The organism is Cryobacterium sp. TMT4-31 (genome assembly GCF_004403385.1).
In the GTDB taxonomy this organism is placed as follows: domain Bacteria; phylum Actinomycetota; class Actinomycetes; order Actinomycetales; family Microbacteriaceae; genus Cryobacterium; species Cryobacterium zongtaii.
Genome location: NZ_SOGI01000036.1, coordinates 1 through 54,258, shown reverse-complemented (window position 1 = coordinate 54,258; position 54,258 = coordinate 1). Strand labels below are relative to the sequence as shown.

Sequence of the window (54,258 nt, the reverse complement as noted above, 5' to 3'; positions counted from 1 at the left end):
GTATTGGAGGAAAACCATGGCAGCAACCTGCCAGGTGACCGGAGCCGTTCCCGGCTTTGGGCACAACATTTCGCACTCGCACCGGCGCACCAAGCGTCGTTTCGACCCGAATGTGCAGACCAAGAAGTACTTCGTGCCGTCGCTTCGCCGCAACGTCACGTTGACCCTCTCGGCAAAGGGCATCAAGGTTATTGATGCTCGCGGCATTGAGTCGGTCGTCAAGGACCTGCTCGCACGTGGGGAGAAAATCTAATGGCTAAGGCTCAGGACGTACGTCCGATCATCAAGCTGCGTTCGACGGCAGGAACCGGTTACACCTACGTGACCAAGAAGAACCGTCGCAACAACCCCGACCGTCTCGTACTCAAGAAGTACGACCCCGTAGTGCGCAAGCACGTTGACTTCCGTGAGGAGCGCTAAAAATGGCGAAGAAGAGCATGATTGCCAAGAACAACCAGCGCAAGGTCATCGTTGAGCGTTACGCCGCGAAGCGCCTCGAGCTGAAGAAGGCTCTTGTCGACCCGGCCGGCACCGACGAGTCCCGTGAAGAGGCTCGCAAGGGCCTCCAGAAGCTGCCCCGCAACGCCTCGCCGGTTCGCCTGCGCAACCGCGACGCGGTTGACGGACGTCCCCGTGGCCACCTCTCCAAGTTCGGCATCTCGCGCGTACGTTTCCGCGACATGGCGCACCGCGGCGAGCTGCCCGGCATCACCAAGTCCAGCTGGTAACCAGCTACTGATCGCGTAACCGCGAACAGCGCAGTATCAACAGGGGATGCCCGACTTCGGTCGGTCATCCCCTGTTCTGTGTCTGCGCGGACGGCACCGTCGTCCCCGTACGGGGGTGCACAGTTCGCGCACAGCACAAACACACCCCAATCCGCCGGGCAAAGCGTCCCGAAACGCCGTAAATCCGCGGAATCTCGCGGATCAATGCTAGATTCAACGCGGTCGAACCGACCAACGGAGGCGTTGTCTCAACGTCGCCCGCTTCACGTGAATACCTGTTTTTTTACAGACGAAGGTCCGAGGAGGACACTCAATGGCTGACAAGTCGCTGAACAAGACCGAGCTCGTTGCCAAGGTTGCCGCAGATTCTGGCCAGAGCCAGGCTGCTGTCGACGGCGTTCTGAACGCTTTCTTTGCAACCCTCGCCGACACCGTTGCGAACGACGGCAAGGTCACCATCCCGGGATGGCTCGGCGTCGAGCGCACCGCAACCGCCGCTCGCACGGGCCGCAACCCGCAGACCGGCGAAGAAATCGCCATTGCTGCCGGCCACCGCGTCAAGCTGACCGCTGGTAGCAAGCTCAAGGCTGCCGCCAAGTAGGTTTCAGCTTTTGTAGTGCCGGTGGGCGTCGACTTCGGTCGGCGCCCACCGCTCGTTAACCGGCGGCGCCCGAAGGCGCCCGGCTACGCGGTGGCCGGCCACGGCGGGTTCGGCTTCCCCCGCCGGTTAAGCTGGAGTGGTGCCCCGTTATGTGCGAATCATCGGGCCGGCAGCCCTGCTGTTGGCCGCGATTGTGGCGACGGTGGCGGGCCTGGTCTACGGCGGCGGTGCCGAGGCCCAGCTGCTCGCCGATCCCGGCGCTGTGGTGCGATGGGGCCTTCCGGTGGCCAAGCTGCTCGTCAACCTCGGCGCGGCCGGCACCATCGGCGCCCTGGTCCTGACCTGTTTCGCCCTGAGCCCGAAGGAACGGGAGTACGGCACCGCCATCGACCTGGCCGCCGGCTCCGCCGCGTTCCTCACCATCGCGTCGGCTGTCACCGGCTTCCTCACCTTCCTCCAGGTCACCAACGCGACGATCAGCTTCAACGACACCTTCAGCGCCACGGTCGGTCAGTTCTTCAGCCAGATCGAGCTCGGTCAGGCCTGGCTGTCCACGACCCTGATCGCCGCCGCCGTCACCGTGCTCTGCTTCGCCGTGCGCAACCAGACCGCGCTGGTCTTCGTCACCGTGCTCGCCCTGCTCGCGCTGCTGCCGATGGCCCAGCAGGGCCACTCCGCCGGCGCAGAGGGCCATGACGCGGCCATCACGGCGCTGGGCCTGCACCTGGTCTTCGCAGCCGTATGGCTGGGCGGAATTCTCACCATCATCCTGCTGCACAAGCGGCTGTCGTCCACGCGCCTGCGTGAGGTCGTCGGCCGGTATTCCACCCTCGCGCTGGTCAGCTTCGTGGTCGTCGCCGCCTCCGGCTACGTCAGCGCCGAGCTGCGCGTGGGCAGCTGGGACCGGTTGCTCACCGGCTACGGCGTCCTGGTGCTCGCCAAGGTGGCGCTGCTGCTCGTGCTCGGCGGCTTCGGCGTGCTGCAGCGCCGGTACCTGATCGGTCGGATGCGCACCGGTGCCGGGCGCACCGACACCTTCTTCTGGTGGCTCGTGGTGGGCGAGATCGCGTTCATGGGCCTGGCCAGCGGCGTGGCCGCTGCCCTCGCCCGAACGGCCACCCCGGTCGCCCAGGTGGTCACCACGGCGATCCCCACCGCCACCCCGGCGCAGATCCTCACCGGCGAGCCCCTGCCGCCCGAGCTCACCTTCGCCAGGTACTTCACCGAGTGGAACTTCGATCTCGCCTGGGTGCTGTTCTGCGCGTTCGGCATCTTCTTCTACCTCGCCGGGGTGCGGCGGCTGCGCCGCCGCGGCGACAGCTGGCCGCTGCACCGCACCATTTTCTGGACGCTGGGCATGGTCACCCTGTTCTACATCACCAACGGCGGCGTGAACGTGTACGAGAAGTACCTCTTCTCCACCCACATGCTCGCGCACATGGCCCTGACGATGCTGGTGCCGGTGCTGCTGGTTCCCGGCGCTCCGGTCACCCTGGCGGCCCGCGCCATCCGGATGCGCCGCGACGGCAGCCGGGGCCCCCGTGAGTGGATCCTGCTGGCCGTGCACTCGCGCTTCGCCGGCATCATCTCGAACCCGATCGTGGCCGCGGTGCTCTTCGCCGGGTCGCTGTGGGTGTTCTACTACACGTCGCTGTTCAGCTGGGCGACGACAGACCACATCGGCCACCAGTGGATGATCGTGCACTTCCTGATCACCGGGTACCTGTTCGTGCAGTCACTGATCGGCATCGACCCGGTGCCGTTCCGCCTGCCGTACACGTTCAGGCTGCTGCTGCTGCTGGGCACCATGGCGTTCCACGCCTTCTTCGGCCTGGCCCTGATGACCGGCACCGGCCTGCTCCTCGCGGACTGGTACGGCGCCATGGGCCGCGACTGGGGGCTGAACGCCCTGGCCGACCAGCAGGCCGGCGGGGGGATCGCCTGGAGCGTCGGCGAGATCCCCACCATCGCGTTGGCCATCATCGTGGCCATCCAGTGGGGTCGCAGCGACGACAAGGAAACCAAGCGCCGGGACCGCAACGCCGACCGCACCGGCGAGGCCGAGCTCAACGACTACAACGACCGCCTCGCACGCCTGGCAGCGCACGACAGATAGCGCCGGACCGGGCCCGGAGCCGGCACCCGCCGCTAGCGCAGCTGGATGGCCAGGGCGCCGTCGGGCTGGATCGTGACGGAGAGGGCCACCGAGAACGGGACATCCTCATCGCGGGTGCTCAGATCGCCGTCGTACAGGGACTGCACGTCGACCACGATGTGAGCCTGGCCACCGGTGCTGGGCATGTCGAAGGCCGTCTCGCCGGCGGTGAGTACGACCTCCGGGTACTGCGCGATCGACCATGCCGGGGCGGACTTGACCCTGTTGTCGATCTCGATGCCGAAGGGGCAGTTCGACGGTTGCAGCACCTGCTGGGTGGCGCACTCGTCGAGGAACTCATTGAGCTTGGTCTGCACCTGGCCGGTGAAGGTCGTGTTGGGCGCCGCGTCCACCGTGACGTCGGCGGCACCGGAGGCCACGACGGGCACACTCTGCACGGGCGCGGTCAGCAACGTCGAATCGTGGGAGATGTCGTAGACCGCAGGAGCGAAGGCCAAGTACGCACCCCGGTTCGAGAACGTGATCGGTGCGTCGGCCGCGGCATGGGCTCGGGTATCGAGGGTGAGTCCATTCACCGAGAAGTCGGCCTCGTGCAGCACCGTCACCTGCAGCACCGCCAGGGGACTCGCGGCGAAGCCCCAGGTGCTGAACAGGCCGGCAACGGTGCCGAGGCGTTCCACGGTGAACTCCATCGAGGTCTCGGTGCCGTCCAGGCGGAAGTCGAACACCACGGTGTGCTGGCTCTTCTGGCCCACCTCGCTGTCCGCGGAGCTGGCCGTGTCGCTGACGAATTCGATGTCGGTGATCGAGCCCAGCACCGACGGACGTAGCAGAGTGCGCGGCAGGTCTTGGGGGAGACCGGCCGCTTCGAGGTCGGCATCCGTCGGTTCGGCGCCGGGAAGTGCCAGCGCGGTGTCGGTGTTGTGCGTGGCCAGCGCGTCGAGGTACTGCCGCACGAACCCGCCGGCGCTGTACAGATCGCGGTTGAGAGCGCCGATGGTGGCGACCAGGGCGGCGCCGAGCAGGGCGCAGATAACGCAGACCGCAAGCGTGGCACGCAGATAGCGCGCCCGCCGCTCCCCGTTACCGACCCCGTAGCTCACCTCCACATCCTACGGGGACCACCTCCAAGCTCGGTGCGGCTGCGCCGCCTGATGCGGGCCGGGCTGACCGGTGCACCGGGCCGAGCTCGGTGAGTTATCCACCGGCATGCCGGGGCGCGGGTTGTGGGCCCGGCCGGACGGTTACAGTGGAAGGGAAACGCGATGCTCCTCGTGCCTTCGCGCCGCATCGCCCCGCATCCCACCGAAAGTTCCCTGTGACCGCGCTTCCCCCCGAAATTCCGCTTTCGCGCGAGCAGGCCGAGGTGTTTGCCGCCATTGAGGGCACCAAGCAGAACGTCTTCGTCACCGGTCGGGCCGGAACCGGTAAGTCCACGCTGCTCAACCACCTCTCCTGGAATACCAGTAAGCAGATCGTCATCGCGGCGCCGACCGGCGTCGCCGCCCTGAACGTGGGCGGTCAGACCCTGCACTCGTTGTTCCGGCTGCCGATCGGCGTCATCGCCGATCACGCGATCGACCAGAACGATCAACTGCGCAAGCTGCTCAACACGATCGACACCGTGGTCATCGACGAGGTCTCCATGGTCAACGCCGACCTGATGGACGCCATCGACCGCAGCCTCCGTCAGGCCAGGCAACGCCCGCACGATACCTTCGGCGGCGTGCAGATCGTGCTCTTCGGCGACCCGTACCAGCTCGCTCCGGTGCCGGGGGACCCCGAGGAACGTGCCTACTTCGCCGACACCTACCGCTCGATGTGGTTCTTCGACGCGAAGGTGTGGCAGAGCGCCGAGCTGAAGATCTTCGAACTCACCGAGATCCACCGCCAGCACGACGCCGGCTTCAAGACGATGCTCAATGCGGTGCGCTATGGCCAGGTGACGCCCGAGATCGGTGGGGCACTCAACGGTGCGGGTGCCCGCACCCCGCCGAGCGAGGGAGTCATCACGCTGGCCACCCGCAATGACGCGGTCAATCGCATCAACGCTGCCGCGCTCAAGCGGCTGTCCGGCAAGTCCCTCTCGGCCAAAGCCGAGGTCACCGGCGACTTCGGTGGACGCACCTACCCGGCCGACGAGGTTCTCGAACTCAAGGTCGGTGCCCAGGTGATGTTCCTCCGCAACGACAACCCGCTCGACGGGGGTCCGCGCTGGGTGAACGGCACCATCGGCACCGTGACACGGGTCGACTCCACCGTGTACGTCGACATCGACGGCACCACCCACGAGGTGGAGCCCACGGTGTGGGAGAAGTTCAAGTACACCTACAACGCGGCGACGAAGAAGCTCAGCAAGGATGTCGTGGCCGAGTTCACCCAGTTCCCGCTGCGGTTGGCCTGGGCGGTCACGATCCACAAGTCGCAGGGCGCCACCTACGAGCGGGCGATCGTCGACCTCGGCACCCGGGTGTTCAGCCCCGGCCAGACCTATGTGGCGCTGAGCCGGCTGACCAGCCTGAACGGCCTCTACCTCACCCGGCCGTTGCGCCCGAGCGACATCATCGTCGACGAGAACGTGCTCCGTTTCATGGAGGGCCTGCGCGTCACCCCCGCCGTCGAGGGCGCCTGACCCCCTCCCGGACAACCCATCGATTCGGCCCAACCATATGAAGGCCACGGGTGCTCACTGCGTGGCTGGGTTCTTGCTGGGCATTTCGATGAGTGTTTGGCCGGGGTCGATGGTTGCCGGTGGTCGTAGCCAGTATTGGTCCTGGTGTTCGAGGATTTGCCAGCCTCGGGTGTGTAGTAGTCGGTGGTGGGGGTTGCAGAGCAGGATGCCGAGCCGGAGGTCGGTGCTGCCGTGGTCACGGGCCCAGTGTTGGATGTGGTGGGCTTCGGTGAGGGTGGGTGGTTTGTCGCAGTCGCCCCATCGGCAGCCGCCGTCTCGGGCGGCTAGGGCGATGCGTTGTGCGGGGGTGAAGAGGCGTTCTTCGCGGCCGACGTCGAGGGGTTGGCCGGTGGGGTCACGGAATGAGCGCGGGCTAGAAGACCACCGGACTCGCTGCGAAGGCGCCGGTTCGCGCGAGCTGGATGGCGGGGTCTGCGCAGCCGTCGATGGGGTTGGGGGTGGCGACCCGGCTGCTCTGGTCGGTGTTTGGCGGCGTCACGGCGAGCTCGGTGACCGGGATGAGTGGGCAGCCGTACACTCCGGCCCGGGTGAGGTGCAGCAGGCTGAACGCCGAATCGCCCGGCTGCAGCAGCACGGCGGATGGCGCCGTACGCGGTTCCAGGCCCGAAGCGGCACCAATGGGCTGACCGGTGTCTGCGGACACTAACTGCACGCGGGGATATCCAGTGGCGGTGCAGGCGACGGCGCCGGAGTTGGTCACGGAGAGGTCCCAGAAGAAGCTGCCCGCGCCGCTGTCGCCCGGGCGTTCCTGCAGGGCGAAAGACAGCCTGTCGGTGGTGCACGCGGATGGGGCACCCGGTTCACCCGGTGACCCCGGCGAACCGGGACCGCCGGTCGGCTCGGGTGAGGGGACGCTCGACGGCGTGGGCGTGGGCGTGGGCGTGGGCGTGGGCACCGGGGCTGCGGAGGGGAGGGCGGTGGGGGTGTCCGTCGGGTCAAGGGTGGGGATCAGCGGTACTCCGCAGGCGGTCAGCGTCACCGCGGCGCCGACCGTTACGAGAAGCACTGTGCCGAGTCGTCGGGCCGTGAAGCCGCGCGAGCGACCCGTCCCTACGCGGATCATGCGCCCAGTATTGCACCGACTGGGCTTCTCGGCGCCGCGGGCGCGACGGGCGCGCGCCCTGGGTACACTCCCGGCAATGGGCTCTTCCGGCATTCCCCGCGGGGGTGGAATGCAGGGGGCACGGGATGGGCAGCGGGTCGTCATGACAGGTCAGAAGGCACGACAGCGGGGAGGACTTCCGCGGAGCCGAACCGGCACCGTGAGCCGGCTGAGCCGGCTGAGTGGACTGAGCCGGCTGAGTGGAATGAGCCGGCTGAACGCGCTGGGCCGGCGGCACCGGCGGCACCGGCGGCGCCGGCGGCGGCCGGGGGTGGCCGCGGTGGCACTCCTGACGGTGACCCTGGTGCTTCCCCTGCCGGGTTGCGTGGATGCGGCGGCACTGTTTCCCATCGGCCCGGACACGGCGTCGGGCGCACTGGCCACCGAGACCGTCGCTTCGCTCGACGCCGCACTGGTCGAGGGAATGGACCTGGCCGGCGCGACCGGCGCTATCGCCGGCGTGTGGGCGCCGTGGGCGGGGCAGTGGCTGGCGAGCCCGGGTGCCGAGGGCTCCGGCATCGACCCCACCACCGGCCGTCCGGCCGGCGGCGGGGCGCTCACCACCGACATGCGATTTCGCATCGGCACCCTGACGGGCGCGATGACCTGCACGGTGTTGCTCCGACTCGTGGATGAGAAGCGCGTGGGCCTGGACGACCCCGTGTCGTCATACCTGACCCGCCTGCCCGGGGTGCAGGGCATCACCCTGCGTCAGCTGTGCCAGCACACCGCCGGCCTCGGCCAGCCGAACCTCGAGCCGCAGTTCGTCAACAATCCCACCCGACAGTGGCCGCCCCTCGAACTCGTCTCCGGCGGGCTCGGATCCACCAGGACCGGACAGCCCGGTCGGGTGTGGAACCCTTCCGACGCCGGCGTGCAACTTCTCGGGATGGCGCTGGAAGAGGCGACGGGCGACAGCTGGCCGGAACTCTACCGGCGGTACGTGTTCGAGCCGTTGGGGCTGCGCGACACGTCGTATCCCAATCCGCAGGACTTCGACCTGCCCGGCGACCACCCGCGGGGATGGGCCGCCGCTCTCGACACCGAAGGCACCCCGGACTGCACGCGTCCGGTCGATGTCACGCAGCTGTCCAACTCCATGAGCGGGGTGGCCGGCGGGGCCGTGTCCACCCTGGCTGATCTCAAGACCTGGTCGCAGGCGCTGGCCACCGGAGGATTGCTCTCCCCAGACGCAGCGGAACAGCAGTGGCGGAGCGTGCGGGAAGAGGGCGCCCCCCAGTGGCGGCGATACGGGCTGGGGGCGGAGCAGCTGGGCCCGATGCGCGGCGGCGGCGGCGCGATCCCCGGTTTCCTGTCGGCGACGCTCTCCGACCCGGAGAGCGGCCTGACCGTGGTGGTGATGGTCAACGATTCCAGCGCGGGTGCGGAGTTAGCCCTGGCCCTGGCGCAGCGCCTGGCGGCGATCGCAGCGGAGATGCCCGTATCGGAGGGGCAATCGGATGCGGGGCTTGAGCTGCCCTGGACGGCGGAGGAAGCGACGGCCCAGATGCGCGTGAACGCGGTCTGTCCGACCGGCACAACCGGGATTCCGGCGGCGCCGGTCGGGTGACCGGTAGGAGCCTACTTCTTGAACGCGTCCTTGACGTTCTCGCCGGCCTGCTTGAGGTTGGCGCCGGCCTGGTCTGACCGGCCCTCCGCGACCTTGGAGTCGTCGTTGGTGACCTTTCCGAGGGTTTCCTTGGCCTTGCCCTTGAGGTCCTGGGCGGTGTTCTCGGCCTTGTCTGATGCACTCATCGTGTTCTCTCTTTCTCTTGGGGGTGGTTCGGGATGGTCGGCTTGGTTGTTGGGTCGGTCACAGGTCCATGCGGCGGATCATGACCGTGGGCAGCAGGGTCGGGCGCAACGAGTCGTAGGTGATGGCCTCAACCTCGGGTCGTTCCTGACGCTCGGGCAGCAGCGCCGCCAGCACGAGCACAGTGCCAACGCCCGCCACCAGGATCACCATGACCGGTGTGCTCAGGTTCACCTGGCCCAGGTAGCGCAGGACATCGCCGGGGGCAGCGATCAGCGCGGGCCGGTCGAGCAGCGCGAGGACGAGTTCGGCGCCGAAGTAGAGGCATCCGGCGATGATGACCGAAGCCAGCGCGATGGCAACGACCGACCATGACGAGGGGATCTCCCGGCGCGGCTGCTGAGTGTACGTGGACCGGGTGGCCCGGCCCGCCGGGTGACGCAGCTGCAGTGCCGCAACGGCCTGGCGCGCTGCGAGCGTGCCGGGGGCCGAGGAGGGGATCGTGCGGGTCATGGCGTGGTGTTCCTTTGTGGTGTCGTGCGGAGGGAGGGAGGTCAGTCCACCGGTGTGGGCGGTCGACTGCCGGCGCCGGTGAGGCGCACGGTCACCCCGGCGATGTCCGCCCCGGTGAGGGTGGCCACGGTGCCGCGGATGTCGTGCTGCGCGCGTTCGGTCCGGTCGAGGGCATCGTCGACCGACGTATCCGTCTCGCCCCGGTCGAGCGGCAGCAGGCGGAGAGGGGTGCGCACGGTGAGGTCCAGGCGGCCGGCCGCGTCGGCCACGTCGACCTTGACCTGGCTGGGCTGCACGGCGAGGGCGTCGGCGGCCACGGCCGAGACCAGTCTGGTCATCGCGCGCGCGGTGATGCGGTTTGCGCCGTGCGGGGTGACGGTCACGCTCGAACCGCTCATGGCTGCGAAACCTCGTCGGTCTCGTCGGCTTCGTCAGGCAGGTGCACGTCGTTGATGGTGACGTTGACCTCGGTGACGTCCAGGCCCACGAGAGTCTCGATGGCGTCGATGATCGCGGTCCGGGCATCGTCGGCGACCTGCTGCAGCGGCAGCGGGTACTCCGCCACGATGCTCAGGTCGACGGCGACGTGCGGCCCGTTGACCTTGACGCTCACGCCCTGGCTGCGGTCGGTGCTGCCGATCGCATCGCGGATGGCACCGAGGGCGCGAGCGGCGCCGCCGCCGAGGGCGTGCACACCGGTGACCTCGCGGACGGCGAGGCCGGCGATCTTGGCGACAACGGCATCGTTGATGACGGTGCTGCCGCGCGATGTGCCGGCGGGCAGATCGGTGCGGACCGAACCGATATCGGGGGTGAGGCTGGTCATGAGGCGGGCTCCTGTGCTCGTCGACCGCGCTGGCGCGGAACTGCTGTGACAATAAAGCTGGATGGTGAGATAGTCACTATGCTGCACGAAGAGTGCGGTGGGCGATTTTTCTCTTGCCGATTCTCATTGATACTGTTCAGACGCATCTCACGGCCGGTTCGTCACGAAATCCGTCGGCGAGATTGGTCTTGAGTAGAGAGAGGTCTCCGGTGGCAGGTACGGGGTCGATGGAGCGTGCGCCCCTCGGCGACGCCGCAGACTCGATACTCGCCGCCCGTGCCGCGGATGGCGACCTGCGCGCCTTCGAGGTGCTCGTCCGCCGCCACGGGCCGCTGATGCGCGCCTATGCCACTCGCATTCTGGGCTCCAACAGCGATTCCGACGATGTGGTTCAGGAGACCTTCATCACCGCCTGGGAACGTCTGCCCGAGTTGCAGGACCCCGCCGCCACGAAGGCCTGGCTCATGAGAATCACCAGCCGCAAGGCGATCGACCGCATCCGTGCGCGTAAGCAGGACCAGCCCCTGGGTGAGTGGGATGCGCCGGCACCGGAGTCGGAATCTCCCCACCAGAGGGCCGAAGCGGCATCGCAGCGCGAGCGGCTCACGCGTGCACTCGGTACTCTGAGCGAAGCGCAGCGGCAGTGTTGGACGCTGCGGGAGATTGGCGGGCACAGTTACGCCGAGATCGCCGAGGAACTTGATTTGCCTCCGTCGACGGTTCGCGGTCTCCTGGCCAGGGCCAGGCAGAAGCTGATGCAGGAGATGGAGGAATGGCGATGACACCACGTCACGACGACGACGCCGACAAAGACCTCCTCGAGCAGCTCAGCGAAATCATGGACCGCGGCGAGTCCCCGACGGACGATTTCCTGAACAAGGCGCCGGAAAACCGGATCGCCTTCGACGCGCTCACCCGATTCCGGGCGATGGCCAAGAACATCCTCGACGACGACGTCGCGTCCGAGCCCGAACGCGACGACAGCTGGGTCACCGGCATCCTCAGCAACATCCACCGGGAGGCCAGGGCGGGACGCTCGATCCCGGTCTCGCACTCCTCACCCAAGGCCGACCTGAGCCTGACCGAAGGCGCCGTCAGGGGCCTGATCCGTTCGGCCGGCGACGCCGTCGCCGGCACCTTCATCGGTCGCTGCCGTCTGGAGGGCGACGTGGCGACCCCCGGCAGCCCGGTCACGGTGAACGTCGAGGCGAGCATGTTCTGGGGCGAGCGGATGCCGCAGACCGCGCAGCAGCTGCGGGAGGCCATCACGACGTCCCTGCTGCACCACACCGAGCTGAACATCGTCGCGGTGAACGTCACCATCACCGACGTGCACCTGCGCCGGAATCCGAAGGACGAGGACCGCTCGGCCCCGAACGGCTAGGGGAGCCGGCGGGTTTCGATCAGCGTGCGGTACCAGAGGGCGCTGTCCTTGAGGGTGCGCTCCTGGGTCTCGTAGTCCACCCGAACGATACCGAATCGCTTCGAGAACCCGTAGGCCCACTCGAAGTTATCCATCAGCGACCAGACGAAGTAGCCGCGCAGGTCGACGCCGTTCTGGATGGCACGATGCGCCGCCGTGAAGTGCCGACGCAGGTAGTCCACCCGGTTGTCGTCGTGCACCGCTGCCACGCCCTGGTCGTCGATCGTGACGACATCCTCGAACGCCGCCCCGTTCTCGGTGACCATCAGCGGCAGGCCGGGGAACTCGTCCCGCATCGCCTCGAGGAGTTGCAGAAGCCCGCTGGGTTCGATGTTCCAGTCCATTTCGGTGAACGGGCCGGGCTGGTCGAGCCGGGGAATGTCGTCGGTGCCGGGGAAGGCCGAAGCGCGCGAGGCGGCTCCCGCCGCCGAGTCTGCCGCGTGGGCCGCTCCCGCGGCCGGCCCCACCAGGGTGGTGTTGTAGTAGTTGATGCCCAGCACGTCGATCGGCTGGTGGATGAGCTCCTCGTCGCCGGGCCGCACGAACGCCCAGTCGGTGATGGCGGCGGTGTCCTCGATCAGGTCGGCGGGATAGGCGCCGTGCAGCATCGGACCAGTGAAGATCCGGTTGCCCACGGCCTCGATGCGCCGCACCGAGTCGGCGTCCCCGCGGATCACGTGCAGATTGTGGGTGACCGAGATCTGCGCGGTCGCGGGCACGACCTCCCGCAGCGCACTCACACCGAGCCCGTGGGCCAGGTTGAGGTGGTGCGCGGCGGTCAGGGCGGCGGCGTTGTCCTGCCGGCCAGGTGCGTGCTCGCCGGAGCCGTGGCCGAGGAAGGCGGAGCACCACGGTTCGTTGAGGGTGGTCCACACCGGCACCCGGTCGCCGAGTGCCGCGCCGATGAGCCGCGCGTAGTCCGCGAACGCGTATGCGGTGTCGCGGTTGGTCCAGCCGCCCTCGTCTTCCAGAGCCTGCGGCAGGTCCCAGTGGTACAGGGTGACCACCGGGGTCACGCCGCGCTTGATGAGTCCGTCGACGAGTCGTTCGTAGAAGTGAAGGCCGGCCGCGTTCACGGGTCCGCGCCCGGTCGGCTGGATGCGCGGCCAGGCGATCGAGAACCTGTATGCGTCCAGGCCCAGGCTCATGATCAGGTCCAGGTCGGCTTCGAGCCGGTGGTAATGATCGTCGGCCACATCGCCGGTGTCGCCGTTCTGCACCGCGCCCGGAGTGTGCGAGAAGGTGTCCCAGATCGAGGGGCCGCGGCCGTCTTCGTCGACGGCACCCTCGATCTGATACGAGGCCGTCGCGGAACCGAAGACGAAGGAATCGGGGAACTGCAGGCCGCTGTCGCGGAAGTCGGGGGAGCCGTCGATCATGGTGCGAGTGTTACCGATTCTGTTGGCGGAACGTATGACGTGGGTCGTGCCGGGTTGCGGCTGTGGGGCGCCGGGAACGGCGCGGCAGGTCAGGCGGCAGGTCAGTCTGCCGGACCGCCGGACGCTGTGTCGTCCTCGGTCGGGGAACTGTCGTCGCTCTGCGATCCGTCCGCGAGCTTCTCGGTGCGTTCGGTCTCTTCGCTGCTGACCTCCGTGGAGCCGTCGGGGATCTTCGGGTTCTTCGTGTTGTCGGTAGTCATCCCACCACTATAGGCAGCGACGATGACACCTGGGCGGGCCGGTGACCCGGCGTCGCCGTATCCGCCCGACCTCTCGTCCGCCTCTAGGGTGGGAGCATGGCGGGGATCGTGCAGCGGCTGGAACACCGCCAGGTGGCGCTGTACCTGGCCGCGATAGCGCTCGGCGCCCTGGTCGGCTGGCTGGCCCCCGGCACGGCCCCCATGCTCTCGGTCGCCATCACCCCGCTGCTCGGGCTGCTGCTGTTCGCCACCTTCCTGGGTGTGCCGCTCGTGAGCGTCGGGCGATCGTTCCTGGACCTCCGCTTTGTGGGTGCCGTCCTCACGGTCAACTTCGTGATCGTACCCGTGGTGGTCTTCGGCCTCAGCCGGTTCGTCGCCGCCGACCGGGCCCTGCTCCTGGGGGTGCTGCTGGTGCTGCTCACCCCGTGCGTGGACTATGTGATCGTGTTCACCGGGCTGGCCGGTGGGGCCCGCGACAAGCTGTTGGCCGCCACGCCGTTGCTGATGCTGCTGCAGATCGTGCTGTTGCCGGTCTACCTGACGCTGTTCGCCGGGCCTGCCGCGGTGGCGCTGATCGAGGTGGGCCCGTTCGTCGAGGCGTTCCTGGCCCTGATCGTGCTGCCCCTCGCCGCCGCGGCGGCGGTGCAGTTCGGTGCCCGCAGGCGACGGGTGGCCGGGGCGGCCCGCGCCATCGTGACCCTCCTGCAGGCGCTCATGGAGCCGCTGATGATGGCCACCCTCGCGGTGGTCGTCGGGTCGCAGCTGGCAGCAGTGGGGGCCCAGGCCGCGGCGTTGCTCACCCTCGTCCCGCTCTACGTCGCCTTCCTGGTCATCCTGGTCGGGGTCGGTCTGGTCGCCGCCCGGCTCGCCGGCCTCGACGTGCCGGCCTCCCGCGCCCTGATCTTCAGCGGCGCCACCCGCAACTCGCTGGTGGTACTGCCGTTGGCCCTCGCCCTGCCGGCCTCCCTGGCCCTGGCGCCGCTGGCCGTGGTGACGCAGACTCTGGTCGAGCTGGTCGGCATGGTGATCCTGGTGGGGTTGGTGCCGCGACTGGTTCCGGGTTCCCCGTCGGGTGCTGACCGCTCGTAGTCTGTGTCGTTCTGTGACGGCACCGGCGTGACAGCCCAAAATCGCGAACCTACACTCGAGGCAACGAACGCCGATCGTGAAGGAGGCTCAATGATCACGCAACCGCTGCACATCCTGCAGTGCAACAGCACGGGTGGCGATGGCTGCGTCAACCACGGAGCCGGCCACGCGACCCAACCCATCCACGTGAGGGTCGCCGAGGCCACCCCGAGCAAGTGGGCCGACGGCATCGTGCTGCGTGCGACGTCCGACGGGTGGATCGGGATCGCCCTGTTCGGACCCGGCGACACCGCCGCCGACAGCGACACCGCCACGGTGTGGGTCTGGAACCACGCCGACCTGACGGCGCACCTCAGCGCCGGAGCGCCGGTGGCGTTGCACTCCGTCTACAACGTGCTCGCGAGCGGCCGCAGCCGTGTCAGCGTCGTGCGGCTCTAGTCAGCCCTCCCGGCACTCAACCCTCCAAGCGGCCCACTCGCAGCGGTCGGTTCGGCCACGGGTCAGCTCGTGGGCATCATCCCGGTCATGGCGTCCATCATCTTCTGGCAGGCCATCGCGCACTGACGGCACGCCTCGGCGCACATCCGAGCGTCCTCGCTCATGCCGGCGTGCTTCATACACTCCTCGGCGCAGGCGGTCGCCATCGTCATGGTGGCCGTGTGCATGGCCATCATGCCCTCCATGTGCATCCCGTTCGGGCGCAGCATCGCACGCATCATGGTGCCTGCCAGGTCGGCCATGGTGGCGCACAGGCTTCGCCCCGTCGCCATACCCTCACCCATCATCGAGTCCGCGCACATCGTGCAGGCCTGCTCGCAGGCTGAGCACGCCTCGATGCATTCCTGCATCAGCATCATGTCCATCCCCTGCATGGGCATGTCCTTCATGTGCATTTCCATCATCTGCATGGTCGTGTTCGTCATCGTCACACCATTCCTTCGCGGGAGACCGGGCCCGGGCCCATCCCGATGCCGTCAGCGGTGCCCGCCACGGCCGATGCTACGCCGCGGGCGCCGCGAAGTCAGGAGAAATGCACTGCGCGAGCATCCGTAAAATAAGCGCATGGTGGGAATGCAGGACCGAGTCATCCTCGACGTCACCGTTCAGGAATGGGAGGCCTACCTGGCCGGCGAGCCCGATGACGGCGGCGTGCGCCTGAAGCTGCGTAAGAAGAACTCGAAAGCTTCGGGAATGACCTGGTCGGAGGCCCTGGACGTGGCGCTCTGCTACGGCTGGATCGACGGTCAGACCAACCGGCTCGATGACGACTACACTCTCACCGGCTTCTCACCGCGACGCAAGAACAGCCCGTGGTCGCAGATCAACCGGGAGCACGTGGCGCGGCTCATCGACGAGGGGCGGATGCGGCCGGCCGGGATCGCGGAGATCGAGCGGGCTCAGGCGGATGGCCGGTGGGACGCCGCCTACCGGCAACGGGATGCCGTCGCCCCGCCGGACCTGCAGGCGGCCCTGGACGCCGACCCGGCGGCGGCCGCGTACCTGGCCTCGCTGACGAAGGTGGACCGGTTCAGGATCTACTTCCGGCTGGCCAACATCAAAACCCCCGCGGTGCGGGCCGCACGTATCCGGGACGTGGTCGAGAAGGCCGCCCGCGGCGAACAGCACTACCGCTGACGGCGAGTTGCCCGCGGGTGGCTACGCCGTCCCGCCGGGCACGAGCAGGCCCGACTCGTAGGCGACGATCACCAGCTGGGCACGGTCGTGCGCGCCGAGCTTGGTCATCATGCGGTTCACGTGGGTCTTGGCGGTGTGCGGGGAGATCACCAGCTCCTCGGCGATCGCGCTGTTGGCGTGGCCGCGGCCCACGAGCAGCAGGATCTCCCGCTCCCGCTCGGTGAGCAGTGCCAGTGCCGGCGGAACCGAGAGCGCGGCCGGCTCGACGGGCGCCGTGTACCTGTCGATCAGGGCCTTCGTGGCGCGCGGCGAGAGCAGGGCGTCGCCGCCGTGCACCGTGCGGATGGCGTTCATTAGGTCGGGCGCCTCGGTTCCCTTGCCGACGAATCCGCTGGCGCCCGCGCGCAGGGCCTGCAGCACGTACTCGTCTTCCTCGAAGGTGGTGAGCACGATGATGCGGGTGCCGGCCAGCTCTGGGTCGGCGCAGATCGCCGCGGTCGCCTGGATGCCGTCCATCACGGGCATCCGGATGTCCATCAGCACGATGTCCGGGCGCAGCGCCCGCACCAGATCCACGGCTTCGCGCCCGTTGCCGGCCTGCCCGGCCACGCTGAAGCCGGGCTCGTGCGACACGAGCTCGGCCACGGCTGTGCGGATCAGGGACTGGTCGTCGGCGAGAACCACGGAGATCATGAGGAACCATTCGGTCGGGGGTCTGCGGGTTCTCTCGGAACAGGTGCGTCGGCGCCGGCCGGTGTCATGGTGTCGGCGGGATCGGTGGGCAGCCAGGCGGTGAACCTGAAGACCGGGCCGGGGCCCCTGGTGGCGGTGAGCCGGCCGGCCACCGACCCCACTCGTTCCCTGGCGCCGAGCAGACCGTGCCCGGCGCCGGCCGCGGTGTCCGCCGCCGCCGATCCGACGCGGGGTTGCGCGGCCACGGTATTGGTCACCGTGATCTCCAGGCCCGCCGGCCGGTAGTCCAGGTGCAGCAACGCGGTGTGGTCGGCGCCGTGTTTGTGCGCATTCGTCAGCGCCTCCTGCACCACCCGGAACGCCACCATGTCGACGGCGCCGGGGAGCGGTCTCGGGGTGCCGGCCAGCCGGTGCTCCACGCGCAGCCCGCTGCGTTCGAAGTCGATCAACAGCGGTTCCAGGTCGGCGAGCCCGGCGACGGGAGCCGACGCCAGGCCGGTGCCGCCGGCATCCGTGGCGCGCAGCACGTTGAGCAGGCTGCCGATCTCGCCGAGTACGGTGCGCGCGGCCGCACGGATGGTGGCCAGCGACGTCTCGGCGTCGTCCGGCCGGTCGGGCAGCGCCTGGGAGGCGACGCTGGAGTGCAGGTTGATCACCGCGATCTGGTGCGCGAGCAGGTCGTGCAGGTCGCGGGCGATGCGCAGGCGCTCCTCCGCCACCCGGCGCAGGGCCTCGGACTCCTTGGTCTCCTCGGCACGGCGGGCCCGCTCGGTGATGCCCCGGATATAGGCGGCGTGCGACCGGTTTGCATCGCCGGCGGCGGTGGCGAACCCCACGAACGCCGCCAGCTGCAGCATCGCGCGGGCGTCGTGCCAGGACGAGTCGAGGAAGGCGAGGGTGGCGGCGGCCAGGAGCACCACGGTGCAGCCGGAGAAGAGCAGCGAGGTGCGCCGGGGCATCCGCGCGGCCACGGAGAACACCCCGACCAGAACGGCCAGCAGATACGACACGATCGGCCCATCCACCGCCAGGCCGAGCACGCAGGCCACCACGGCCACGGAGGCGCCGACCAGCGGTGCTCGCCGGCGCAACAACATCGACCCGGCCGAGGCAGCCACCAGCACAGCGGCGGCGGGGCTCGAGAACACGGTGCCGCTGAAGTCGGTGCCCGCGAAACCGGGGCCGAGTACGAGCAGAACCGCGAGCAGGTCGCGCAGCCAGAACGGCAGCCGCGACAACGGCGAAAAGGTGCCAGGGGCCGGATCGGCACTGCCGCGGCGGGGGAGCGGCAGGCCGGGGCCGGTCTCGGATGCACGCGTGCGCTGGCTCGGCATACTGTTCCTCCCGCCCGCGGATCGGGTCAGACCCATTCTGTCAATCGATCCGGGCGGAGGCAGCCCGCTGGCGCGGGTGCCCGGCGTACTGCGTTGGTGGTACGCCGGGGCCGGCACCGGCAGAAACCGTGTCAGCGGCGGTACCGGCAGGTTCCTACGGCCGGAGGACGCCGGGGCCTGGACACGTCCGGGAGACTGGAGTCGTGTCGTTGGGCCGGTCGCGAAGTGGCCGGTTGAACGGCACGCCAACCCCCGCTGCCCGCCGACGCGCAGCCCGCACAACACAGCGGCACCCGCCGCATCCACAGGAGAGCCCAGCCATGACCGTGCCCATTCTCGCCGCCCGCGACATACACAAGTCGTATGGCCGCGGCGCCACCCGGTTCGACGCCCTCAAGGGGGTCTCGCTCGACATCCACCAGGGCGAGTCCATCGCCATCGTCGGTAAGAGCGGGTCGGGCAAGTCCACCCTGATGCACCTGCTGGCGCTGCTCGACAACCCCAGCTCCGGTGCTGTCGAGCTCAGCGGCCGCGATGCCAGCGCGCTGAGCGGCAAGGTCGTCAACCAGACCCGCAACGAGACCTTCGGTTTTGTGTTCCAGCAGTTCTTCCTCACCCCCAACACCAGCGTGCTCGACAACGTGACACTGCCGCTGCAGATCGCCGGCATCGGCGGCGCCGAACGCAAACGCCGCGGGATGGCGGCCCTGGAGCAGCTGGAACTGGCCGACAAGGCCAAGAACAAGGCCACCGACCTCTCCGGCGGCCAGAAGCAGCGGGTGGTGATCGCCCGGGCGCTGGTGAACAATCCCAGCGTGATCTTCGCCGACGAACCCACCGGCAACCTCGACTCCGCCACCGGCAAGGTCGTGGAGGACATCCTGTTCTCGCTGCAGAAGGACAACGGCATCACCCTGATCATCGTGACCCACGACGAAGACCTCGCGGCGCGTTGCGACCGTCGGGTGTACATCCGCGACGGCCTCATCGTCGATAGCCTGCACGCGGTGCCCGCCACCCCGGCCTCGGCCACGAGCACCGGGGAGGTGCGCGCATGAACGCCTTCGACCTGATCCGCTCGGCCGTCAGGAACAGCCTGCGCAGCAAGACCCGCACCACCCTCACGGTGCTCTCGATCTTCATCGGCGCGTTCACCCTCACTCTCACCAGCGGGGTCGGCACGGGAATCAACCAGTACATCGACACCACTGTCGCCTCGATCGGCGCCGACGACGTCATCACGGTCACCAAGGCGGCCGAAGACAGCACGGATGGTCCGGTCGAGTACGATCCCTCCGCGGTCGCCATCGATTCCCCGAACTCGCCACCCGGCGCTCCGGGATCCAGCCTGATCGCGCTCACCTCCGACGACCTCGACACGATCGGCGCCGTTGACGGCGTCCTCTCCGTCCAGCCGCAGCTGAGCGTGAGGCCCGACTTCGTCCAGGTGGCCGACGGCACCGCCTACGAGGCCAACGTGGGGAGCTTCATCCCCGGCATGGCGCTGGACCTCGCCGCGGGCGCAGAACCCGACGCGGAAAGCAGCGACTACCAGGTCGCCATCCCGGTCTCGTTCGTCGCGCCCCTGGGCTTCGCGGATGACGCCGACGCCCTGGGCGCCACGCTCACCCTGGCCATCACCGACGTCGCGGGAACCCAGTCCGAGCTGACCGCCACCATCGTCGGCGTCTCAGAGGAAGGCCTGACGGGCTCGACGGCGTTCACGGCCAACGAGGTGCTCACCGAGGCGCTCTACGACGCCCAGAGTGTTGGCCTGTCCGAGACCAGTAAGGACAGCTACGCGCAGGCCGTCGTCCGGTTCGATCCGACCGGTAGCGAGGCCGACCTGGCCACGCTCAAGGCCGACCTGACCGACCTGGGCTACACCGGCACCACGGTGGAAGACCAGATCGGCTCCTTCAAGGCCGTCATCGACGGCATCGTGCTGGTGCTCAACGCCTTCGCCGTGATCGCCCTGCTGGCCGCCGGCTTCGGCATCGTCAACACGCTGCTGATGAGCGTGCAGGAGCGCACCCGGGAGATCGGCCTGATGAAGGCCATGGGCCTGGGCGGCGGCAAGATCTTCGGCCTGTTCAGCCTGGAGGCCGTGTTCATCGGCCTGATGGGCAGCGCGCTCGGTGTCGCCGTGGGCATGCTGGCCGGCACCGGCGCCAACGCGCTGCTGGCCGACACCCTGCTGGCCGACCTGCCCGGGCTCACTCTGGTGGCGTTCGACCCGGCGGCGCTCGCCACGATCGTCCTGGTGGTCATGGGCCTGGCGTTCCTGGCCGGCACCATCCCGGCGCTCCGTGCCGCTCGTCAGGACCCCATCGAGTCGCTCCGCTACGAGTAGCCGCGTAGCCGGCAGCGCTCGGGGCCCGCATCCGCTCACGCGGGTGCGGGCCCTTGCGCGCGCGCCGGCCACGCGCTGAGATGGCCGGTATGAAGGTGACGAGCGTAACCGTAGGCCTGCCCGTTCGCGATCTGCCGGCCGCCGAGCGTTGGTACCGGCGGGTGTTCGAGGTGTCCACTCCCTCGGTGGAACCGGCCCCAGGGGTGATCGAATTTGTGGTCGGTCCCATCGACCTGCAACTCAGCGAGGAGCCGCCGAAGCGCACGGGCGCCCAGGTCACCCTGCGGCTGGGCGTGCCAGACGCCTCCGCCGAGTACGAACGCCTCACCGGGCTGGGCGTGATTCTCGGCACTCTCGAGCACGTGCCGGGGGCCGTGGACTACTTCGACTTCACCGATCCGGACGGCAACGCGCGCAGCATGTACTCCCTGAACGCCTGACCCGGCCGGCGCCGGCCCGTCGGCGTCAGTCGGCCGGGGTGCGGTCGGGTTCGCCCTGCTGGTAGGCATCCGGGATGCCGTCACCGTCGGCATCCACCGCGTCGGCCTGTTCGATGCGGCGGTAGAGGCGATTGCGGGCGCGCAGGATCACCGAGGCGAGCAGGGCGGCGGTGATCGACGCCACGAGGATACCTACCTTGGCGTGGTCGTTGGTGAGAGAGCCGGCACCGAAGCTCAGGTCGGCGATGAGCAGCGACACCGTGAAGCCGATGCCCGCCAGAACCGCCACGCCGATCAGGTCGATCCAGCGGAGCGCCGGATCGAGCTTCACCGGGGTGAGCCTGGTCATCAGCCAGGTGGTGCCCACGATGCCCACGGGCTTGCCGAGCACGAGGCCCACGATGATGCCGATCGCGACGGGGTCGGTGAGGGCGCCCACCAGGCCGTCCCAGCCGCCCACGGTGACGCCGGCGGAGAAGAACGCGAAAACCGGCACGGCGAAACCGGCCGAGAGCGGGCGGAACCGGTGTTCGAAGGTCTCCGACAGGCCGGGCCCCTCCTCGGCGGCCACGCCCGGGCGGGTGCGGCGGTGGATGACCGGCACGGCGAAGCCGAGCAGCACACCGGCCACGGTGGCGTGGATGCCACCGGCGTGGACGAGTGCCCAGGTGGCGAAGCCCAACGGCAGCAGGATCAACCAGGCCGCCCAGGCCCGATCGGCGAAGAAGCGCCGGTACTTCTGTGCCAGGAAGGTGTACAGGGCCAGCGGGATCAGGGCGAGCAGCAGCGGGCCGACCTGCACGTCGTCGGAGTAGAACACGGCGATGATCGAGATGGCCAGCAGGTCGTCGACCACGGCCAGGGTGAGCAGGAAGATGCGCAGGGCGCTGGGCAGGTGCGAGCCCACGATGGCCAGGACCGCCACCGCGAAGGCGATGTCGGTGGCCGTGGGGATAGCCCAGCCCTGCAGGGTCTCCGGGCTGACCAGGTTGACGCCGGCATAGAACAGCGCGGGCACGGCCACGCCGCCCATCGCGGCGGCGACGGGCACGATCGCCCGGGACGGGGAGCGCAGGTCACCGGCCACGAACTCCTTCTTGAGCTCCAGGCCCACCAGGAAGAAGAAGATCGCCAGCAGCCCGTCGGCCGCCCAGGCGCCCAGGCTCAGCTCCAGGTGCCACGGCTCATAGCCGATGCGGAAATCGCGCAGGGCGAAGTAGCTGTCTGCGGCGGGCGAGTTGGCCCAGATCAACGCGACGGCGGCCGCGAAGACCAGCAGGAAACCGCCGACGGTCTCCTTGCGCAGGATCGCGCCGATGCGGAGCTTCTCGCGGTAGCTGCCGCGCGAGGGAACCGTCTGCGGGGCGGAAGGAATGGGGGTGTCGTGTGGCAAGGCACTCCAGAGGGTTTGGGGTCGGTCATGCGAATGCTGACCAGACTTCCCAGCTCACCTCAGGGTAGTTTACCGAAGTCTCCTGATCACCTCATGTAAACGCGGGGCCTCTCGAGTTCGTCCGTGTCGGCAGGGTGAGGATCTCGGCGCCGTCCTCGGTGATCGCGATCGTATGCTCGCTGTGTGCCGTGCGGCAGCCCGTCGCGCTGCGCAGGGTCCAGCCGTCGGCGTCGGTGATCAGCGCAGCCGTGTCCACCATGACCCACGGTTCCAGGGCCAGCAGCAGGCCGGGGCGCAGTCGGTAGCCGCGGCCGGGTCGCCCATCGTTCGACACGTGCGGGTCCTGGTGCATGGTCGATCCGATGCCGTGACCGCCGAATTCCAGGTTGATCGGGTAGCCCGCCGCGCTGAGGACGGAGCCGATGGCGGCGGAGATATCCCCGATCTGCGCTCCTGGCGCGGCGGCGGCGATCCCGGCGGCCAGGGCTCGTTCGGTCGCGTCGATCATCGTGACGCTCTCCGTGGGCTTCGAGTCGCCCACGAGAAAGCTGATGGCCGAGTCCGCGGCGATCCCGTTGGTGGACACGGCGAGGTCGAGAGTGAGCAGGTCCCCGTCGGCCAGGGCGTAGTCGTGGGGCAGCCCGTGCAGCACCGCGTCGTTGACTGACGTGCAGATGTAGTGGCCGAACGGCCCGCGGCCGAAGGATGGCGCGTAGTCGACGTAACAGGACGATGCGCCGGCCTCGACGATCATGGCCTGCGCCCACCTGTCGAGGTCCAGGAGGTTGGTCCCCACCGTGCTGCGGCGCTTGAGCGTGTGCAGGATGTCGGCGACCAGGGCGCCCGACTCTCGCGCTCGGGTCAGTTCGGTGGGGGTCAGGATCTCGATCATGCGGCACCTTTCACGGTAGACCAATAACTATACCGGCCATATTATCCCGGTAGAATCGGTGTCATGGTCAGATTGCCGCTCACACCCGCAGAGCTCGACCGTGGAGCGCGCCTCGGCGCCCTCCTGCGTTCGGCCAGGGGGGAGCTTTCGATGCTGCACACCGCGCTGTCTGCCGGCGTCTCGCCGGAGACCCTTCGGAAGATCGAGTCCGGCCGAATCGCGACTCCGGCGTTCCCGACCATCGCGGCGATCGCCGAGGTCCTCGGGCTCTCGCTGGATGCGGTGTGGGCGGAGATCAGCGAGCCCGGACGTGCCGCTGACAGAGTCGGCGCCGGCGCCTCCGAGCGATTGGCGTCCTGAGCCGCTAGTGCTGCTCGTCCTCGTCGACGAGCTCAAACGCGCGGTGCGCGGCCGGGGTTGCCACGGCCGCACCGATCAGGACGAGGACCACCGCCACGGCCGCGGCCGCGAGCACGAGGGGTCCGGTCGTGTCCTCGTCCGGACGCAGCGCGAGGACGGCGGCGCCGGTGAGGAACATGACCAGTCCGGCCAGGCCCACCGGGATCCGGGCGGCCCGGTGGCCGGCGATCCAGGCCGCCTCGGACATCATCAGGGCGCGCGTGCGGATGCCCGCCACCGAGTTGACCCCGAGTCGCCCGCGAGCGGCGGCCTCGCTGACCGCCGCCACCAGGATGCCGCCGAGCATGAGGACGATTCCCGAAACAATCATGCCTGGAGACTATCGGCCGGCTCGCTCCGGCGGCTCCGCCTAGGGAATGAGACGCTCGGCGCGGTACCTGGCGAACAGGTCCAGGAACGCCTGCTCGGTGTTGCGGTAACCGGTGAAGCCGGCCGCCCGGCTGCGGCCCATGTCGGCGAACACCTCCATGGTGCGACCGAGGTCGGCGTCGGTGTGCCACCAGGACGCCAGCCGGGTCAGGTCGGACTCGACGAGGCCGTGGCCGGCCACGATGCGGTCCCAGACCGGCTGGGCATCCGTCATCTGCGTCTCGAGCGGCCGCGGGGCGCCGGCGAAGCCCTCCGGCACGACGCCGAAGTGAGCGGCCAGGCGCGGCCAGAGCCAGCGCCAGCGGAAGGTGTCGCCGTTGACGATGTTGAAGGCGGTGTCCGCGGCGGCCGGGGTGGTGGCGGCCCAGACCATCTGGTCGGCGAGCAGGCCGGCGTCGGTCATGTCGGTGACGCCGTTCCACTGGGTCTCGGACCCCGGGAAGATGAACGGGCGATCCAGTTCCTTGCAGATGGCGGCGTAGACGGCCAGCGTGGAGCCCATGTTCATGGCGTTGCCGACGGCGTGGCCGATCACGGTGTGGGCGCGGTGCACCGACCAGGTGAAGCCGCGCGCCCGGGCGGCGGCCCAGAGCTCGTCCTCCTGCGCGTAGTAGAAGTTCTCCACCGACAGGCGCGGTTCGTCTTCGTGGAACGGGGTGTCGGGAACCTCGCCCTGGCCATAGGCCTCGAACGGGCCGAGGTACTGCTTGAGCCCGGTCATCAGGGCCACGTGCTGCACCGGGGCGTCAGCCAGGGCGCTGAGCAGGTCGCGCACCATGGCGGAGTTGACGACGATGTTCTCCGCCTCGGTGTCCTGTCGGAGCCACGCGGTGAAGAACACGTGGGTGGGCAAGTGTGGGGCCAGGGCGGTGCGCAGCGAGTCGACACTGCGGAGGTCGGCGCTGACCGGGATCACGCCGGGCCGCGCGGCGACGGGGGTGCGGGAGAGGGCGATGACGCTCCAGCCCTCGGCTGTGAGCAGGTCCACCAGCGCCGATCCGGCGATGCCGCTTGCGCCCGCGACGAGGGCGGTGCGACCGGGCTGGCTCGGGGTGCCGGTGGGGCCGGTGGTGTCGGGATCTGGAACGGGCAGGGCTTCGCTGGAAATAGGCATCACAGGAGGCAACGTCCCGACCGGTCGGGGAATTCCGTGCGGTGCCGTGCCGTGCCGTGCCGTGCGGTGTGGTGTGGTGCGGTGCGGCGGACGGGTCAGCTCCGGCCGGCACTTTGCCGGAGAGGGGGAGCGCGCCTACCGTGTGCGACGTCGGCCGGGGCGCCACGCGGCGCCTGCCGCGGCGTGATGTTCCTCGTTGTGCGGGCCACGCGCCGTTATGCGGGCGGCGCGCCACCCGCATAACGGCGCCTACCCCGCATACTGCAGGCGGGCCGGGCCGGGCCGAGCCGAGCCGGGCCGAGCCGCGCCGCATCCGCCGCCCGGCTCAGGCCACCGAGTACCGCACGCTCATCTCGTGGCCGGCACCCGGCGCCAGGGTGATCGCGTTGTCGCGGATGTTGCAGGTCTCCACGCACACCATGCCGGTGTACTCGTTGTCGCCGAAGTCGGCCATCGCGGCGGCCTTGTCGATCCACGGGTTCCACACGACGGTGCTCGCCGAGCCCTGCTTCGTGATGGTGATCTGCCGGCCGGTTGCGGTATCCGTCACTGTCGTGGCGGCCGTGCTGTCCAGGTAGATCCGGTCGGTTTCGGCATCGAAGCGCACCGGCTCGCTCTCGGCGGGGCGCGGGCCGGTGAGGCGGTCGGTGAACGGGGCGCCCTCCAGACCCGACACCTCGGTCTGGCGGATGTCGGCGACGGCGAGGTAGGTGTGCAGGGCCTCCTCGTAGCTCAGCTGCGCCGTGTCGAGGTTGGTGACCTGCAGCGAGAGCGCCAGCTGGGCACCGACGGTGACCGTGTAACGCGCCTCGAACCGGTGTGGCCAGGCCGACGCCCGGGTAGCCTCCGTGTCGGTGAGCACAAAGACCAGCACCACGTCATCGCCGGCTTCGCGCGCCTCGGCGAGCCGCCAGTCGGCCAGGCGGGCGAACCCGTGCGACGGGGCTGTGGCATCCGTGGGGTGCGCGCCGAACCAGGGGAAGCAGATCGGTACCCCGCCGCGGAGCGGTACCCCCGGCGCGTATTCGCTCTGCTCGCTCATCCAGATCACCGGGCTGCCGCCGGTGGGCGCCCAGGCGCTCACATGTGCGCCGCGGAGGTAGATCTCGGCGGAGCCGGCGCGAGCGAACACGCGGGCCACGGCGAGGCCGCCCTGACCCATCCCCAGTTCGACGGATGACGGCAGTTCGGGTAGTTGCGAGTCGATGGCAGACATGATGACCTCCGTGGTCGATGGGCGTGATCCCATCCTAGGAACCTGGACCTCTTTGGGCCCCTTGCGGAGGAAGGTAGGATCACCTTTCGAGCGACGGAATGGGCCGTATCGGGTCTCACAACGGGCGCGCCGGAGAATCATCCCGATCGGAAGGATCCCATGCAACTGCTCCTCCTTGCCAACTGCACCAGCCCCGGCCACGGTTACCTCGAGCACGCGCTGCCCGAGATCCTCGCCTTCCTGAACGGGGTGACCGAGATCACCTTCGTGCCCTTCGCCGGCGGTGACCACGATGCGTACACGGCGACTGTGCGGGCCGCATTCGAGCCGCACGGCATCGGGGTGCGCAGCCTGCACGAGGCCGCCGACCCTGTCGCCGCTGTCGCGTCAGCGCAGGCGCTCTTCGTCGGCTGCGGCAACACCTTCCGCTTGCTCGCCGCCCTGCAGCGACTCGGACTGATACCGGTCATCCGCGCGCGGGTGCAGAACGGTCTGCCCTACCTGGGCTCCAGCGCCGGCGCCACCATCACCGCGCCCAGCATCCGCACCACCAACGACATGCCCATCGTGCAGCCGGAGTCGTTCGAGGCGCTCGGCCTGGTGCCGTTCCAGATCAACCCGCACTATGTGGACGCCGACCTGGTCGGGGCCCACGCCGGAGACTCCCGGGAAACCCGCCTGACCGAGTTCCTCGACGAGAACGACGTGCCGGTGCTGGGCCTGCGCGAGGGCACCCACCTCAGTGTCACGTCGACCCTCGCCTGCGCCCTCGCCGTGGTCGGCGGCGGCCCGGCCGGCCTGCTCTCCACCGAGCCGGGCATCGTGTTCGAACGAGGACGCGCGCCGCACAACGTCGCTGGAGACGTCAGCCCACTGTTGGTGCGGCGCCCCCGGTACGACCGCCCGCTGGCGACGGCGGTGAGCTGAGCCGGCTGATCAGGGTGAGGGCGGCGGCGGTGGCGAGGTCACGGTCGTGGGTCAGCACGAACTCGTACGCGCCCTCGCCGTGGTTGTCGGGATCGACCTCGCGGGCGGCCAGGACGGCGGCGAAATCCGCGGTGAGCACCACGATGTCCCACTCGTCGAGCAACGGGTCGGTCGGGTCGATCTGGGCCACGCGGATGCCGTTGGCCCCGTCGAGGCCGGCATCCCCGGCGACGTAGACCGCCACCAAGCCGGCCGTCCCGGCGAGTGTCTCGTAGCGTCGCCGGGTGGCGGGGGTGAGGTTGGGGTGGTGCTGGAACGTCGAGAGCACCACGGCCGAGTCGCCGCTGGCCAGTGCCCGCGATTCCAGGAAGATACTCATCTGCACCAGCAACGCCCGGTTGGACGACCGGGAGGTGCGCAGCGGAGCCACCACACTGTACGGGGTGCCGCTGGTCGGCAGCGACGCCGAGGGGTCACCGGGGAAGCTGATCCCGGCGAGTGCGGCGGCGTTCGGGACCTCGGCCACCGGGCGGCCGAAGAGCCAGCCCTGCCCGTAGGTGGCTCCGAGCGCGCGAGCGGTCACCCGGTGTTCCTCGGTCTCGATGCCCTCGGCAAGCACCACGGCCCCGGTGCGTTCGGCGTGCGCGGCGACGGCGCTCATCACCCGGGCGGCGTCCTGGTCGGGGCGCTCACGGATGAGCGCCATGTCGAGCTTGATCAGGTCGGGCGCCAGCAGCGGCAGCAGGGCGAGCGAGGCCGGATCGGCGCCGAGGTCGTCCACGGCGATGCGGTAACCCATCGCCCGGGCCCGGTCGATGGCGTAGAACAGTCCGGCCGGGTCGTTCATCAGTGCGCGTTCGGTGACCTCGAGCACAGCGGGCGCCGGCGGATGCGGTGCAGTGGTGAGGTCGGCACGGCGCAGCGATCCCGGCTCCACATTGACGAAGAGCGTGTGCGGAGTGGTGAAGCCCTGTTCGGTGGCGGTGTGCACGCTTGACAGCCAGCAGGCCAGGTCGAGATCGCCGACCCGGCCCAGCTCGTGGGCGCGGTCGAAGAGCGCGACCGGATTGTGGAACACGGTGTCGACCGGACCCCGGCTGAGGGCCTCATATGCGACGACGGTGCCGGAGTCGAGCTCGACAATGGGTTGGAACCTGCTGCTGATCAGCCTGTCAGCGAGAATCTCGCTGAACAGGGCGTCGGACTCGCGCTCGCTCGTCGTCGTGCCCACAGCGCCCCCCATCAGCGCCGGGGCGCATCGTTCTGGCAGTCTACCGACGCGCTGAGCCCGCCCTGACCCGCAGATCGCCGCCGCCGGCATCCGCTCGGCTCAGGCGGGTGGCGGCGCGTCGGGCGCGAAACGGTAGCCCATACCGGCCTCGGTGAGCAGGTAGCGGGGCCGGGACGGGTCGGGCTCGAGCTTCTTCCGCAGCTGGGCGAGGTAGAGCCGCAGATAGCCGGTGTCGGTCATCTTGTGTTGGCCCCAGACCTCGGCGTAGAGCGCCTGCCGGCTCACCAGTTTGCCCGGTGTGCGCAGCAGCAGCTCGAGGATCTGCCACTCGGTGGGGGTCAGCCGCACGTGTTCCGGCCCGGCGGCCGTGGCTCTCGTGATGGTCTTGGCCGGCAGGTCCACCGTGATGTCACCGAAGGTGACCACCGGTTCGTCGCCGCTGGTGGGCATCCGGCGAGTGAGGGCCCGGATGCGCGCCAGCAGCTCGTCGATCGAGAACGGCTTGGTGACGTAGTCGTCGGCGCCCCGGTCCAGGGCCTCCACTTTGTCGGAGGCACCGCTGCGGCCGCTCACCACCAGGATCGGCACGCTGTTCCAGGCGCGGACAGAGTCGATCACAGCGAGCCCGTCGAGGTTGGGCATGCCGAGGTCGAGCATCACCAGATCGGGGTGCTGCTCCACGATCGCGGCCAGCGCGGTACGACCGTCGTGTGCGGTGACGATCTCGTAACCGCGGGCGCCGAGAGTGATGCGCAGGGCCCGCAGGATCTGCGGGTCATCGTCGGCGATCAGGATCTTCATGGGCTGACCTCGTTGCTGGCCGAGACTGCGGTGGACGTGACGGTCGGCAGGGTGATCACCATGGTGAGTCCGCCGCCAGGGGTGTCATCGGCTTCGAGGGTGCCGCCCATGCCCTCGACGAATCCCTTGGACAGGGCCAGGCCGAGACCCAGACCGGTGGCGTTGTCGGTGTCACCGAGCCGCTGGAACGGCACGAACACGTCGCCCCGCCGGTCGGCCGGGATGCCGGGTCCCTGGTCCATGATGCGCAACTGCACGGTGTCGGCGAACCGGCTGGCCGACACCCTGGCGGGTGTGCCGGCCGGCGAGAAGCGGATGGCATTGGTGAGCAGGTTCACCACCGCGCGTTGCAGCAGGCCGGGGTCTGCGAGCACCGGAGCGGTCTCGACCGGCAGGTCCAGCTGCACGGTGTCCGGCCCGAGGCCGAGCTCGTCGAGGGCCGGCAGCACCACGTCGGCGAGGTCGACGGGCCCCAGCGACACGGCCAGCGCCCCGGCCTGCAACCGGCTCACGTCGAGCAGGTTGGTCACCAGCGAGGCGAGGGTGTCCAGGCTTTCGCCGGCCGTGGCGAGAAGCTCGGTGCGGTCGCTGTCGGTGAGGGTGATGTCGGTGGCCCTGAGCCCGCTGATGGCCGTGGTCGCGGCGGCGAGGGGCCGGCGCAAGTCGTGACCGACGGCGGCGAGCAGGGCGCTGCGCATCCGGTCGGCCTCTTCGAGCGGGCCGAGTTCGCTGGCCGTCTGGGCGAGATCGCGGTGCTCGAGGGCTGCATCGATCTGGCTCGCGATCACGCTGAGCAGCCGGCGTTCGGATGCGGCGAGGTCGGGTCCGGATAGCTCCAGGGTGGCCCGGCTGCCGATGGGCACCATCGTGGCCGGGGGTGCCGGAACGTCCGAAGCGCCCGGCGCCGCCGCATCCGCCGCGCTCGCCTCGACCAGCACCGCGCCGCCGGCGAGCAGCCGCACTCTGTCGAGGCCGAACGCCTCCCGGGTGCGGGTGACCAACGCCTGCAGGGCGTCCTCCCCGCGCAGCACACTGCCGGCCACGGTGGCCAGCAGCTCGGATTCGGCCGCCGCCCGTCGGGCCGTACGGGTGCGCCGGGCCGCCTGGTCGACGACGTAACTCACCAGCAGGGCGTTGACGAGGTACAGCGAGAGGGCGAAGAGGTGCAGCGGTTCGGCCACGGTGACCGTGTACAGCGGTTGCACCAGGAAGTAGTCCAGGGTGAGGCCGGACAGCAGGGCCGCGAACAGGGCCGGCCAGAGCCCGCCGACAAGCGCGACGACCACCACGAGCAGCTGGTAGCTGAGCACGTCGCTGGTGATCGACTCCTCGCTGCGGAAACTGACCAGCAGCCAGGTCAGCAGCGGCCCGCCGATCAGGGCCAGGGCGAAGCCGGCCAGGCGCCGCCGCACGGTGAGCGACCCGCCGAGCCTGGGCAGCACGAACTTCCCGCCGGCCGCGGAGTGGGTGACGATGTGCACGTCGATATCGCCCGATTCGCGGGTGATGGTGCTGCCGATGCCCGGCCCGGACAGCGCCGCGGTGAGCCGGTTGCGCCGGCTCACGCCGATCACGAGCTGGGTGGCATTGGCGGCGCGGGCGAACTCCACCAGCGCCCGGGGGATGTCGTCGCCGACGACCTGGTGGTAACTGCCGCCGAGCTCCTCCACCAGCGCCCGCTGTGTCGCGAGCGCGCCCGGATGCGCCGCGGCCAGGCCGTCCTGGCTGATCACGTGCGCGGCGACGAGCTCACCGCCGGCCGAGCGGGCCGCGATGCGGGCGCCTCGGCGGATGAGGGTGTCGCCCTCCGGCCCCCCGGTGAGCGCAACGACCACGCGTTCGCGGGCCTCCCACTTGGTCGAGATACCGTGCTCTGCCCGGTAGCTCTGCAGGGCGGTGTCGACCTCGTCGGCCAGCCAGAGCAGCGCCAGCTCACGCAGGGCGGTGAGGTTGCCGAGCCGGAAATAGTTCGACAGGGCCGCGTCGATGCGGGCCGCCGGGTACACATTGCCCTCGGCGAGCCTGTCGCGCAGCGCCTGCGGGGCCAGGTCGACGACCTCCACCTGGTCGGCGGCGCGCAGCACCGCATCCGGCAGGGTTTCGCGCTGCGGCACCCCGGTGATCTGCTGCACCACGTCGTTGAGCGATTCGATGTGCTGGATGTTGACGGTCGAGATCACGTCGATGCCCGCCGCCAGCATCGCCTCCACGTCCAGGTAACGTTTGGGGTTGACCGAGCCGGGCGCGTTGGTGTGCGCGAGCTCGTCGACCAGGGCGATCTCGGGCCGGCGGGCGAGCACGGCCGCCAGGTCGAGTTCGCTCAGCTGGATGCCGCGGTGCTGCACGAGCATCCGCGGCACCACCTCGAGTCCCTCAGCCAGGAGCGCGGTGGCCGCGCGGCCGTGGGTTTCCACGATCGCCACGACCACGTCCCCGCCCTCGCCCTGCAGTCGGCGGCCTTCTTCGAGCATGCTGTAGGTCTTGCCGACGCCGGGGGCGGCGCCGAGCAGCACGCGCAATCGACCGCGTTTCATGGGTTACCTCACCTACCGGAATCGAGCGTTGCGAGCTCGAGGTTCAAGTTGAGCACATTCACGGTCGGTTCGCCGAGATAGCCGAGGTCACGGCCCTGTTCGACGGCTTCGACCAGGGCGCGCACCTCGGCCTCCGGCAGGTCGCGGGCCGCCGCGACCCTGGGCACCTGCAGCAGGGCGTAGGCCGGGCTGATGTGCGGGTCCAGGCCGGACGCGGACGCGGTGACGGCATCCACGGGGATCTCGTCGGCCGGCACCCCGTCGAGGTCTTCGATGGCGGCCTGCCGGTCGCCGATCGCCTGGATCAGGTCGGGGTTCTCCGGCCCCCAGTTGCTGCCGCTGGAGGCGCTCGCGTCGTAGCCGTCTCCGGCCGCGGACGGGCGGGACTGGAACCACTCGGGCAGGGCCGCGCCGTCGGCATCCGTGAAGGACTGCCCGATCAGGCTGGAGCCGACCACGGGTGACCCGTCGCCGGCTGAGACGAGCGAGCCGTTGGCCTGCCCGGGCACGCCCAGCCGGCCGACCAGGGTGATGCTCAGCGGGTAGGCCACGCCGAGCACGACGGTGAAGACGAGCATGGCCCGCAGGGCCACCCAGTAGGGCCGGGCCAGGGGGCCGGTGCGGGGGCGGGAGGCGCTCATGAGGTGATCCGTTTCGGTTGGTATGGCAAAGAGAACGAGAGCATGGTGGTCAGAATCCCGGCAGCAGCGACACGACGAGGTCGATCAGCTTGATGCCCACGAACGGGGCGATCACTCCGCCGAGCCCGTAGATCAGCAGGTTGCGGCCGAGAACGCTCGACGCGCTCGCCGCCCGGTACTTCACGCCGCGGAGCGCCAGCGGGATCAGCACGACGATGATGATCGCGTTGAAGATGATCGCCGACAGGATCGCCGAGGCCGGTGAACTCAGCTGCATGATGTTGAGCACCGCCAGGCCCGGGAACACCCCGGCGAACATGGCCGGGATGATCGCGAAGTACTTGGCGAGGTCGTTGGCGATCGAGAAGGTGGTCAGCGCCCCGCGGGTGATCAGCAGCTGCTTGCCGATCCGCACGATGTCGATCAGTTTGGTGGGGTCAGAGTCGAGGTCGACCATGTTGCCGGCCTCTTTCGCGGCGGAGGTGCCGGTGTTCATCGCCACCCCCACGTCGGCCTGAGCCAGCGCGGGCGCGTCGTTGGTGCCGTCGCCGGTCATCGCCACGAGGTTGCCGCCCTCCTGCTCCCGGCGGATGAGGGCGAGCTTGTCCTCAGGGGTGGCCTCGGCGAGGAAGTCGTCGACGCCGGCCTCGGCCGCGATGGTGGTGGCGGTGAGGGCGTTGTCGCCGGTGACCATGACGGTGCGGATGCCCATCGAGCGAAGCTCCGCGAAGCGCTCCTTGATGCCCTCCTTGACGATGTCCTTGAGGTAGATCACGCCGAGCACGGTGCGCTCGCCGGATGCTGCGGGGGTTTCTGATGCGCCGGTGGCGACCACGAGTGGGGTGCCGCCCAGCCGGGAAATGCGCTCCACCTCGAGGGTCAGCTCGGCTCTCACGCTCGCCGGCACCGGGCCGGCCTCGCCCACCCAGGCCAGCACGGCGGAGCCGGCGCCCTTACGGATCTGCCCGCCACCAGCGCCGTCGCCGGCGCCGATGACAGCGAGGTCGATGCCGCTCATGCGGGTCTGCGCGGTGAACGGCACGATGTCGCCGGCCAGGCTCTCCGGCCGGTGGAAGCCCCGTTCTGCGGCGAGGTCCACGATCGACTTGCCCTCCGGGGTGGGGTCGCTCAGCGAGGAGAGCGCGGCGGCCCGCACCAGCTCGGCCTCGGTCACGCCGGTCAACGGCGCGAACTCGCGGGCCTGCCGGTTGCCGTAGGTGATGGTGCCGGTCTTGTCGAGGAGCAGGATGGTGACGTCGCCGGCCGCCTCGACGGCCCGGCCCGACATGGCCAGGACGTTCCGCTGCACGAGCCGGTCCATGCCGGCGATGCCGATCGCCGAGAGCAGGGCGCCGATGGTGGTGGGAATCAGGCAGACCAGCAGGGCGATGAGCACGGGCAGGCTCACGGTGGCGGCGGAGTAGCTCGCGATCGGGTTGAGGGTGAGCACCACCACCAGGAACACGATGGACAGGCTGGCCAGGAGGATGTTCAGCGCCATCTCGTTGGGGGTCTTCTGTCGGGCCGCACCCTCGACGAGGGCGATCATTCGGTCGACGAAGGTCTCACCGGGCTTGCTGGTGATGCGCACCACGATCCGGTCGGAGAGCACTCGGGTGCCGCCGGTGACGGCGCTGCGGTCGCCGCCGGATTCCCGCACCACGGGGGCGGATTCGCCGGTGATCGCGGATTCGTCGATGGAGGCGATGCCCCAGACGATGTCGCCGTCGCCCGGCACGAGTTCGCCGGCGGTGACGATCACGGTGTCGCCGAGGCCGAGGTCGGCCGAGGAGACGGTCTGCACCCTGGCGCCCTCGGCGCCGGGGTTGGTGTCGGGCTGGTAGTCGAGCACCTGGGTGGCGTTGGTGCTGGTGCGGGTCTGCCGCAGGCTGTCGGCCTGCGCCTTGCCGCGGCCCTCGGCCACGGACTCGGCCAGGTTGGCGAAGATCACGGTGAGCCAGAGCCAGAAGGCGATGCCCACGGTGAACGAACCGGGCACGGCGGAGCCGCCGGAGTCGCCCGGGCCGCCGAGGAACGGTTCGGCCACCGCGAGAACGGTGGTGAGCACCGCGCCGATCTCGACGATGAACATCACCGGGTTCCGCCACATCAGGCGCGGATCGAGCTTTCGCACCGCGCCGGGCAGCGCGGCCACGAGCTGGCCGGAGCTGATCGCCTTCTTCGGTGCCGGCTTGTGCGACGGCTGAGTGGGGGTGTCTATGAGAGTGGTCATGGCTTACTGCAGCCCTTCCGCCAGGGGACCCAGCGCGAGTACGGGGAAATAGGTGAGAGCGGTGATGATGATCGTCACGCCGAGGAGCAGGCCCACGAACAGGGGCCGGTTGGTGGGCAGGGTGCCCGCGGTGGCCGGCACCCGGTCCTGCGCGGCGAACGAGCCGGCCAGGGCCAGCACGAACACCATCGGCAGGAAGCGGCCGAGCAGCATGGCCACGCCCAGCGCGGTGTTGAACCAGGGCGTGTTCGCGGTGAGGCCGGCGAACGCGGAGCCGTTGTTATTGGCCGCAGAGGTGAAGGCGTAGAGCACCTCGGAGAGCCCGTGCAGGCCGGGATTCCAGATCGACGTGGCCTCCACATCCGCTCGCACGGCGGGGATCGCAAAGGACAGCGCGGTGCCGGCGAGCACCAGGGTCGGCGTGATCAGGATGTACAGGCTGGCCAGTTTGATCTCCCGCGGGCCGATCTTCTTGCCCAGGTACTCCGGGGTGCGGCCCACGAGCAGGCCGGCCACGAATACCGCGATCACGGCGAGGATGAGCATGCCGTAGAGGCCGGAGCCGGTGCCGCCGGGGGCGACCTCGCCGAGCATCATGTTGAGCATCGGCATCATGCCGCCGAGCGCCGTGTATGAGTCGTGCATCGAGTTGACCGCACCCGTGGAGGTGAGGGTCGTCGAGGTGGCGAACAGGGTGGAACCGAGAATGCCGAATCGGGTCTCCTTGCCCTCCATCGCACCCCCGGCCAGCCCGGGGGCGGTGCCGGCGCCGTTCAGTTCGAACAGGGTGAGGGCGGTGAGCGAGACCACGAAGATCGTGGCCATGGTGGCCAGGATGGTGTAGCCCTGCTTCTTGTCGCCCACCATGGTGCCGAAGGTGCGCGGCAGGCTGAACGGGATGGCGAGCATCAGCACGATCTCGAACAGGTTGGTGAAGCCGTTCGGGTTCTCGAACGGATGCGCCGAGTTGGCGTTGAAGAAGCCGCCGCCGTTGGTGCCGAGCTCCTTGATCGCCTCCTGGGAGGCCACCGGGCCGCCGGGGATCGACTGGGTGGCCCCGGTCAGTGTCGTGACATCGGTGAATCCGGTGAGGTTCTGGATGACGCCGCCGAAAAGCAGCACGATCGCGCCGATCACCGCCAGCGGCAGCAGCAGCCGCAGCACCCCGCGGGTGAGGTCCACCCAGAAGTTGCCGATGGTGCCCGAGCGGCGCAGCATCAGGCCCCGCACCAGGGCGATCGCCACGGCCAGGCCCACGGCGGACGAGACGAAGTTCTGCACCGCCAGCCCGGCCAGCTGCACCGTGTAGCCCAGGGTGACGTCGGGGGAGTAGGACTGCCAGTTGGTGTTGGTCACGAACGACACCGCGGTGTTGAACGAGAGGCCTTCCGGCACCGCGTCGAAGCCCAGCGAATAGGGCAGCACGGCCTGGGCGCGCTGGAGCGCGTAGACGAACAGCATTCCCACCAGCGAGAACGCGAGCACTCCGCGCAGGTACGCCGACCAGGTCTGCTGGCCGCGCGCATCCACCCCGATCAGCCGGTAGAAACCGCGCTCGACGGCGAGATCCTTGTGTGAGGTGTAGCTGGTGGCCATGTAGTCGCCGAGCGGGCGGTGCAGCACCACGAGAACGGCCACGAGGGTGAGGGCCTGCAGGATGCCCAGCCAGAGAGCCATTAGAACCGCTCCGGTTTCACGAGGGCGAAGACCAGGTAGCCGATGGCGCCCACAGCGAGTACGGCAGCCACGATGTCGAACACGATCACAGTTTCGCCACCCCCCAGGCCACAAGGCCGATCAGTGCGAACACGGCGATCACGCCGAGCACGTAGACAAGGTCGAGCATGCGATTCTCTCCATCCGTAGGCCGCCGGTGTACCGGTCGGCATCCGTGCTCCGCACGAGCACGAACCGAGTAAACACCCGTGCCGTGCCGCCCCACGGTTTCCTAACGAACCCCTAACGCCCGGCCTGCATCCGGCCGACACCGGCCGGTTTGCGCGGCCCGGCCTCGTCCTGACCGTTCACCCGACGCCGGCCCGGCATCGGGCATAACTCCTGATGGATTGCCCCGGCCGGGCCGAGCAGGCCGTTCGATCGCCGCGTCCGCGTACGACGGGATGCTGCCCGACGAGGCGATCACGACGCCCGCGCCGGTAGATGAGGAGGCCAACCTGCTGGAACCGTTCCCCACCGCGGGTTGGCTCGATGGCGGCGACCAGTTCGCGATCGTCCTGGGTGGCAGCTCGAGCTGCCCCAGCTGCCCGGTGTCGATGGTCGTCGACGACAATCGCACCCTGAGCATCGAGATCGGGCAGGGCGACGGCCCGGCCTGCACGGCCGACCTGAAGCTGCACACTCACGTGATCACGACACCGGCCGGGCTGGACCCGACCGGGGAGATCACCATCCGCTACAGCGGGTCGGAAACCGCGGTTCTCCCCGCGCTCTGAGCCCCTGCCTGGCGGGCGGAAGCGCCCGGGCGTAAAAAAGCCCCGGCACCGCTCACGCTTTGGGGGAAAGGGAGCTGGCACCGGGGCCAATCGTTGGAGTGGGGGAACTCCAGGTGTAACCGTACGCCCTGTGCGCTGAATGTGCGATGCACGCCGCCTTAGAGTTTTCTATGTGCCGGCCGTGGGCGGCACTGCTCCGGCGGTGTTCCCCGGTCGGGTGGGGCTAAATGCCGGTGCCGGCGAGTGAGCCGGTGGTCTTGTTCTCAGCCATGGCGAGGCAGAGAATTTCTCGGTCTCCGCTGTCCCAGCTGCCCTCGCTGGGGGAGAGGTAGTTGAAGTCCAGGGTGGATTCTTCGTAGGACTTGCCGATAAAGGTGGCGAACTCGGCGACACAGCGTTCCTCCGCGATCTGGGCGAGGGCCTCGTCACCGGGGAAGGCGCCATCCTCGCTCACGTCGAAGGCGAAGTAGGCCTCGTAGTCATGGGCATCCGCACACGGAATGGCCGTGACGCTCTCGACCGCGTCGGCGTCCTGGTCGTTGAAGCAGTCGCCGACCGCCAGCGAGAAGACATCGGCCTCACCGGCCTCGCTGATCTCCTGAGTCTCGGCATCCCGTGCCGCTTGCTGGGGAAACAGGTCGCTGATCGCGGTGCACCCAGAGAGGGTCAGCGCGCCGACCGAGAAAGCGGCGATGAGCAAACCGGTGCGCAGGCGTGCGGTGGTGCGGGACATAGTGGTGCCTTTCAACCGATGCTGGGGTCCAGAGCGCAGGGCGGTGTGCGCACACAGTCAGAAAATGCCACCCGATGCACGAACCCCAAGAAAATTGGCACTGGTGGCGCCTCCATCTTGGCCGACGCCGAAACACCAGCGCAAGCCACACCCGCGTCGCTCACTCGCAGGAATCGCCGAAGGTGTAGCCGCAAAAGCCCCGAAAACCCAGGCCGGAACCGAGAGTGTCCTGAGTCGCGGTTTTGTCGGCGACCGCTGCTAGTGTGTGCTCTCAGAACAGGCGGGGCATCGGCCGACCATTCGGCCGAAATCCATTCCCGCCGGTGACGAAGGGAATTCCATGAAGGCATCCGCAGAACTCGGCAGCAACCTGCAGTCGGTCCTGGTCGACCTGATCGAACTGCACGTCCAGGGCAAGCAGGCGCACTGGAGCGTCGTGGGAAAGAACTTCCGCGACCTGCACCTGCAGCTGGACGAGATCATCGACGACGCCCGAATCTTCACCGATGAGCTGGCCGAGCGGATGCGCGCCCTCGACGCCCTGCCCGACGGCCGCACGGAAACCGTCACCAAGACCACGCACCTGCCCAAGTTCCCCGCCGGCGAGGTCGACACCACCGAAACCGTGGGCCTGGTCACGGCGCTGCTCACCGCCACCGTCGACAACATCCGTGAAATTCACGAGGCTGTCGATGAAGAAGACCCGGCCAGCGCCGATATCCTGAACGGCTTCATTCTGAAGCTCGAGCAGTACATCTGGATGGTCAGCGCGGAGGACCGGAAGCCCCGGAAGCCCACCGCGAAGGACTCGACCCGCCCGGTCGGCAAGGCGTAAGTCGCCTCCGGCGGCCGGATTCGGCTAAGAATTCGGCCGCCGCCGTGACGAATGGGCGCGTGAATGCGTCATAGGTAAGACGAACACATCGCACTACCCAGTCCGCCCACCCGGCTGTGACCCGTCCGCCAGACCTGATCGGCGAGACCGAGTCGTGATCGGTAAGACGGGGCGCCCGCTCAAGGAATAGAGGATGAATCCCGTGACCCAGGTAATCGAGACAATCGACGTAGACGTTCCCGTGCGGACCGCGTACAACCAGTGGACCCAGTTCGAGTCTTTCCCGCACTTCCTCGACTTCGTCGAGAGCATCACGCAACAGGACGACACCCACACGCACTGGAAGGTGAAGATCGGTGGAGCCGAACGTGAGTTCGATGCTGAGATCACCGAGCAGCACCCCGACGAGCGCGTCGCCTGGAAGAGCATCTCCGGTGACGAGAAGCACGCCGGCGTGGTCACCTTCCACAGACTGAGCGACACGACGTCCAGGGTCACCGTGCAGCTGGACTGGGAGGCCGAAGGCCTCCTCGAGAAGGTCGGTGCCGTGTTCGGCGTCGACGACCACGTGATCCGCAAGGACCTCAAGCAGTTCAAGACCTTCGTGGAGAACCCGGCCAACCAGGCCGGCGGCTGGCGCGGAGACGTTTCCGTCTGACCCACCCGCGGTTCGCTCCATCGTCGACCCTCTGGCCGCGGTTCCCCCGCCAGACTATGCTCCGTGCGAGAGGCCTAGCATCAAGCTAGATTCCGTCTCGAGCCGTGCAACGGATGGGCCGACCGGTGACCGAACTGCAGCACACGACGGGCATTGCCCGGCATGGACGACTGAAGAGGTCCCACGCCGTGACGGGGGTGCTGAGCGCGGTGGCCCTGGGCCTGGCCGTGCTCCTCGTCAGCGGCGGGGCCGTCACGGCGTTCGCGCTCTGGCAGTTCCGCAGTGCGGTGGTCGCCAACTCGATCGACATCGACGGACCCGCCGCCGACGCCGATCCGGCCCCGGGGATCGGCAGCTACGAGAACGGTTTCAACCTGCTCATCGTCGGTGTCGACAACGACTCGGCCCAGGGCGCGACGTACGGCGTGCGGGAGACCACCCTCAACGACGTGAACATCCTGGTGCACGTGTCAGCGGACCACAGCACCGCCGTGGTCGTGAGCATCCCCAGAGATCTCGTGGTGGCGCATCCCGAATGTATCGATACCGCCACCGGCGCGGTGGTCGGCGAACTGGCCGCCGCCCCGGTGAACGAGGCGATGGGCCGCGGCGGTCTGCCCTGCGTGGTCAGCACCGTGGAAGAACTCACCGGGCTGGAGATCCCCTACGCGGGACTGACCTCATTCGCCGGTGTGGTTCGGCTCAGCGATGCCGTCGGCGGCGTGCCGATCTGCCTGTCCGAACCCGTCGACGACCCGAAGGCCGGCCTCTCCCTGCCCGCCGGCACCAGTGTCGTGTCCGGCGATACCGCCCTGGCCTTCCTGCGCAGCCGTCACGGCGTCGGCGACGGCAGCGACCTGGCCCGTATCTCGTCGCAGCAGCTGTACCTGGCCTCGCTCATGCGCACGGTGCGGGGCGACGGCACCTTGACCGATCTGCCCAGGCTGTACGCCCTGGCCAATGCGGCGGCCGGCAATATCAGTCTCTCCACGAGCCTCGCCCACACCGACACCATGGTGTCGATGGCGCTGGCGTTGGCGGACATCGACCTGGACAGGCTGGTCTTCGTGCAGTATCCGGGCACCACGGAGGATCCGGCCTTCCCCGGCAAGGTGGTTCCGCTGCAGGGCCTCGCCGACACGATGTTCGCCAAGATCGCCGCCGACGAGCCGTTCACCCTCGGTGCGGCCCCGCCCACCGACGAACCGCTCGTCCTCGGACCGCCGGCCGAGACCCCAGAGGCCCCCGGCGAAACGGATGCCGCGGCGCCGCCCGCGACACCGACACCGACCCCCGTGGCGTTGGACGGTCTCACCGGGCGCACGGCCGACGACGAGTCCTGCGCAGAGGTGAACGGCGGCTGAGCGACTACCTCAGTTCGGCCGGCTGCACGTGGTCCATGTCGTCGAAGGCCTTGTTCTCGCCTGCCATCGCCCAGACGAATGAGTAACTGCCGGTGCCGAATCCGCTGTGCAGTGACCAGCTCGGGGAGATGATCGCCTCGTTGTTGGCCACGACCAGGTGACGGCTTTCGGTCGGTTCGCCCATCAGGTGGATCACGCGGTGCTCCGGAGCGAGGTCGAAGTACAGGTAGCACTCGGTGCGACGGTCGTGGGTGTGGGCCGGCATGGTGTTCCACATGCTGCCGGTGCTCAGCACCGTGACGCCCATCACAACCTGGCAGCTCTGCACGCCATTGGCGTGGATGTACTGGTTGATGGTGCGCTCGTTGGAGGTGGTGGCGTCGCCCAGCTCGCGCACGGTGCCCTGGCCCTTGCCGACCAGCGTGGTCGGGTACGCGGTATGGGCGGTGGCGGAGAACAGGTAGAACGCGGCCGGTGCGGCCCCGTCGGCGCTGGCGAAGACCACATCCCTCACTCCGCGCCCGATATAGAGGCACGCTCCCGGCTCGAGGTCGTAGGCGATGCCGTCGACCGAGATGGTGCCGGCGCCGCCGACGTTGACGATGCCCGCCTCGCGGTTTTCGAAGAACGTGTCAGTGCGGAGCACGTCGTATCTTCCGAGCGTGATCGGGCCGGTCACCGGGCGGGCGCCGCCGAGCACGATGCGATCTTCGTGGGTGTAGGTGGCGCGGAACTCGTCATCGGCGAAGAGGTCGTCGACGAGGTAGTTCTCGCGCAGGGCCGCGGTATCGAAACTGCGGATTTGGGCGGGATTGGTGGAATGACGCAACTGCATTGTTTTTCTCATTTCCTCTGGAGGTGTGGGTCATCTGCTGGCGGATGCCGCGGCAGACCCTGACGTTCCGTCTCGCGGAACAACCTACCAGTAATTAACCGGGGAGCGGAACTCTTTTTGCGAAAATAGGACTTTAGTCCCGTTTAGATCGGGCGTGGCACACTTACTCTAAGTCTGTACCACGGCCATGCGTTCCGCCCAGCGGAATCCGCTTCTTGGCACTGAAGCTCAACGAGGAGGAACCAGTGAACGCGCACGCATCCACGCCCACCTCGCCGGCGCTCGGCGCCCGCACCAGCTTCGGCTGACCACGTCCTCCCTGCTGCCCCGGCCACGCCGGCGGCCGCGCCTGGAACCCTTCCGGCCTGCCGCTCACGGCAACGTCGCCCGCACTACCCACTGATTGCAACGGAAAGAGTGATAGCGCCCCATGAGTATCCAAGACAACATTGACGTCGTCCCGGACGCAGCGCCCGTCGTCACAGCCGATGAGGCTGAAGGAACCCTGACCGGGAAGGAGAAGGTCGCCTACGGCGTCGGTGACCTCGGTAACGGGTTCATGTTCGACCTCGGCCAGGTCTACCTGACCAAGTTCTGGATCGACACGGCCGGCATCGGCCCGGCAGTGGTGGCGCTGATCTTTGTTCTGGTCAAGCTCTTCGACGCCGTGATGGACACTGTCGCGGCGCTCTTCATCGACGGCCGCAAGGTCGGCAAGCGCGGCAAGTTCCGCCCGGTCATGATGGTCTCCGCCTGCATCCTCGCCGTGATGACCGTGGTCACTTTCACCATGCCCGACGTGGCGATGGGCTGGAAGATCGCCTTCGCCGCCGGTTCCTACGCCATCTGGGGCGCTACTTTCTCCTTCGCCAACGGACCGTACGGTTCACTCGCCTCGGTGATGACCCGCAACATCAAGGAACGCGCCCAGCTCGCCACCTCCCGCCAGGCCGGTTCGCTCGGCGCCCAGTGGATCTGCGGCATCGCCTTCATCCCGATCATGATGATGCTCGGTGGCATGACCTCCCGGAACTACATGTGGGCCGCCGTCGTCATGGCCGTGCTCGGCATCATCTGCTTCTGGATCTGCTACAAGGGCACCAAGGAACACGTCGTCGTGAACCGGGAAGCCAATAAAGAGAAGACCAGCCTCAAGGACTACGGCCGCGCCGTGCTCACCAACCGCCCGCTGCTCGGTCTCGTGCTGATGAGCCTGTTCACCATCTCCTCGATGAACGTGAACAACATGATGATGATCTTCTTCGCCGAGTTCAACCTGGGCAACATCGCCCTGATGGCCGTGCTCAACTTCGTCATGATCGGTGCCTCCATTGTGGGCATCATGTTCATCCCCAAGCTGGTCGTGCGCTTCGGCAAGAAGCGCACCGTCATGGTGAGCTTCGCCGTCGCGGTTGTCGCCAACGGTTTGAACTTCATCCTCCCGACCAACCTGTGGACGTTCATGATCCTCGTCACCATCGGGTACGTCGCACTGTCGATCCCGAACGGCATCACCTGGGCCTTCGTCTCCGACACCATCGACTACGGCGAGTGGCACACCGGCGTGCGCCGCGAAGGCATGACCTACGCCGCCTTCAGCTTCTCGCGCAAGGTCTCGCAGTCCCTCGCCGCACTGGTGGGAGCCGGCATGCTGGCCGTCTCGGGCTATGTCGCCCAGGCCACCAGCCAGTCGGAGGAGACACTGCTCGGCATCAAGGCCGTGATGACGCTGTACCCGGCGGTCGCTCTCACCATCGCCGCCGTCATCGTCTACTTCGTCTACAACGTGAGCGATGACAAGTACCGTCGCATCGCCAAGGACCTGAACGAGGGTCGTTGGGAACACGGCATCATCGGCGAGAGCACCCGCGCCACGCTCGCCACGAAGTAACCCAGCACCCATAGGAGGGGCGCCGTGTGCACGCACGGCGCCCTGTTCGTCTTTTCACTCCTCTTTCGGAAAGCAGCTCATGCGCATCGCCAGGCTTGACACTCCCACCGGCCCCCGTCACGCAGTCGCCCTGGGTGACCGCTGGCACGTGATCGCCAGCCCATTCGCCGCGCCCCTGGTCTACACCGGGGACTCGATCCCGGCCGACGAAGCTGTGCTCCTCGCATCCGTCGACCCGCGCGTGGTGGTCGGCATCGGCCACAACCAGCCGGGCCACCCCCTGCCCATGCAGGCCTGGCACAAGTCGGTGCACTCCGTCGCCGGCTCCGGCGACGACATCTACGCGGTGCGCGACGTGGGCACCGTGAACATCGAGGGCGAGCTCGCCGTCGTGATCGGCACCTCGGCCACGAACCTCACTCTCGAGAATGCCTTCGAGGCCGTACTCGGCTACACGGTGGCCAATGACGTCACCAACGTGGATCAGTGCCCGATCGACCAGCGCAACTTTCAGGGCAAGAGCGGCAAGAACTACACCCCGCTCGGCCCGTGGATCGAAACCGAACTGGCCGACCCGGAGAACGTCGCCACCGAGGTGGTCATCAACGGAGCCGTCGTGGCCAACTCGGGCTCGTTCAACCTACCCTCCTCGGTCGCTGCCACTCTCGTCTACGTGACGAAGTGGCTCACCCTCGAGCCCGGCGACGTGGTGCTCACCGGAGCCCCCGGCACCGACCTCCCCGTGCAACCGGGCGACACCGTCGACATCACCCTCGCCGGCATCGGCACCCTGAGCAACACCATCGCCTGAGCCAAAAAACCCAACTTGCCTGCCGATTCAGCGGGCGACAACAATAAGGAGCACACATGCCCAATATCACCGTTCAACTACTCGCGGGCCGCGACATCAACCAGCGCCGGGCTTTTGTTCAAGACGTCACAAACAGTGCCGTTCTGACCCTGGGCGCACGTCGCGACGACGTCCGGATCGTTTTCGAGGAGATCACGCCGGACATCGTCGCGAACGGTGGAGTCTTCGCCAGCGAAGACGAAAGCCGCGCAGAGGTCGTCAGTCGTTTCGTCCCCGAGGCCAGCTCGTAGCAACACCCGCCGGCGACGAGTCCTGCGCTCAGGCCTACAACGGCTGAGCGGACCCGCCGCCACGAGATCGCTAGCCGGTGACGACCGCGATCTCGTTCGGCGTGGTCGGCAGCTCCACAGAGGTGACGACCTTTCCGGTGGTGAGGTCGACGGCGTGCAGCGAGTTCGTGGCCGGTTCGGTCACGTAAGCGGTGCTGCCGATCACGACGAGCGCCGGGTGGGCATCCTGCCACTCGACAGGGCTCTCCCAGGCACCGATCACCGGGAAGGAATCGCCGAGCTCGCCGGTCTCGGGGTCAAGCACGTAGAGCGAGCCGTCCGAGGCCAGGATCAGGGCCTCGTCGTTCGGGCCGCGGGAAACGCCCCGCCAGGTGTATTCCACGCCGGTCGGCAGGTCGATCACCGTGGAGGTCTTGGCCACGGTGTCCACGAGCACCAGCTCGCTCAGCAGGTAGCCCTCGGAGTCGGGGTCGGAGTTGTAGTCACCCACGGCAATGGTGGAGGTCTCGGAAACGTACATATTGCCGGTGCGGCCGTAGGCGTCCGGCGCCGCGATCTTGGTGATCTTGCCGTCGTCGTAGACCAGCACGCCGTCGCTGCAGCCGAACACGGCCACCTCGTTCGCGGCCGCGCCTTCGCCGTGTACCGAGGGGCACTCGGCGTTGCGGGCGGTCTCCTCCCGGTCGGCGTTCAGCACGCGGATGCCGGTGCGAGCCTCCGAGGTGCCGACCGTGCTGAGCAGGGTGCCGTCTTCAAGCTCGATGGACACGCCGTGGTGCGCGGCTTCGGCGGGAATGACCTCGGTGGCCGGCAGTTTGTCGGGGGCTTCGAGCAACGCTGTGGTCTCGAAGATCGTGGTGTCGCCGGTGCCGTCGGCGTAGAGGATGGTCTTGTCGCCGTGCCTGACCACATGCCCGGCGGCCGGAGCCTCGAAGACCAGGTCGGTGAGCGCGGGGTCCGCGGTCTGAGCCTCGCCGGAGGAATCGGTCCAGGTGCCGGTGTCGAGCACCCGGAAACCGTCGGCGGTGGTGACCAGAACGTGCCGGCCGTCCCCGGCGGTGTTCAGTCTGTTGAACCCGGCCAGGGGCAGGTCGGCTTCGAGGTCCAGAGTGTCGCCGTCGAGCACGTAGAGCCCGCCATCGTAGGTGAGGGCGACCCGGGGCTGTGCGGCGGTCGTGGTGGTGTCGGTGGCCGAGCCGGAGTCGCGCGGGGCGGCATCCGTGGAGGCGCAGGCGGACAGGAGGATGGCCGAGGCGGCGATGACGGCTGCGAAGGCCGTGCTGCGGTGCTGTGTTCTCATGTTTTCTTTTCTGTGTTGGAGGGCGCCCGATCAGGGGGAGAGCCCGGTGGTGATGCGCTCGGTGTTGGTGCGCATCATGGTGAGGTAGCTGTCGGCGCCCGCGCCCGGTTCGCTGAGCGATTCGGTGAACAGTTCCACCACGGCCACGTTGAGGCCGGCCTCGCCGGCGAGCACTTGCACGAGCCGGTCGGGCTGGGAGGACTCGGCGAAGATGGTGGCGACGCCGGCGGTGTCGATCGCGTCGACGAGGCTCCGCAGGTCTGAGGCGCTCGGTGCGGCGAGGGTGGAGCCGCCCGGGATCACGGCCCCCACGACGGTGAAATCGAACCTGTCGGCCAGGTAGCCGAAGACGTGGTGGTTGGTGACCAGGTTGCGGCGCTCGGACCCGATGGCGGCGAAGGCCGTGGTCATCTCGGCGTCGAGGGCCTGCAGCTCGGTCGTGTAGGCCGCGGCCTGCGCCTCGATCAGGGCGGCATCGACGCCCGCCACGTCGGTCCGCACGGCCGCGGTGACGGCCTCGACGACCTCGACCATGCGGGCCGGATCGGTCCAGAAGTGCGGGTCGGCCGTGTCGCTGCCGGTGCCGCTGGCGTAGGGCAGCGGGTCGATCACGGTGCCCGCGGCAAGCATCGCCACCCCCGCCGTGTCCGCCGCGTCGAGCTGCTGTTGCAGGCCCTCCTCGAGTCCGAGACCGTTGGACACCACGAGGTCGGCGCGCAGGATGCGCGCGGCCTCCCGTGCGGAGATCTCGAACGAGTGCGGGTCGGAGTTGGGGCGCATCAGGGTGAGAACCTCGGCCTGGTCGCCGACGATGTTCCCGACGACGTCGCCGAGGATGTTGGTGGTCACCACGATGAGCGGCCGGTCGCCGGCCGGGGCGGCGCAGCCGGAGAGGGCGCCGAGGCCGACGGCGACGGCGAGGGCCAGGGAGAGGGAGCGGATGGAGCGCATCGGTCTACCGGCCCGTCTCGGCGAGGAAGCGTGGTTCGCCGTCGATGGGGAAGGTGCGGGCGATACGCGCGCCGTCGGCGTAGTCGATCTCGTAGACCAGCCCGTCGGCGGGGGCGTTCAGGTAGGCCCGGCCGGCGTCCACGGTGAGTTCGACGCCGGCGAGCAGCGCCTCGGCACCGGTGGCGGCAAGGGTAGCCGGCAGCAGCGGCTGGGTCGCGGCAAGGGTGCTGCCGGTCGCGGCCTCGAGAACGAGCACCCGGCCGTCCTCGGCGAGGGCCACGACGTGTTCGGCGGAGTCGTCGACCGCCGACACCTGCAGCAACGGGGTGTCGGTCACCAATGGCGACCAGCGGCGCTCCCGGGTGTCGAGCAGCCAGGCGCCGGTGTCGCCGGCGACGGCGGCCACGGTGGGCCGGCCGGCGCGGTTGGCGAACTCGAGGGCCCGGTCGGTGGCGGCGACGCCGGCGGGGTACGGGATGCGTTCGAAGGTGATCGTGGACTCTGCCGCCCCTTCGCCTGCGCTGGCGGTGTCCGCCGTGGCTAGCAGGGCTCCGTCGGAACAGCCGAACACCACCCCGACGGCAGTGCTGATCGTTCCGGAGAGCTCGGCGCAGTCCGCGGTCGCCCCGGCGATCGGGACGCCGGACGAAGTGAGCACCTGCACGGCGTCGATGCCGTTCGTGGCGCTGCCCGGCGCATCCGTACGCCCGGCGATCACTCGGTCGCCCACCGGCACCAGCATGCCGGGGCCTGGCTCGACGTCGATTCGGGCGAGCTCGGTGATCGTGCCGTCGCCGAGGTCGCCGGTGTCAAGGATCACGGCGGTGCCGGTGTCGGCGAAGCGCACCGTGGTGAGGGTGCCGCCGCCGGAGGTGACGCCGGCGCCGCTGCCGGTGACGGTGCCGACCACGGCAGGATCGGCCCGGTAGTAGTGCTGGTGGTCTTCGTGGTCCACGGTCCAGGCGCCGCTGTCGACGATCGTGACGGCGCCCTGCTCGGCGGCCGCGGCGAACACGAAGCGACCGTCGGTGGAGACGCCGCTCACCTGGTCGAGGGTGTTGACGGAGGTGGAGGTGCCGTCGAGCAGATCGAGCAGGTCGAGGCGGCCGGCGGAGTTGACCGTGGCGAGGTGCAGCTGCGGTTCGGCCATTTCGGCGGCGCCGGCCACGTATCCGTGCGGAGCGGTGCTTGCAGTTGGCGCGGGTGCTGGGCTCGCGGCTGGGTTGGAGCAGGCGGTGATGCCCAGCAAAGCGGCGGCGCCGAGCACGGATGCGACGGTTCGGGTGGTCAGGGGAGCGGTTGTCAGGGAACTACTGGGAGGCACTGGCGACTTTCTGGTCGGGCATGGAGGGGGCGATGGCCGGCCGTGCGGCCGTAGGGAAGGCGGAGTGCGCACGGACGAGGCTGACGAGCCGGCGCCCGGCTGCCGAGACGGCGACGAGGCCCACGGATGCGGCGGCGATCGTGGCGCCGGCTGCGGTGCCGGCATGCCAGGAGACGAGGAGCCCGACGACCACGGCTGCCGCGCCGAGCAGGGTGGCGAGCAGCATGATCGCGGGGATGCGGCGCAGCCAATGTCCGGCGGCAACGGCGGGCGCGAGCAGCAGGCCCACTACGAGCAGGGAGCCGACGGCGCCATAAGAGGCGACCACGGCCAGGGTGACCAGGCCGACCAGCACCAGCTGGGCCAGCCGCGGTCGGAGGCCCAGGGTGCGGGCGAGGCGCGGGTCGAAGGCCAGCGCCACGAAGGCACGGTGGAACAGAGCGGCCAGGACCACGGTGACGGCGAGGGCGATGGCCAGCCCGGCCAAGTCGCCGGCCTGGATGGCGAGCACGTCGCCGAACAGGATCGCGGTGAGGTCCACCGCGAAACTGCGCGAATGCGACACGATGATCACACCGAGGGCGAGCATCCCCACGAAGAGCAGGCCGATGCTGGTGTCGGAGGAGAGCCGCCCGCGGCGGGTGATCAGGCCGACACCCAGGCTCATCACCAGCGCACTCACGGCGGCGCCCGCGATCACCGGCAGGCCCAGCAGCGAGGCGAGAGCCACCCCGGGCAGCATGCCGTGCGCCATCGCCTCACCGAGGAACGCCATGCCCCGCACGACCACCCAGGTGCCCACGACGGCGCAGATCGCGGCCACGAGCACACCACCGAGGAGGGCGCGCAACATGAAATCCGCCGAGAGCGGGTCGGTGAGCCAGGTCATGACAGCGACTCTAACTGATAATGGTTCTCATTATTGATACGATGGGTGCATGCAACCCACCCGGACCTCCCCTCAGATCCCCGTGAATCCGCCGCGGATCACCGTCCGGAACATCCGGGTGACTCATGGGCACACCGTTGCCCTCGACGGCGTGTCGGCCGCTATCGAGCCCGGCCGGGTGACCGCTCTGGCCGGCGCGAACGGGTCGGGCAAGTCCAGCCTGCTCGGGGTCCTGGCCGGAATCCAACCCTGGCAGGCAGGCGAGCGCCACGCGGTGGGCGCCGGCCGGATCGCGATGGTGGTGCAGCGGAGCACGGCCCCCGACACGCTGCCGCTGACCGTGCTCGAGACCGTGAGCATGGGGAGGTGGGCACGCCGGGGCCTGTGGCGGCCGCTGTCCGGCGAGGATCGCGCCATCATCGCCGACAGTATCCGCGCCCTCGGCCTGACCGGGCTCGAGCGGCGCTCGCTCGGGGAGCTCTCCGGCGGCCAGCGCCAGCGCGCCCTGGTGGCCCAGGGGCTTGCCCAACGGGCGGATGTGCTGTTGCTCGACGAACCTGCCGCCGGGCTCGACGGTGACGCGCTGCTGCTCATCGACCTGGCCATCCGCGCCGAGGCCGACCGGGGCGTCGCCGTCGTCTGCGCCACCCATGACCCTGCGGTGATTCGCCGAGCCGACCGGGTAATTCGGTTAGCGGCGGGTGTCGTCGTCAGCCACGCAGCCACGGGGGAGCATGGCGAGAGGAGTTGACGCGGCGGCGCTCAGCCGGCCTGAGCCCAGGCCTCGCGCAGGCAGGCGAGCACGCCGGGTTCGAGATCGTCCGCGGAGTGCAGCTCGAGATGGTGCATGAAGTGGTTGAGCGTGGGCTCGACCACCTCCTTCCACCGCGACGAGGTGTCGAACCGGTCCAGGTCGACGGTGAGCACGAGCGGGGCCACGCTGCCGGAGAGGTACTGGCCCGGTAGCCAGGTCCACGCGAAGGAGCGTTGCCGGCGGAATGCGATCTGGCTCGTCGTCACGCGGACCTCGGCGTCACCGATCGACAGGACGGCCGCAGAGACCGCATCGAAGAGCGTCCGCGCGAGCGGATCGCGGCCCGCGAAGTACTGCTCGAGCGGGATGGTCTTCGCCAGTGCGGTCATGTGCGCCAGGGTAGCCCCGTCCGCCCGGTTGCGCCCGGTTGCACCCGAACCGCCGGTTGCGCCAGCACCCGCACCTCTGGTTGAGCTTGCACCCGCTGGTTGAACCTGCACCCGCTGGATGAGCCTGTCGAAACCGGGTGAGTTGCCCGCCCAGACCCGCCACGGGCGCCCCGACGGGAGTAGCTTGGCCGCGGTAGGGCCGGCGGCCCGGCGCATCCGGGCAGCGCGGGTGCGCATCCACTAGCTGAGGAATGACCCGCCATGTTGCGAAAACTGGGCGTGAGCGTCGCCCGCCACCGTCTCATCGCCCTGCTGTGCTGGGCGGTGGCGCTCGCCGCCTGCCTGGCCACGGCCCTGCTCGGGGTCACCGGGGAGAGTCTCTTCCAACGGCTGTCCAGCGCAGGCCCGTCGGTGGACGGTGAGGCCCAAACCGCCACCGACCTGATCGAGGGCCCGGCCGACCAGCAGACCGAATCACTCTCCTTGCTTGTGCACCCCACCGACCTGGCCTCACCCGACCTCGCCGCGATCCTCGACTCCGCCACCCTGCGGCTCGAACAGGTCGACGGGGTGGCCCAGGTGGTCAATCCGCTCGTCATCCCACCGCTGCCCGACGGAAGCCCCAACCCGGCGGCCGCGCCACTGCTCTCCGCCGACGGTGCGGGGATGCTCCTGACCGTGGCCATGGACACCACAGACGGAACCGTCAGCGACCCGCTGCTCACCTACGTTCAGCGCCGCCTCCAGGTGGCCGCCGACGAGATCGGCCAACTGGACCCCAACGCCCAGGTGGAGGTCGGCGGAGCGCCCCTGATCGTGGAGTCCCTCGTCGCCGTCGCCGAGTCAGACCTGCAGAAGGGCGAACTGATCGCGCTGCCGATCGCGCTGCTGGTGATGCTGATCATCTTCGGCGGTTTCCTCGCCGCCGGCATCCCGCTGGTCGGTGCGATCGCGTCGATCATCGGGGCGCTCGGGATGCTCTACGCCTTCACCTACGTGTCGGACATCGGCATCACGGTGATGAACGTGATCACCGTGATCGGGCTCGGCCTGTCCATCGACTACGGCCTGCTGATGGTCAGCCGGTTCCGGGAGGAGTTCCGGGCCCGGGTGGGCGGCGGCGGCCCCGGCGCTCCGCCGGGCCCGCACGGCGAGCCGTTCGCGGACCTGCCGCCGCTGAAAACCGGGGAGCTGGCCACCCTCCCGCACCACCGTCACAGTCGTCACGAACTGATGCTCCAGGCCGTTGGCGCCACGGTCAACACGGCCGGACGCACCGTGTTGTACTCCGGGCTGACTTTCGCGATCGCCACCGCGGGGCTGCTCGTGTTCGAACCGTCGATCATCCGGGCCATCGCCATTGGCGCCATCTGCGTGGTGCTCATCGCCATCCTCACCGCGCTGGTCATGGTGCCGGCGCTGCTCGGCTACCTCGGCGAACGGCTGGTGCAGCCCGGCGTGCTCACCCGCATCCCCGGAGTCGGCCGGTGGCTCACCCGCTTCGGCGACATCGCGCCGGAGGAAGGCGTCTTCTCCAAGCTGGCCCGGCTCGTGCAGCGGGCGCCGGTGCTCGTCGCGCTCGGCGGCACCGCCGTGCTCCTTCTGCTGAGCAGCCCCGTGCTGTCGATGACGGTCGCCAACAGCGCCGACGACGCCATCCCGCCCTCGTCCACCCAATACGACTTCATCACCACCCTGAACGAGGAGTTCCCGCTGGCAACCGCGCCGCGGGTGCTGCTGGTGTCGAACACCGACGAGGCCGCAGCGGTCGCCTGGGCGACCGAGGTCGCCACCCTGCCCGGGGTGACTTATGTGGCGCCGCCGGTCGACCAGAACGGCCACTGGGTGTCCAGGGTGGAGGTCGACACCCACCAGGGCGACGACGTGGTGCGCCTGATCCGCGCCGACCGGCCGGCCTTCGACAACTGGGTCGCCGGCGCCGACGCGCAGGCCGTCGACTACCTCGACTCGCTGGCCGGGGGAGCGCCCTGGGCGGTGCTGATCATCGCCCTCGCCACCTTCGTGCTGCTGTTCCTGATGACCGGATCGGTGATCATCCCGCTCACCGCCCTGGTGATCAGCGCGATCTCGCTGGGCGCGGCCGCCGGCGTCCTGGTCTGGGGGTTCCAGGAGGGCAACCTGTCCGGCCTGCTCAACTTCGACCCCGTCACCATCTCCGGCGTCGACGCCCTCGTGCTCACCCTGGTGCTCACCTTCGGGTTCGGCCTCGCCATGGACTACGAGATGTTCCTGCTCGCCCGGATCAAGGAGCACCACGACCGCGGCGAGAGCACCCGCTTGTCCATCGAGACCGGCCTGCAGAGCTCCGGCCGTATCATCACCTCGGCCGCGCTGATCATCGTGCTGGTCTTCGCGGGCTTCGCCACCGGGGAGCTGATGCAGATGAAACAGATCGGCACGGCCCTGGCCGTGGCGGTGCTGCTGGATGCGACGCTGGTGAGGATCGTGCTCGTGCCCGCCGTGATGACCTCCCTCGAGCGAGTCCTCTGGTGGGCCCCGCGCTGGACCGCCCCCATCCACACCCGCTTCGGCCTCAGCGAATAGCAACACGTGACGCGCACGGGCCCGGCCGGGCCGGCGTGGTTGACTTGCGGCATGGCTACTCGGGGGCGCACGGCGCAGGACCGCGCCCCGGGCGGTGCCGGTCCGTTCGCCTTCGCGCCGTTCCGCTGGCTGCTCACCGCCCGCACCATCGCCACCCTGGGCAACGCCGCCGCCCCGATCGCCCTCGCCTTCGCGGTGCTCGACCTCACCGGGTCCGCGGTGGACCTCGGCATCGTCGTAGCCAGCCGCTCCCTAGCCAACGTGGCCGTGCTGCTGTTCGGCGGGGTGATCGCCGACCGGCTGCCCAAGCACCTGCTGCTCGTGGGCACCTCCCTCGCGGCCGCGGCCACCCAGGCCGTGGTGGCCGTGCTCGTCCTGTCGGGCTCGGCCACCATCCCGTTGCTCGTGGTCCTCAGCATCCTCAACGGGGCCGTGGCCGCCGTCAGCTTTCCGGCCTCGGCCGCGATCGTGCCGCAGACCGTGCCGGTCACCGAGTTGCGCCCGGCCAACGCTCTGCTGCGGCTGAGCCTCAACGGCGGCGCGATCCTCGGTGCCAGCCTCGGCGCGATCCTGATCGCGGCGGTCGGGCCCGGCTGGGGACTCGCGCTGAATGCCGCATCCTTCGCCCTGGCCGGCATCGTCTTCGCGTTCGTTCGCACGCCCAACGCGCAGCGCACCGTCGCTACCGGCGCCGCCGCGCCCCCGGCCAGCGTCTTCCGGGAGCTGCGGGAGGGCTGGCAGGAGTTCTCCAGCCGCACCTGGGTGTGGGTGGTCGTGGCCCAGTTCGCCCTCGTGAACGCCGCGTTTGTGGGAGCGATCGCGGTTCTCGGCCCGCTCGTGGCCGACGAGAGCTTCGGCCGCGCCGCCTGGGGCCTGATCATCGCCGCCGAAACCGTGGGCCTCGCTCTCGGCGGGATGCTCGCGCTGCGCTGGCGACCCCGGCACGCCCTGGGCATCGGGGTGGGTCTGGTCGCGGTGACGGCCTTGCCCATCGTGGGACTCGCGCTGGTGCCGTTGGTGCCGCTGCTCGTCATCGCCTTCCTCATCGGCGGGATGGCCATCGAGCAGTTCGGGGTGGCCTGGGACCAGTCGCTGCAGCAGAACATTCCGCAAGACAAGCTCGCCCGGGTGTACTCCTACGACGCGGTCGGCTCGTTCATCGCCATCCCGGTGGGGGAGATCCTGGTGGGACCGCTCGCGCATGCCTGGGGCACCACGCCGGTGCTGCTCGGCTGCGCCGCGGTGATCGTGGTCGCGAGCCTCGCGGCGCTCTCCGTCCGCAGCGTCCGCCGGCTCACCGTCGGCGTGCCCACGGCCGATGCCGCGCCCGCCCAGGCTGCCGGCACCGATGCTGCTGTGCCTGCCGACCCCGCTCCAAGCCAGCCTTAACTGTTCCTGTTGCGGACATTTGCACCCGGTACGCCGGGGGTGGATTCAACTGGTCGATGCAACACCGCTGTTTTCTTGGTCTGAGAGTAGCTGATGCAGGGCTTCTCGCGGGGTGGCTG

General features: G+C 69.1%; 57 protein-coding genes. 27 read left to right on the top strand and 30 right to left on the bottom strand.

All coding sequences use genetic code 11. The features are described 5' to 3' along the window. Positions 1–16 precede the first annotated feature (16 nt). The 5 genes from rpmB (at position 17) to E3T19_RS08800 (ending at position 3,445) form a co-directional block, all read left to right on the top strand. Entirely contained in the window at positions 17–253 is a 237-nt protein-coding gene (rpmB, locus tag E3T19_RS08820) for a 50S ribosomal protein L28 (RefSeq protein ID WP_066598603.1), read from the top strand. Then, a complete protein-coding gene (gene rpmG, locus E3T19_RS08815; RefSeq protein WP_066598602.1) occupies positions 253–420 on the top strand; it encodes a 50S ribosomal protein L33 in 168 nt (55 codons plus the stop codon). Before rpmB ends, rpmG begins: the two co-directional genes overlap by 1 nt. 2 nt (positions 421–422) lie before the next feature. Beyond that, positions 423–728, top strand: coding sequence for a 30S ribosomal protein S14 (rpsN, locus tag E3T19_RS08810; protein ID WP_035835254.1), 306 nt, complete (start codon positions 423–425; stop codon positions 726–728). Positions 729–1,041: 313 nt separating this feature from the next. Continuing rightward, positions 1,042–1,329 carry an HU family DNA-binding protein gene (locus tag E3T19_RS08805; protein ID WP_066598601.1) on the top strand — a complete coding sequence of 96 codons (288 nt, stop codon included), beginning with the start codon at positions 1,042–1,044 and terminating at the stop codon, positions 1,327–1,329. A gap of 139 nt (positions 1,330–1,468) precedes the next feature. Further along, positions 1,469–3,445: a cytochrome c oxidase assembly protein gene (locus E3T19_RS08800; protein ID WP_174776708.1), complete on the top strand. Its 1,977-nt coding sequence runs from the start codon at positions 1,469–1,471 to the stop codon at positions 3,443–3,445. A gap of 32 nt (positions 3,446–3,477) precedes the next feature. Here the strand turns inward: E3T19_RS08800 and E3T19_RS08795 are convergent, their stop codons facing one another. Continuing rightward, positions 3,478–4,548 carry a hypothetical protein gene (locus tag E3T19_RS08795; RefSeq protein ID WP_088457737.1) on the bottom strand — a complete coding sequence of 357 codons (1,071 nt, stop codon included), beginning with the start codon at positions 4,546–4,548 and terminating at the stop codon, positions 3,478–3,480. Positions 4,549–4,763: 215 nt separating this feature from the next. Between E3T19_RS08795 and E3T19_RS08790 the strand changes: the two genes are divergently transcribed. Further along, positions 4,764–6,077: an ATP-dependent RecD-like DNA helicase gene (locus tag E3T19_RS08790; RefSeq protein ID WP_240632306.1), complete on the top strand. Its 1,314-nt coding sequence runs from the start codon at positions 4,764–4,766 to the stop codon at positions 6,075–6,077. A gap of 412 nt (positions 6,078–6,489) precedes the next feature. Here E3T19_RS08790 and E3T19_RS08785 read toward each other — a convergent pair whose 3' ends face one another. Beyond that, a complete protein-coding gene (locus E3T19_RS08785; RefSeq protein WP_134408627.1) occupies positions 6,490–7,200 on the bottom strand; it encodes a DUF4232 domain-containing protein in 711 nt (236 codons plus the stop codon). A 244-nt stretch (positions 7,201–7,444) separates the two neighbouring features. Between E3T19_RS08785 and E3T19_RS08780 the strand changes: the two genes are divergently transcribed. Beyond that, positions 7,445–8,809 carry a serine hydrolase gene (locus E3T19_RS08780; RefSeq protein ID WP_134408626.1) on the top strand — a complete coding sequence of 455 codons (1,365 nt, stop codon included), beginning with the start codon at positions 7,445–7,447 and terminating at the stop codon, positions 8,807–8,809. A gap of 11 nt (positions 8,810–8,820) precedes the next feature. Here E3T19_RS08780 and E3T19_RS08775 read toward each other — a convergent pair whose 3' ends face one another. The 4 genes from E3T19_RS08775 to E3T19_RS08760 are packed head-to-tail and all read right to left on the bottom strand — an operon-like array spanning position 8,821 to position 10,331. Continuing rightward, positions 8,821–8,994: a CsbD family protein gene (locus E3T19_RS08775; protein ID WP_088457734.1), complete on the bottom strand. Its 174-nt coding sequence runs from the start codon at positions 8,992–8,994 to the stop codon at positions 8,821–8,823. 58 nt (positions 8,995–9,052) lie between these two features. After that, a complete protein-coding gene (locus tag E3T19_RS08770) occupies positions 9,053–9,505 on the bottom strand; it encodes a hypothetical protein (protein WP_134408625.1) in 453 nt (150 codons plus the stop codon). A gap of 41 nt (positions 9,506–9,546) precedes the next feature. Further along, positions 9,547–9,903, bottom strand: coding sequence for a hypothetical protein (locus tag E3T19_RS08765; protein ID WP_088457732.1), 357 nt, complete (start codon positions 9,901–9,903; stop codon positions 9,547–9,549). Next, entirely contained in the window at positions 9,900–10,331 is a 432-nt protein-coding gene (locus E3T19_RS08760) for an Asp23/Gls24 family envelope stress response protein (RefSeq protein ID WP_134408624.1), read from the bottom strand. Before E3T19_RS08760 ends, E3T19_RS08765 begins: the two co-directional genes overlap by 4 nt. Positions 10,332–10,558: 227 nt before the next feature. Between E3T19_RS08760 and E3T19_RS08755 the strand changes: the two genes are divergently transcribed. Beyond that, a complete protein-coding gene (locus tag E3T19_RS08755; protein ID WP_088457730.1) occupies positions 10,559–11,113 on the top strand; it encodes an RNA polymerase sigma factor in 555 nt (184 codons plus the stop codon). Beyond that, complete coding sequence (locus E3T19_RS08750) at positions 11,110–11,715, top strand: Asp23/Gls24 family envelope stress response protein (protein ID WP_166788841.1); 606 nt, start codon at positions 11,110–11,112, stop codon at positions 11,713–11,715. Before E3T19_RS08755 ends, E3T19_RS08750 begins: the two co-directional genes overlap by 4 nt. On the opposite strand, the gene E3T19_RS08745 is transcribed toward E3T19_RS08750, so the two are convergent. Together E3T19_RS08745 and E3T19_RS18965 are read right to left on the bottom strand one after the other, a co-directional pair. Next, positions 11,712–13,133: a GH1 family beta-glucosidase gene (locus E3T19_RS08745; RefSeq protein WP_134408622.1), complete on the bottom strand. Its 1,422-nt coding sequence runs from the start codon at positions 13,131–13,133 to the stop codon at positions 11,712–11,714. The genes E3T19_RS08750 and E3T19_RS08745 overlap by 4 nt on opposite strands. Before the next feature lie 101 nt (positions 13,134–13,234). Next, entirely contained in the window at positions 13,235–13,393 is a 159-nt protein-coding gene (locus E3T19_RS18965; RefSeq protein ID WP_165788003.1) for a hypothetical protein, read from the bottom strand. A 96-nt stretch (positions 13,394–13,489) separates the two neighbouring features. On the opposite strand from E3T19_RS18965, the gene E3T19_RS08740 reads away from it, so the two are divergent. Both E3T19_RS08740 and E3T19_RS08735 read left to right on the top strand, forming a co-directional pair. Further along, positions 13,490–14,482, top strand: coding sequence for a bile acid:sodium symporter (locus tag E3T19_RS08740; protein ID WP_134408621.1), 993 nt, complete (start codon positions 13,490–13,492; stop codon positions 14,480–14,482). A 90-nt stretch (positions 14,483–14,572) separates the two neighbouring features. Next, positions 14,573–14,920: a hypothetical protein gene (locus E3T19_RS08735; RefSeq protein ID WP_134408620.1), complete on the top strand. Its 348-nt coding sequence runs from the start codon at positions 14,573–14,575 to the stop codon at positions 14,918–14,920. A 62-nt stretch (positions 14,921–14,982) separates the two neighbouring features. On the opposite strand, the gene E3T19_RS08730 is transcribed toward E3T19_RS08735, so the two are convergent. Further along, positions 14,983–15,405: a hypothetical protein gene (locus E3T19_RS08730; protein WP_088458171.1), complete on the bottom strand. Its 423-nt coding sequence runs from the start codon at positions 15,403–15,405 to the stop codon at positions 14,983–14,985. A gap of 139 nt (positions 15,406–15,544) precedes the next feature. Here E3T19_RS08730 and E3T19_RS08725 point away from each other — a divergent pair, with 139 nt between their 5' ends. Continuing rightward, positions 15,545–16,117, top strand: coding sequence for a YdeI family protein (locus E3T19_RS08725; protein ID WP_103460177.1), 573 nt, complete (start codon positions 15,545–15,547; stop codon positions 16,115–16,117). Between the two features lie 21 nt (positions 16,118–16,138). On the opposite strand, the gene E3T19_RS08720 is transcribed toward E3T19_RS08725, so the two are convergent. Both E3T19_RS08720 and E3T19_RS08715 read right to left on the bottom strand, forming a co-directional pair. Continuing rightward, a complete protein-coding gene (locus tag E3T19_RS08720; RefSeq protein ID WP_088457724.1) occupies positions 16,139–16,810 on the bottom strand; it encodes a response regulator transcription factor in 672 nt (223 codons plus the stop codon). Then, on the bottom strand, positions 16,807–18,144 hold the full coding sequence (locus E3T19_RS08715; RefSeq protein ID WP_166788840.1) for a sensor histidine kinase: 1,338 nt from the start codon (positions 18,142–18,144) through the stop codon (positions 16,807–16,809). Before E3T19_RS08715 ends, E3T19_RS08720 begins: the two co-directional genes overlap by 4 nt. Positions 18,145–18,464: 320 nt before the next feature. Here E3T19_RS08715 and E3T19_RS08710 point away from each other — a divergent pair, with 320 nt between their 5' ends. The 3 genes from E3T19_RS08710 (at position 18,465) to E3T19_RS08700 (ending at position 20,937) form a co-directional block, all read left to right on the top strand. Beyond that, positions 18,465–19,202 carry an ABC transporter ATP-binding protein gene (locus tag E3T19_RS08710; protein ID WP_103460180.1) on the top strand — a complete coding sequence of 246 codons (738 nt, stop codon included), beginning with the start codon at positions 18,465–18,467 and terminating at the stop codon, positions 19,200–19,202. Further along, positions 19,199–20,497, top strand: a complete 1,299-nt coding sequence (locus E3T19_RS08705; protein ID WP_134408618.1) for an ABC transporter permease — start codon at positions 19,199–19,201, stop codon at positions 20,495–20,497. The genes E3T19_RS08710 and E3T19_RS08705 overlap by 4 nt, the downstream gene beginning before the upstream one ends. 89 nt (positions 20,498–20,586) lie before the next feature. Next, positions 20,587–20,937, top strand: coding sequence for a VOC family protein (locus tag E3T19_RS08700; protein WP_134408617.1), 351 nt, complete (start codon positions 20,587–20,589; stop codon positions 20,935–20,937). A gap of 25 nt (positions 20,938–20,962) precedes the next feature. Here E3T19_RS08700 and nhaA read toward each other — a convergent pair whose 3' ends face one another. Further along, on the bottom strand, positions 20,963–22,330 hold the full coding sequence (nhaA, locus tag E3T19_RS08695; protein WP_103460181.1) for a Na+/H+ antiporter NhaA: 1,368 nt from the start codon (positions 22,328–22,330) through the stop codon (positions 20,963–20,965). Between the two features lie 91 nt (positions 22,331–22,421). Further along, positions 22,422–23,222 (bottom strand): type I methionyl aminopeptidase, encoded by an 801-nt coding sequence (gene map / locus E3T19_RS08690; RefSeq protein ID WP_088457718.1) that lies wholly within the window; start codon positions 23,220–23,222, stop codon positions 22,422–22,424. A 63-nt stretch (positions 23,223–23,285) separates the two neighbouring features. Between map and E3T19_RS08685 the strand changes: the two genes are divergently transcribed. Continuing rightward, entirely contained in the window at positions 23,286–23,582 is a 297-nt protein-coding gene (locus tag E3T19_RS08685) for a helix-turn-helix domain-containing protein (RefSeq protein ID WP_134408616.1), read from the top strand. Positions 23,583–23,586: 4 nt separating this feature from the next. Here the strand turns inward: E3T19_RS08685 and E3T19_RS08680 are convergent, their stop codons facing one another. The 3 genes from E3T19_RS08680 to E3T19_RS08670 all read right to left on the bottom strand — a co-directional run bounded on the left by E3T19_RS08680 (position 23,587) and on the right by E3T19_RS08670 (position 26,341). Then, positions 23,587–23,952 carry an SdpI family protein gene (locus E3T19_RS08680; protein WP_134408615.1) on the bottom strand — a complete coding sequence of 122 codons (366 nt, stop codon included), beginning with the start codon at positions 23,950–23,952 and terminating at the stop codon, positions 23,587–23,589. Between the two features lie 39 nt (positions 23,953–23,991). Continuing rightward, complete coding sequence (locus E3T19_RS08675; RefSeq protein ID WP_134408614.1) at positions 23,992–25,125, bottom strand: SDR family oxidoreductase; 1,134 nt, start codon at positions 25,123–25,125, stop codon at positions 23,992–23,994. Positions 25,126–25,450: 325 nt separating this feature from the next. Continuing rightward, entirely contained in the window at positions 25,451–26,341 is an 891-nt protein-coding gene (locus tag E3T19_RS08670) for a D-hexose-6-phosphate mutarotase (protein ID WP_166788839.1), read from the bottom strand. 159 nt (positions 26,342–26,500) lie between these two features. On the opposite strand from E3T19_RS08670, the gene pepE reads away from it, so the two are divergent. Next, positions 26,501–27,268 carry a dipeptidase PepE gene (gene pepE, locus E3T19_RS08665; protein ID WP_134408612.1) on the top strand — a complete coding sequence of 256 codons (768 nt, stop codon included), beginning with the start codon at positions 26,501–26,503 and terminating at the stop codon, positions 27,266–27,268. Here pepE and E3T19_RS08660 read toward each other — a convergent pair. The 7 genes from E3T19_RS08660 to kdpF all read right to left on the bottom strand — a co-directional run bounded on the left by E3T19_RS08660 (position 27,207) and on the right by kdpF (position 36,474). Beyond that, entirely contained in the window at positions 27,207–28,499 is a 1,293-nt protein-coding gene (locus E3T19_RS08660; RefSeq protein WP_166788838.1) for an EAL domain-containing protein, read from the bottom strand. The genes pepE and E3T19_RS08660 overlap by 62 nt on opposite strands. Before the next feature lie 99 nt (positions 28,500–28,598). Further along, positions 28,599–29,300: a response regulator gene (locus E3T19_RS08655; RefSeq protein ID WP_103460188.1), complete on the bottom strand. Its 702-nt coding sequence runs from the start codon at positions 29,298–29,300 to the stop codon at positions 28,599–28,601. Further along, positions 29,297–31,834: an ATP-binding protein gene (locus E3T19_RS08650; protein ID WP_134408610.1), complete on the bottom strand. Its 2,538-nt coding sequence runs from the start codon at positions 31,832–31,834 to the stop codon at positions 29,297–29,299. Before E3T19_RS08650 ends, E3T19_RS08655 begins: the two co-directional genes overlap by 4 nt. 8 nt (positions 31,835–31,842) lie before the next feature. Beyond that, the gene (gene kdpC, locus E3T19_RS08645; protein WP_134408609.1) at positions 31,843–32,475 is read right to left on the bottom strand and encodes a potassium-transporting ATPase subunit KdpC; all 633 of its coding nucleotides are present in this window, start codon (positions 32,473–32,475) and stop codon (positions 31,843–31,845) included. A gap of 49 nt (positions 32,476–32,524) precedes the next feature. Next, positions 32,525–34,708 (bottom strand): potassium-transporting ATPase subunit KdpB, encoded by a 2,184-nt coding sequence (gene kdpB, locus E3T19_RS08640; RefSeq protein ID WP_134408608.1) that lies wholly within the window; start codon positions 34,706–34,708, stop codon positions 32,525–32,527. A 3-nt stretch (positions 34,709–34,711) separates the two neighbouring features. Beyond that, positions 34,712–36,385: a potassium-transporting ATPase subunit KdpA gene (kdpA, locus tag E3T19_RS08635; protein WP_134408607.1), complete on the bottom strand. Its 1,674-nt coding sequence runs from the start codon at positions 36,383–36,385 to the stop codon at positions 34,712–34,714. Next, positions 36,385–36,474, bottom strand: coding sequence for a K(+)-transporting ATPase subunit F (gene kdpF / locus E3T19_RS08630; protein WP_103430925.1), 90 nt, complete (start codon positions 36,472–36,474; stop codon positions 36,385–36,387). The genes kdpA and kdpF overlap by 1 nt, the downstream gene beginning before the upstream one ends. Before the next feature lie 300 nt (positions 36,475–36,774). Between kdpF and E3T19_RS08620 the strand changes: the two genes are divergently transcribed. Then, positions 36,775–37,161 (top strand): hypothetical protein, encoded by a 387-nt coding sequence (locus tag E3T19_RS08620; protein WP_134408606.1) that lies wholly within the window; start codon positions 36,775–36,777, stop codon positions 37,159–37,161. Positions 37,162–37,384: 223 nt separating this feature from the next. Here E3T19_RS08620 and E3T19_RS08615 read toward each other — a convergent pair whose 3' ends face one another. Beyond that, on the bottom strand, positions 37,385–37,894 hold the full coding sequence (locus E3T19_RS08615; RefSeq protein ID WP_088457704.1) for a septum formation family protein: 510 nt from the start codon (positions 37,892–37,894) through the stop codon (positions 37,385–37,387). Positions 37,895–38,234: 340 nt separating this feature from the next. On the opposite strand from E3T19_RS08615, the gene E3T19_RS08610 reads away from it, so the two are divergent. The 3 genes from E3T19_RS08610 to E3T19_RS08600 all read left to right on the top strand — a co-directional run bounded on the left by E3T19_RS08610 (position 38,235) and on the right by E3T19_RS08600 (position 40,751). Next, positions 38,235–38,729, top strand: coding sequence for a Dps family protein (locus tag E3T19_RS08610; protein WP_088457703.1), 495 nt, complete (start codon positions 38,235–38,237; stop codon positions 38,727–38,729). A 202-nt stretch (positions 38,730–38,931) separates the two neighbouring features. Next, positions 38,932–39,387, top strand: coding sequence for an SRPBCC family protein (locus tag E3T19_RS08605; RefSeq protein ID WP_134408605.1), 456 nt, complete (start codon positions 38,932–38,934; stop codon positions 39,385–39,387). Between the two features lie 125 nt (positions 39,388–39,512). Beyond that, complete coding sequence (locus E3T19_RS08600; protein WP_241980093.1) at positions 39,513–40,751, top strand: LCP family protein; 1,239 nt, start codon at positions 39,513–39,515, stop codon at positions 40,749–40,751. A gap of 4 nt (positions 40,752–40,755) precedes the next feature. Here the strand turns inward: E3T19_RS08600 and kduI are convergent, their stop codons facing one another. After that, complete coding sequence (gene kduI, locus E3T19_RS08595; RefSeq protein WP_088457701.1) at positions 40,756–41,586, bottom strand: 5-dehydro-4-deoxy-D-glucuronate isomerase; 831 nt, start codon at positions 41,584–41,586, stop codon at positions 40,756–40,758. Between the two features lie 430 nt (positions 41,587–42,016). Here kduI and E3T19_RS08590 point away from each other — a divergent pair, with 430 nt between their 5' ends. From E3T19_RS08590 to E3T19_RS08580, 3 genes are all read left to right on the top strand, one after another. Further along, complete coding sequence (locus tag E3T19_RS08590; RefSeq protein ID WP_088457700.1) at positions 42,017–43,477, top strand: glycoside-pentoside-hexuronide (GPH):cation symporter; 1,461 nt, start codon at positions 42,017–42,019, stop codon at positions 43,475–43,477. 79 nt (positions 43,478–43,556) lie between these two features. Continuing rightward, the gene (locus tag E3T19_RS08585) at positions 43,557–44,288 is read left to right on the top strand and encodes a fumarylacetoacetate hydrolase family protein (RefSeq protein ID WP_088457699.1); all 732 of its coding nucleotides are present in this window, start codon (positions 43,557–43,559) and stop codon (positions 44,286–44,288) included. A gap of 56 nt (positions 44,289–44,344) precedes the next feature. Continuing rightward, complete coding sequence (locus E3T19_RS08580; protein WP_103460201.1) at positions 44,345–44,578, top strand: tautomerase family protein; 234 nt, start codon at positions 44,345–44,347, stop codon at positions 44,576–44,578. 70 nt (positions 44,579–44,648) lie between these two features. Here the strand turns inward: E3T19_RS08580 and aztD are convergent, their stop codons facing one another. Genes aztD through aztB form a run of 4 tightly spaced genes read right to left on the bottom strand, consistent with a single transcriptional unit; the run spans position 44,649 to position 49,042 of the window. Continuing rightward, positions 44,649–45,878 carry a zinc metallochaperone AztD gene (gene aztD, locus E3T19_RS08575; RefSeq protein ID WP_134408603.1) on the bottom strand — a complete coding sequence of 410 codons (1,230 nt, stop codon included), beginning with the start codon at positions 45,876–45,878 and terminating at the stop codon, positions 44,649–44,651. Positions 45,879–45,908: 30 nt separating this feature from the next. Continuing rightward, positions 45,909–46,829, bottom strand: a complete 921-nt coding sequence (aztC, locus tag E3T19_RS08570) for a zinc ABC transporter substrate-binding protein AztC (RefSeq protein WP_134408602.1) — start codon at positions 46,827–46,829, stop codon at positions 45,909–45,911. A 4-nt stretch (positions 46,830–46,833) separates the two neighbouring features. Next, complete coding sequence (locus E3T19_RS08565) at positions 46,834–48,153, bottom strand: ABC transporter (protein ID WP_134408601.1); 1,320 nt, start codon at positions 48,151–48,153, stop codon at positions 46,834–46,836. After that, positions 48,140–49,042: a zinc ABC transporter permease AztB gene (aztB, locus tag E3T19_RS08560; RefSeq protein ID WP_134408600.1), complete on the bottom strand. Its 903-nt coding sequence runs from the start codon at positions 49,040–49,042 to the stop codon at positions 48,140–48,142. The genes E3T19_RS08565 and aztB overlap by 14 nt, the downstream gene beginning before the upstream one ends. Before the next feature lie 49 nt (positions 49,043–49,091). On the opposite strand from aztB, the gene aztA reads away from it, so the two are divergent. Then, positions 49,092–49,793, top strand: a complete 702-nt coding sequence (aztA, locus tag E3T19_RS08555; protein WP_134408599.1) for a zinc ABC transporter ATP-binding protein AztA — start codon at positions 49,092–49,094, stop codon at positions 49,791–49,793. A gap of 11 nt (positions 49,794–49,804) precedes the next feature. On the opposite strand, the gene E3T19_RS08550 is transcribed toward aztA, so the two are convergent. Further along, positions 49,805–50,185: a DUF5655 domain-containing protein gene (locus E3T19_RS08550; protein WP_088457692.1), complete on the bottom strand. Its 381-nt coding sequence runs from the start codon at positions 50,183–50,185 to the stop codon at positions 49,805–49,807. Between the two features lie 261 nt (positions 50,186–50,446). Between E3T19_RS08550 and E3T19_RS08545 the strand changes: the two genes are divergently transcribed. Continuing rightward, positions 50,447–52,750 carry an MMPL family transporter gene (locus E3T19_RS08545; RefSeq protein ID WP_134408598.1) on the top strand — a complete coding sequence of 768 codons (2,304 nt, stop codon included), beginning with the start codon at positions 50,447–50,449 and terminating at the stop codon, positions 52,748–52,750. A gap of 51 nt (positions 52,751–52,801) precedes the next feature. Next, a complete protein-coding gene (locus E3T19_RS08540; protein ID WP_088457690.1) occupies positions 52,802–54,139 on the top strand; it encodes an MFS transporter in 1,338 nt (445 codons plus the stop codon). The last annotated feature ends 119 nt before the right edge of the window (positions 54,140–54,258 follow it).

Coding starts and splice junctions, on each gene's coding strand:
- rpmB (WP_066598603.1), top strand. CDS start 17: ATGGCAGCAACCTGCCAGGTGACCGGAGCCGTTCCCGGCTTTGGGCAC.
- rpmG (WP_066598602.1), top strand. CDS start 253: ATGGCTAAGGCTCAGGACGTACGTCCGATCATCAAGCTGCGTTCGACG.
- rpsN (WP_035835254.1), top strand. CDS start 423: ATGGCGAAGAAGAGCATGATTGCCAAGAACAACCAGCGCAAGGTCATC.
- E3T19_RS08805 (WP_066598601.1), top strand. CDS start 1,042: ATGGCTGACAAGTCGCTGAACAAGACCGAGCTCGTTGCCAAGGTTGCC.
- E3T19_RS08785 (WP_134408627.1), bottom strand. CDS start 7,200: ATGATCCGCGTAGGGACGGGTCGCTCGCGCGGCTTCACGGCCCGACGA.
- E3T19_RS08780 (WP_134408626.1), top strand. CDS start 7,445: ATGAGCCGGCTGAACGCGCTGGGCCGGCGGCACCGGCGGCACCGGCGG.
- E3T19_RS08775 (WP_088457734.1), bottom strand. CDS start 8,994: ATGAGTGCATCAGACAAGGCCGAGAACACCGCCCAGGACCTCAAGGGC.
- E3T19_RS08770 (WP_134408625.1), bottom strand. CDS start 9,505: ATGACCCGCACGATCCCCTCCTCGGCCCCCGGCACGCTCGCAGCGCGC.
- E3T19_RS08765 (WP_088457732.1), bottom strand. CDS start 9,903: ATGAGCGGTTCGAGCGTGACCGTCACCCCGCACGGCGCAAACCGCATC.
- E3T19_RS08760 (WP_134408624.1), bottom strand. CDS start 10,331: ATGACCAGCCTCACCCCCGATATCGGTTCGGTCCGCACCGATCTGCCC.
- E3T19_RS08755 (WP_088457730.1), top strand. CDS start 10,559: ATGGAGCGTGCGCCCCTCGGCGACGCCGCAGACTCGATACTCGCCGCC.
- E3T19_RS08750 (WP_166788841.1), top strand. CDS start 11,110: ATGACACCACGTCACGACGACGACGCCGACAAAGACCTCCTCGAGCAG.
- E3T19_RS08745 (WP_134408622.1), bottom strand. CDS start 13,133: ATGATCGACGGCTCCCCCGACTTCCGCGACAGCGGCCTGCAGTTCCCC.
- E3T19_RS18965 (WP_165788003.1), bottom strand. CDS start 13,393: ATGACTACCGACAACACGAAGAACCCGAAGATCCCCGACGGCTCCACG.
- E3T19_RS08740 (WP_134408621.1), top strand. CDS start 13,490: ATGGCGGGGATCGTGCAGCGGCTGGAACACCGCCAGGTGGCGCTGTAC.
- E3T19_RS08735 (WP_134408620.1), top strand. CDS start 14,573: ATGATCACGCAACCGCTGCACATCCTGCAGTGCAACAGCACGGGTGGC.
- E3T19_RS08730 (WP_088458171.1), bottom strand. CDS start 15,405: ATGACGAACACGACCATGCAGATGATGGAAATGCACATGAAGGACATG.
- E3T19_RS08725 (WP_103460177.1), top strand. CDS start 15,545: ATGGTGGGAATGCAGGACCGAGTCATCCTCGACGTCACCGTTCAGGAA.
- E3T19_RS08720 (WP_088457724.1), bottom strand. CDS start 16,810: ATGATCTCCGTGGTTCTCGCCGACGACCAGTCCCTGATCCGCACAGCC.
- E3T19_RS08715 (WP_166788840.1), bottom strand. CDS start 18,144: ATGCCGAGCCAGCGCACGCGTGCATCCGAGACCGGCCCCGGCCTGCCG.
- E3T19_RS08710 (WP_103460180.1), top strand. CDS start 18,465: ATGACCGTGCCCATTCTCGCCGCCCGCGACATACACAAGTCGTATGGC.
- E3T19_RS08705 (WP_134408618.1), top strand. CDS start 19,199: ATGAACGCCTTCGACCTGATCCGCTCGGCCGTCAGGAACAGCCTGCGC.
- E3T19_RS08700 (WP_134408617.1), top strand. CDS start 20,587: ATGAAGGTGACGAGCGTAACCGTAGGCCTGCCCGTTCGCGATCTGCCG.
- map (WP_088457718.1), bottom strand. CDS start 23,222: ATGATCGAGATCCTGACCCCCACCGAACTGACCCGAGCGCGAGAGTCG.
- E3T19_RS08685 (WP_134408616.1), top strand. CDS start 23,286: ATGGTCAGATTGCCGCTCACACCCGCAGAGCTCGACCGTGGAGCGCGC.
- E3T19_RS08680 (WP_134408615.1), bottom strand. CDS start 23,952: ATGATTGTTTCGGGAATCGTCCTCATGCTCGGCGGCATCCTGGTGGCG.
- E3T19_RS08675 (WP_134408614.1), bottom strand. CDS start 25,125: ATGCCTATTTCCAGCGAAGCCCTGCCCGTTCCAGATCCCGACACCACC.
- E3T19_RS08670 (WP_166788839.1), bottom strand. CDS start 26,341: ATGTCTGCCATCGACTCGCAACTACCCGAACTGCCGTCATCCGTCGAA.
- pepE (WP_134408612.1), top strand. CDS start 26,501: ATGCAACTGCTCCTCCTTGCCAACTGCACCAGCCCCGGCCACGGTTAC.
- E3T19_RS08655 (WP_103460188.1), bottom strand. CDS start 29,300: ATGAAGATCCTGATCGCCGACGATGACCCGCAGATCCTGCGGGCCCTG.
- E3T19_RS08650 (WP_134408610.1), bottom strand. CDS start 31,834: ATGAAACGCGGTCGATTGCGCGTGCTGCTCGGCGCCGCCCCCGGCGTC.
- kdpC (WP_134408609.1), bottom strand. CDS start 32,475: ATGAGCGCCTCCCGCCCCCGCACCGGCCCCCTGGCCCGGCCCTACTGG.
- kdpB (WP_134408608.1), bottom strand. CDS start 34,708: ATGACCACTCTCATAGACACCCCCACTCAGCCGTCGCACAAGCCGGCA.
- kdpA (WP_134408607.1), bottom strand. CDS start 36,385: ATGGCTCTCTGGCTGGGCATCCTGCAGGCCCTCACCCTCGTGGCCGTT.
- E3T19_RS08615 (WP_088457704.1), bottom strand. CDS start 37,894: ATGTCCCGCACCACCGCACGCCTGCGCACCGGTTTGCTCATCGCCGCT.
- E3T19_RS08610 (WP_088457703.1), top strand. CDS start 38,235: ATGAAGGCATCCGCAGAACTCGGCAGCAACCTGCAGTCGGTCCTGGTC.
- kduI (WP_088457701.1), bottom strand. CDS start 41,586: ATGCAGTTGCGTCATTCCACCAATCCCGCCCAAATCCGCAGTTTCGAT.
- E3T19_RS08590 (WP_088457700.1), top strand. CDS start 42,017: ATGAGTATCCAAGACAACATTGACGTCGTCCCGGACGCAGCGCCCGTC.
- E3T19_RS08585 (WP_088457699.1), top strand. CDS start 43,557: ATGCGCATCGCCAGGCTTGACACTCCCACCGGCCCCCGTCACGCAGTC.
- E3T19_RS08580 (WP_103460201.1), top strand. CDS start 44,345: ATGCCCAATATCACCGTTCAACTACTCGCGGGCCGCGACATCAACCAG.
- aztD (WP_134408603.1), bottom strand. CDS start 45,878: ATGAGAACACAGCACCGCAGCACGGCCTTCGCAGCCGTCATCGCCGCC.
- aztC (WP_134408602.1), bottom strand. CDS start 46,829: ATGCGCTCCATCCGCTCCCTCTCCCTGGCCCTCGCCGTCGCCGTCGGC.
- aztB (WP_134408600.1), bottom strand. CDS start 49,042: ATGACCTGGCTCACCGACCCGCTCTCGGCGGATTTCATGTTGCGCGCC.
- aztA (WP_134408599.1), top strand. CDS start 49,092: ATGCAACCCACCCGGACCTCCCCTCAGATCCCCGTGAATCCGCCGCGG.
- E3T19_RS08550 (WP_088457692.1), bottom strand. CDS start 50,185: ATGACCGCACTGGCGAAGACCATCCCGCTCGAGCAGTACTTCGCGGGC.
- E3T19_RS08545 (WP_134408598.1), top strand. CDS start 50,447: ATGTTGCGAAAACTGGGCGTGAGCGTCGCCCGCCACCGTCTCATCGCC.
- E3T19_RS08540 (WP_088457690.1), top strand. CDS start 52,802: ATGGCTACTCGGGGGCGCACGGCGCAGGACCGCGCCCCGGGCGGTGCC.